Below are 56802 nucleotides of genomic sequence, written 5' to 3' on the forward strand. Positions count from 1 at the left end.
CCGGACGGTCGCAGCCGCCAGCCCGCAGCCGGGTAGCAGCGCCGCGATCATCGCGACGCACGCGAGGCGCCGTCGAACGGCTCAACCAACAAGGAGCGTCGGCGTCATGAGCCGTGGCCATCCTATCTGGCGCCCTCGAGCGCTGCCGCGCCGTCCTCGCCTGCATGTGGCCGCGCGCCAGCCTCCCGGAGCGCCGACGGCTCGCTCCCGGTCTTGAAGCGCCGGTCGACCACGAGCGGGACCTTCCCCGTGCGCTCGCTCCGCAGCAGCGCGCCCTCCGCGAGGACGTCGACCGACACCAGGATCGAGCCCCGCTCGACGGACTTCCCGAGGACCGGCAGGCGTTCCAGGATCTTCCGCCGTATCTCTCTCTCGTCCAGGTGAGCGCCCTCGAGGCGGACCACCAGGTGGGCGTTGTGCTTGTAGCGATCGAGCACGATCTGCATGGCCGAGGGGCCCTCGTCGGAGAAGGCCTTGACGAGCTGGTGCACCCAGACCGTGGCGTCGCTCGAGAGCTTCAGGAACTCGCCCCCGCGGCCGAGGAACTCGATCTTTCGATAGGGCAGCCCGCACGCGCATGCCTCGTCGAGGAAGCGGCCTCGATCGCCGATGTCGTAGCGGACCAGCGGATAGAGCGTCCGGTAGAGCGACGTGAGGACGATGCGCCCCTCCTCGCCCTCCTCCACCGGCCTGCCGTCGTCGTCGACGATCTCGACGTGGTTGAAATCGTCGAGGGTGTGGTGCTCGTTCCCCGTGCAATGCGAGCACTGGAAGCCGAACTGCAGGGCGTCGACCGACGCGATCACGGAGGCGATGCGCCTCACCCCCATGTGCGTCCTGAGCCAGTCGGCGTCCACCGGCGACAGCCCAGCGCCGCCGTAGAGGAGCAGCTCGAAGCCGAAGGACGGCTCGACCTCGTGGATCTTGCGCAGCTTGTGCATGAAGGAGAGCGGATTGGCGAACAGCACGTCGATGCGCATCCGGCGGGCGGCGTTGAGGAAGAAGGCCGGCTCGACGTGGGGGCCAAAGGGCAAGCTGCGCGCCCCGAGCTCGAGCAGCTCGTGCTCCAGCGTGATCAGCCCGCCATAGAGCTCGCCGATGGCGAGGCAATTGGCGACATTGTGCTCCTTGCGCACCCCCATCAGGCTCAGCATCCTGACGCCGGAGCGGATCATCTCCCTGATCTCGGCGCCCGAGTAGATCGAGAACTTCGGCTCTCCGGAGGTCCCGCCCGTCTGGAGGACGACGCCGCCGTGCTCCTCGCCGCTCTTCAGGCGCTCGGGGGCCGTCATCATCGCGTCGCTGTAGGCCTTCTGCGTGGTGACCGGGGCCAGCGCCAGCGCGTCGAAGCCGGTCGCGTCCCGCGGGAGGATCCCCGCGTAGTATTCGGCGCGGCGCGCGGCGGTGAGCACCCGGTCCAGGCGTCCCACGACCTCCCTACGGAGCTCCCGTGCCGTGCGCGCCGCCGGCGCGCTCTCGTATCTCATGCTCATGACATTTCCTCCGAAAAGGCCTGACGGCCGACTGCTAGGGTGACGAGGCAGAACAGGGTGGCCATGCCCGCGACGAAGCCGACGCCCCACGGCGCGCTCCAGCTCAGCATCTTGGTCGTGCCGCCGATGCCGATGACGGTGACGATGGACACCAGCAGAAAGCGGAAGCTCGATATGCGGCCCTTCTGCGCCGGCGGCATCCGCTGGTAGAGCTTCGACGTGAGCAGCGCGTTGGTGAAGCCGATCGCGGCGCCGAGGCCCAGGAACGACGCGGTCGTCGCCGCCCTGCTCCGCGCGACCGTGATGACCGTGAGGAACAGGACCTGGAGCAGCTGAAACCCGACGAGGTGCCGCGGGCTCCCCCCCTTCCTCGCGAGCAGGAACGTGATGACCGCCCCGGCCGCGAACGCACCGTCCAGCCCCGAGAGCCACACCGCATCGCCGCCGAACCGGCTGTTGACGAGCGGCACGAGGATCAGGTTCAAGCATGCCATGACGGCGAGATCGCCTGTCGAGATCGCCACGTGGACGAAGAGCGACGGCGTGCGCCGCATCCCTTGCGCCAGCTCCTTCCAGTCCTTGATCACCTGCGAGACCGAGACGAGCGCGGCGCGCCGCGCCGGATCGCCGGAGACCTCCAGCCTCCAGAGGATCAGGCTCGTGGCCAGGAACAACCCAGCGTCGATGAGGAACACGACGGAGTAGCTGAGGCGCGCGAGCAGCACGCCGACGGCCCCGACGCCGAGCAGCTGACCGAGCTGGAGCAGCAGCATCGCGAGCGACGAGTAGCGGACCTGCTCCTCTTTCGCGACCACCCCCGGCACCAGCGCGAAGGCGGCGGTCTTGTAGAAATGGGAGCCTACCTTGAGCAGCGCCGAGAGGGCCACGACGGCGATCGTGGCCTCGTACCCTGGATGGAGCGCCAGCGCGGCCAGCATCACCATGATGAGCGCGCGGTTGATCCCGGCGGCCGAGGCGACGAGCTTGGGATTGAGCCTGTCGATGATCGGCCCCGCGTAGATCTGGCTCAGCACGCCGATCAGGTAGTCGAAGCCGAGCACGAACGCGAAGGACGACACCGCTCCTGTCCGGTCGAACAGGAACTTGCCCAGCGCCAGCGTGTGCATTCCATCGGCGACGTTGGTGAGGAGCGTCGCGGTCAGGAGGCGCCGCTTCAACTGAGCACCTCCGTCGCGTGCGGGACGACCCGGATCTCCTCGCTGAGCCGCCGCACGACCTCGGCGACCTCGGCGCTGTCCCCGCCGCGCAGGATTGCCGCGGCGGGGACTTCCCAGTACTGGTGCGTCACCGATTTCTTCAGCCGGTCGTGGGGCTGCGCGACACGGAGCTTCACGACAGCGCCCGAGCCCGGGAGCCAGTCAGGCGTCGTCACACGGCACGAGGCCTCGGGAAAATGATGGCCCGGCACGACCAGCCAGCCGAACCACGGCCCCTCTGTCTTCGTGACCTCCCGGACGGGCCCCCCGGGCAACGGGCGACCGAGCCGCCGCGCCTGAGCCCGGATGAGGACGTCGATCTCCTCGGTCGGTATGTGGACGCCGGTCGAGGCCTCCGTCGCCGGGATGACATCGGCGCCGCCCGCGCGGTTGGCGACCTCCAGGAACACGAGCTCCTCCGGCCCCTCGATCACCTCGAGGTGGAAGGCGCCGTCGACGATGCCGACCGCGCGCAGGCAATCGAGGAAGAACGCCCGGTACTGGTCCGACATCCTGAACTGCGCCGAGCCGAGCGGCTTGCTGCCCCACGCGTACTCGAGCGGCGTGTTGACGTAGCGGCTCGCCACGATGAGGCGCGGGGCGCCCCCATCCATCACGCCGTCGACATGGAGGATGGGCCCCTCGACGAACTCCTCGATCTCTCCGTCCGCGTAATACTCGTCGTTCTCCGGCCGGACGACGAAGGCGAGCGCCTCGCGCGGTGAGCCGAAGACGTGCACGCCGATGCTGCTGGCGCCCAGCGTCGGCTTCAGGATGGTGCGCCCCTCCCACGGCACGGACGCGACCGGGGCGCCCTTCTCCACCGTCCGGAGGTCGATGTTGCGCGGGCTCCTCAGGCCGGCCGCCGCCACGAGCCGCTTCATGAGGATCTTGTCCTTGAACTTCAGCAGCTCGTCGTAGCGAGGACCCGGGATCCCGAGGTGCTCGCGCACCTCGCCCGCCTCGTGCAGGTCGAACTCCGACAGGGCCATGACCATCTCGTAGCCGTCCGCCGCCGAGACGATCGCGTTGATCTCCACGTGACGCTTCGCCACGCCTGGGATCACGAGCCTCTCGCAGCGCAGACCGGCCGGCAGATCCGCGATGCGCGCCGCCGTACCCACGTACGTGACGTCGTGCGCGCCGTGATCGAGCGCGCGATGATACTCCATTTTTCGATAAGGCACGGTGTGCATGATGAGGATTTTCATACCTGGGACCTTTCAGACCTGAATGAGGCTCGCTCCCCAAGAGAAGCCCACGCCGCTCGACACGACGACGACCCGCTGACCGGGACGGAGCCTCTTCGTCCTGAGGCCGTCGGCGAGCGCGAGGGCCGTGTCCGTGGAGCCGAGGTGACCGTAGTCGCGGAAGCTAAGATACGACTGCGACTCGCTGAGGCCGAAGCGCGCGAGGACCTCGCGCAGCACCCGCTGATCGCCCTGGTTCATGAACAGATAATCGATGTCCCGCGCCCGCAGGTTGGCCTCGTCCAGGACCTGCCCAACCAGCCTGGTGATGTAGTGCAGATACTGATCATGAAGGCTCACCTCCGCCGTGCACGGCTCCGTGACGATCGTGGACGCGCCCCGGGGGAGCTTGTACAGATCCACGTACGTGCCGTCCGTCGCGAACGCGCTCGACAGGACGTGGAGCGACGGCGCGTACCGGTCGCACAGCAGCGCCGAGGCGGCGTCGGCGAAGTTGAACAGGCTCTTCGACCCGGGATCCGTGTGATCGACGTAGCTCGACAGCGTGTCGGCGCAGATCAGGAGCGCCCGCCGGTAGGAAGAGGTCGCCAGCATCAGCCCCTTGATCACGTGGAGCGCCGCGTTCAGCGAGTTGCAGCCGTTGCTCAGCTCGAAGCAGAACGCGCCCTTCGCGCCGATGGCCGCCTGGATCTTGCCTGCCGGTGACCAGAGCGCGTGGTCGGTGAGGCCGGTCGAGGCGTAGACCAGGAGATCGATGCTGTCCGATGCGAAGGGGTGGCGCGCCCTCAGATCGTCGATCGCCTCCAGCGCGAGCTCGACGCACCGCCGCCCTTGCGCCACCGGCTTGGAGGCGAGCTGCATCTTGTCCGTGAAGAACTCGATCGGCACCCCGGACGCCGCGCTGATCGAAGAGGCGCTCATGCGCGCCGGCGGGACGCAGAGCCCTAGTTCAACGATGCCAAACATGCTTCCTGCTCCGCGGTCAGCGCGTCACGCCGGACTCGATGGACAGGCGGTACATCGTGCGCGGGATCTCGGGGTCGGAGGCCATCGCGGCGTGGATCAGCGACGGGTTGTCCCAGATCAAGAGGTCGCCGACACGCCATTGGTGGCGGTAGATGGCGTGCTCGCGCGTCGCGTGCGCGTGCAGCTCCTCGAGCATCTGCTGGCTCTGCTCCCACCCCATCCCCTCGAAGCTCAGGGTGTATCCGTCGCTGATATAGAGCGCGGGCCGCCCGGTGAGCGGGTGCTTGCGGACGACGGGGTGGGTGACATCGGGGATGGTGAGCCGCAAGCGATCGTCGATCTCCCGGAGCGACTGACCCACGTCCTGGGCCGTGACCTTGTATCGCTTGCGGATCGTGTGGACGGCCGTGCGTCCCTCCAGCGTCGCGCGGAGCTCCGGCGAGAGCTCGTCGAGGGCGAGGTACATGGAGGCGAACAGCGTGTCCCCCCCCGCCGGCGGCACCTTGAGGGAGTAGAGGAGCGTCGTGTTCGCGGGGTTCGCGATGTACGAAGAGTCCGAGTGCCAGAAGTTGCCCACGCGCGCGACGCCGAGCGGCTTCCCGTCGACCTTCTCGTTCGACGTGACGAGGATCTCGTCGAACTCCGGGTGGCGGTAGTTCGAGAGGAGGAACGGCAAGATCGGCCCCATGCGCCGGCCCGTGGCGACGAGCTCGGCGGGCATCAGCTCCTGATCGCGGAGCAGGAGGAGCTGGTGCCGGAGCAGGAGGTCGAGCAGCGCCCCCCCGTTGCGTCTCACGTCGAAGCCGACCAGCTCGGCGCCGAAGTACTTTGAAAGAGGCCTCGATTCATAGCTCATACGCAGTTCTCCAATGGCCAAGCAGGCCCTCAAAAAAAAAAAAAAATAATGACTCGACATACCCGCGCGAGATGCTCGGGGAATGCCGCGCTCCCCGCGTCCTTCGCGTCGAAATGCGCCGCGGATCTGCTCAGTGGCTTCAGCTGGTCGCGGCGATGATGTGCGCCAGCGCGATGACGAAAGCGCGAATCTCGCGCTCTGTGTGCGACGAGGACACGATCACGCGGAGCCGCTCCTGCCCGCGCGGCACGCTCGGGAAATTGATGGGTTGCACGTAGAAGCCGTGCTCTCTGAGCAAGGTATCCGAGATGCTCTTGCACCTGAAGGAGTCGCCGATCATCACCGGCACGATGTGGCTCGGGCTGTCCATGACCGGGAGACCGTGGCGTCGGAGCTCGTCCTTGAGCAGGCTCACGTTGGCGAAGAGCCGCTCCCGCTCGACGTTGCTCTGCTTCAGGTGCCGCACCGACGCCAGCGCGGCGGCCAGGACGAGCGGCGGGAGCGAGGTCGTGAAGATGAAGCCCGGCGCCATGAGCCGGACGGCGTCGACGACGAAGCGGTCCCCCACCACGTAGCCGCCGGTCGCCCCGTGGGCCTTGCCGAAGCCGCCCTGGAACATGTCGATCTCGTGTGCCAGGCCCAGGGAGTCCGCGACGCCGGCCCCGGTACGACCGTAGACCCCGACGCCGTGGGTCTCGTCGAGGAAGATCATGGCGTTGTGACGGTGCTTGAGGCGACACACCTCTTCGAGCAGCCCGAAATGGCCGTCCATCGAGTAGATCGACTCGAGGACGATCAGCTTCGGCGCGTCCGCCGGCAAGGCCTTGAGCTTGGCCTCGAGATCCGAGACCGAGTTGTGCTCGAAGATGACCCTCTTGAGCCCGCTCTTGCGGATGCCTTCGATGAGCGACCGGTGGTTCTTGCTGTCCGAGAGCACGGTGATCTCGGGCATCAGCTTGCCGATGACGCCCAGCGTCTCCTCGTTCGCCACGTAGCCGCTGTTGAAGAGCAGAGCGGACTCCTTGCCGTGCAAGGCTGCGAGCTCGGCTTCCAGCTCCACGTGGTAGTGGGAGGTGCCGGAGATGTTGCGCGAGCCGCCGGAGCCGAGGCCTTGCTCGTCGAGCACGTTCCGGGCTGCAGCGACCACGCGCTCGTGGTTGCTCATCCCGAGGTAGTCGTTGCTGCAGAACACGCTCGCCTTGTGCTGCGCGCCGCGCCTGTCGAAATAGGCGTTCGGGTAGTCGTCGGCGATGCGGCGGAGCGGCAGGAACGTCCGGTAGCTGCCGTCCACCATGGCCTTGGTGACAAAATCCGCTGCTGCCTTCACGAGGACGTTGCGTTGATTGCGAGAACTGACGGGAGTCGTCTGCGTCACGTTCGATATCTCCTTCTATGTACCGATGGGTGTCCGCCGGTCTGCGGCGCACACACGAAACCTCAGCCATGTGGACATCCGCCATGAACCGCGCCCAGGCCGTGATCCGCGGCGCAGTCGATGAAGCAATCCGGATTGGGCCTCACCTCGGCGCCGAAGAGGCGCCGGTGCTTCTGGCGGCCCCGGTCGACGGCCTGGCTCCGCTCGTCGCTCGATCCAAGAGACGTTGATACGCCTGAAGAACATTCTTTCGATGGGATCGAGCCCTGCATGGCGACAGGAACGCCGCGGCCGAGTGCAACCCACGGTCCATCCGGCCATCGCCCCTCTCCGGCCCCGGATCGCGCTGGCGCGGCCCGGGCGGCGGTCGAGGCCATCAGCGGGCTTCGGACGAGCGCTTGCGCGACTGCGCAACACGGGTGAGCAAGGGTCGGGAGGCGGACCTGCGAAGAGATCGCTTGTCCTGGCTCGACGTCGGCCGGACGATCCCGGGAGGCTCGCCGGCACGGGGCTCGCGGCCGCGACCGACAGGTCCCCCCGCCGGGCGAGCAGCGCCGGTTCGCCGGCCGGAGCCGGAAGGCGGGCGAGCCGGAGCCGGACGTCGCGCGCGAGCCGCCTGGCCAGCTCGCGCCCAGATTGCGCTGCCGGTCGCGCGCAAAGCTGGTACAGTCCGGCCGCGGTGAACGATTACGCGGGCCGGTGCGGAAGCTGCGCGGCATTTACCAGGGTGCACGAGGATCCAGCGCGCGGCCGCGTCGGCGAGTGCGCCCTCGAGGTGTACCCGCCGCCGATCAAGGCGACAGCGACGTGCGCCCGCTACCGCGCCAAGGGCGCGCCGCCGCCGCCGCCGCCACCCCGGGCGGCGGGCCAGCCGCGCGGCACCGGCGTCAGGCCGCGGGCGCCCGAGCGCGCCCCGTCGCCGGAGCGTCGGCCGAGCGCAGCGCCGCAGAGCGCGGCGCCGCAGCCCTTCCGTTCGCCGCTGCCAAGGGAGATCGACATCGACATGGATATCGACGAGTTCCGCCGTGTGCTGCGCGAGGTGCTGTCCGAGGAGCTCGGCGTCGGCCGCGCGGAGCTGGGCGGCCGCTGGGAAGGCGGGGAGATCGTGCTCCGGCCGGGGAAGGAGGGCACGGCCGAGAAGCGCATCCCGCTCGACGTGTTCTTCCACAAGATCGTGATGCTCCGCGACAAGCTGCGCGTGCTGGAGCAGAAGATCAACGCGCACGAGGGGCTGAGCGACGCGGAGAAGGTCCAGCTCCAGGCGTACATCACGGGCTGTTACGGGACGCTCACGACGTTCAACGTGCTCTTCGCGCGCCGGGAAGACGGGTTCGCCGGCAGCGGCCGAGACAGCGACTGATACCCCATCTGAGCTGCGCCGAGAGCGCCACGGCTCTCGATCTCGCGCGCGCGATGGGGGTCTGATCGCTCGGCCCTCACCTTCGGCCTGCCGGGCGGGGGCGCGGCGCTATACTTGCCGCGTGTTCCGTTCCGATCGAGACGCCCTCGCGGACAAGCTCGACGACGTGCAGGCCGAGAACGAGCGCCTGCGCCGGCAGAACGAGGCCATGCGTCACGCCCTGCTGGCGCAGCGCGTCGGCGGACAGCCTGTTGCCTCGAACACGTATCGCGGCGGCGTGGCCGGGCTGGGCGCCGGCGAGCGGGTCGCGCTCGCGCGGCATCGGCTCGAGGCGTTTCCGGTGTGGGCCACGGCGCTGCTGCACGTCGTGACGTTCGGGATCGTGTCGTTCGTCCGCTTCAACGCGATGCACGCCCAGCTGCCCCAGGCCGAGCGCGACGATCCCTCCGTGGGGAAGGCCATCGGCCTGCACTTCGCCCCGTACTTCAACTACTACTGGATCTTCTGGAACGGCCTCCGGCTCTGTGATCGCGTGAACCTGCAGTGCCGCCTGCGGGGCATGCCCGACGGCGTGCCGCGGGGCCTGGTCATCGCGGCGTGTGTGGCGAGCGTCATCCCGTACATCCAGCTCCTGGCCGGCCCGATCACCTGGCTGTTCGTCGCCATCGCCATGCAGCGCACCGTGAACCGGATCGTCGAGCTCGACGCGCGGACCACGAGCGAGCGCGTGGAGCCGGTCGACGTGGGCGCTGGCGTGTTCGGCGTGCGGTTCCCTGCGGTTCAGGCGCTGCCGCAGCCGGACGACGTCGCCATCCAGGCGGAGGCGGAGGCGGAGGCCGCGGCGGCGATCGCCGAGCAGCGGCAGCGCCGCTAGAGCGCCGCTCGGCGTGATCGGCAGTCGGTCGCATCCTCTGGCTTCTTCGTACCCATCCAGCGAAGCGCCGTCATCGTCGCCATGAGGCCCGCAGGCCGCGGGGTGAGCGCGACCTCTTCGACGCATGGATTAGGTGGTTGATACGGTATCACCCACCCGGCTTGCAGGGAGAGCCTCGTGACACGGGGCCAGCAATTCCGTCGCAGCGTGGATTCGCCGGGTTCGGCCGCGGGTCCGCGGGTGACGGTTCGAGCGGGGATCGGCGAGATCTGCGCCGCCAGCCCTCGCGGAAGAGATGCACGGCGCGTCGCCCACCATGGTACAAGGTGCGAGGAGGTCGCCGCGCAATGACCATCAAACAGCTCACGCCAGAGCAGGTTCACACCATGTCGCTCGAAGAGAAGGACGCATGGTGGCTGAAGAACGTCTACCGCGGCGACATGCCCCAGCTCACGTGGCGCTCGGCCATCACGGGCATGCTCCTCGGCGCGTTCCTGTCGCTCACGAACCTGTACATCGGCGCGCGCACAGGCTGGTCGCTCGGCGTCGGGATCACGAGCGTGATCCTGGCCTTCGGGCTCTTCAAGGTGCTCTCCAGGCTCGGCCTCGGCAGCGACATGACCGTGCTCGAGAACAACGCGATGCAGTCCATCGCGACGTCGGCCGGCTACATGAACGCGCCGCTCTTCACGAGCCTCGCGGCCTATTCGATGGTCACGACGACGATCATCCCCATGGGCCGGGCGATGATCTGGATGTTCGTCCTCGCCATCCTCGGCGTGCTCTTCGCCTTCCCGATGAAGAAGCGCTTCATCAACGACGAGCAGCAGCCCTTCCCCGAGGGGATGGCCGCCGGCGTCGTCATGGACGCGCTGCACGAGAGCGACGAGAAGGAGGGCCTCTTCAAGGCGAAGCTCCTCCTCGGCGGCGGCCTCCTGAGCGCCGCGCTCGAGCTCCTCCGCGACGACAAGGTGATGCGCGCGCTCTTCGCGCTAAGGAACATCCCGCATTACTACGACGAATTCCTCTATGGCGGGCGCTTCGCCGATCTGCTCAAGCGCTGGGGCATCTCGCCGGCCATCCGCGGCACCCCCCTGAACGAGCTCACCATCCGGTTCGACACGAGCATCATCTTCGTCGCCACGGGCGGCCTGATGGGCATCCGGACCGGCGTGTCGCTCCTCCTCGGCGGGATCCTCAACTACTGGATCCTCGCGCCGATCCTGATCCAGCGCGGGATCATCCTGCCGAAGAACGGGCATTTCGGGTTCGGGGCGATCACCCTCTGGGCGCTGTGGGGCGGCGTCGCGTGCATGACAACGTCGTCTCTCTACGCCTTCTTCTCCAAGCCGAAGGTGATCCTCGACGCGTTCAAGGGCCTCACCAAGAAGGGCGGAGCGACCGACGTGCTCGCGGACATCGAGCTTCCGGTGAAGCTGTCGATCATCGGCATACCCGTCGTCGGCGCGGTGATCGTGGTGCTCGGGCAGCTCTGGTTCGGGATCTCCTGGTGGCTCGGGGCGCTCGCGATCCCGCTCGTCTTCATCTTCTCGCTCATCGCGGTCAACTCGACGGCCATCACGGCGATCACCCCGACCGGGGCGCTCGGCAAGCTGACGCAGCTCACCTACGGCGCCCTCGCGCCGAAGAACATCACGACGAACCTGATGACGGCCGGGGTCACCGCCGAGGTCGCGAGCAACACCGCGAACCTGCTGATGGATATCAAGCCGGGCTACATGCTCGGCGGCAAGCCCCGCCACCAGGCGATGGGGCACGTGCTCGGGACGGTCTCGGGGCTCGTGCTCTCGGTGCCCATCTGGTACCTCGTGCTGATCCAGGGCGACATCGGCCGCTACGGGACGGAGCGGCTTCCGGTCCCGAGCGCGCTCACGTGGAAGGCCGTCGCCGAGGTGCTGATGAAGGGGCTCGATTTCCTCCACCCGACCGCCAAGTCCGCGGTGGTGGTCGGGGCGATCGTCGGGCTCCTCGTCGAGATCACGAGGCAGGTCACGAAGAACCGATTCCCCCTCTCCGCGGTCGCGCTGGGGCTCGCGTTCATCCTCAACTTCACCGATATCTGGTCGATGTTCCTCGGCTCGTTCCTCTTCTGGCTGCTCGATCGGCGCGCCGCGCTCTGGCGCAAGAAGCGCGAGCAGGAGACGCGGCTCAGCGAGACGGCGCCCGGCGGGCGAGCGGACGCGCCGCCCGCGCGGCCCTGGTACGCGCTCGCCGCGGAGAACACCGAGGCCATCTGCGCGGGTGTGATCGCCGGAGGCTCGTTGATGGGCATCGGCCTCAGCGTGCTCGGCGTGCTTGTGCTGCCCGACGTGCTGGAAGCGGCGAGCTTCACCAAGGCGCTCGGGCAGATCCTCGATTTCCTCCCGAAGTGAAGCGCTAACGGTCGACGGGCGGGCCCGTCGGTTCTGCTCACGCTCGCTCGACGCGCTCGCCCCGCGCTCGCGTGTTCGGGACGGGCCCCGCGGCGAACGCGCGTCCCTGCGACGAGCGCCCGCCCCGGCGATCGCGGGGCCTCTCGCCGTCGCGGGACGAACCAGCGACGCCTCACTGTGACAGGAATGCGCGCCCTCGCGCCCCTCGGCGAGCCGCAACGGGCGCGGCGCGTCGCCCTGCCGAGCCGCTCTGCTCGCGAGCGCCTCTGGCGCGCTTCGTGCAGCCCTGTTTGCACCGCGTCAACACGAGCTCAGGAGAGGACGCGCGAGGGAGAGAACATCGATGCCAGTGAACCCGCCCCCGTCCCGGGGCACACCCCGCCCCGCGCCGGTCGGCGAGCCCGAGCAGGGCCCGCCGGCGCGGGATCCAGCGCCGCCCGAACCTCCCCGAGGGGATCCCGATCCGGGCGAACCGGCGCGCCGGGACCCCCCGCCCCCTGCTCCCGAGCCCGGAGAGCGGCTCCCGGAGATCAAGGATCCTCCGGCGTCGGACCGACCGACCGAGCCGCCCGGCGCGTTCGCGAGAGCCGGCCGCGCTCGGCCGGCGGTGTGACGTCATCACCCAACCGTCGAGAGGTTTCCATGAACACGTGTGACTGCTGCGGCAACAGCTACGACAAGGCCTTCCAGATCATGGTGGGCGGCACGAGCTACACGTTCGATTGCTTCGAGTGCGCGATTCACAAGCTCGCGCCCGTGTGCGCCCATTGCGCCTGCAGGATCGTGGGGCACGGCATCGAGGCCGGCGGGGCGTTCTACTGCTGTGCGCACTGTTCCAAGCAGGAGGGCGTGGAGGGGGCGATCGATCGGGTGGCCTGAGCCGCCGCCAGGGCGCCGGCGGCGCGCGGCCCGCCGTTCGCGCGGCCCTGCGGGTCGATCTGCGCGAGGTCGTACCGCGCGCTCGGCGGGGTCGACCCGCCCTGCGCCTGGGGTGTCGCCGCGAGCCGATCTCCGACCAGCGCGGCGGCCAGGATGAAGAACAGCAGCGCGACGCCCGTGTGCCCGCGAGCCTGGGTGAGCATGGATCCTCCTTCACGGCGAGGCGATCGCCTCGTCCTCCAGGAAACTAGATCTGGAGCAGGCGCGTGATAATCCTGGTCGGCCGACGAGGATTGCGTCGCGGAAGGAACGAATGGGATGGATCCGCTGGGCGGTCACCTGGACGAGATGAGGGCGTTCCTCGAGGTCGCGCGGCGGCAGAGCTTCTCGGCGGCGGCGAGGGCGCTCGGGCTCACGTCGTCGTCGGTCAGCAAGCAGGTCGCGCGGCTGGAGGAGCGCCTCGGCGCGCAGCTCCTCCGGCGCACCACGCGCCGCGTGAGCCTCACGGAGGCGGGGAACCTGTACGCCGAGCGCGCAGACCGGATCCTCTCGGACATCGAGGAGGCGCGGCGGGCGGTCGCCGATCTCGACGGGACGCCGCGCGGGACGCTCCGCATCTCGGCGCCCACGGTCCTCGGCTCGATCCGCGTCGCGCCCGCGGTGCTGGCCTGTCGCGCGAGGTACCCGGAGCTCCGCATCGATCTCGACCTCACCGACCGCATCGTCGATCTGGTGGCCGAGCGCGTCGACGTGGCGGTGCGCCTGGCCGCCGAGATCTCCCCTGCTTCGCTCGTCGCGCGGCGGCTCGCAGACGACCTGCGCGTGCTCTGCGCGAGCCCGCGGTACCTGCGGCGCCACGGGGCGCCGCGCTGCCTCGAGGACCTGGCCGCCCACGACTGCATCACGCTCAACCTCGAGCCTGTCGCCCGGTGGACGCTCGTGGGCCCCGAGGGCGAGCGCGTCGTCCCGGTGAGCGGCACGTTCCGCACCAGCGACACGATCACGCTGCGCGACGCCGCGGTCGCCGGCCTCGGCCTGGCGAACCTCCCCGACTACGTCGTCCAGGATCAGCTCGAGAGCGGCGCGCTGCGGCGCGTGCTGCCGGAGTACGGCGCCTCGCAGCGCGCGAGCTTCGCGGTCTATGCGGCGCCCGCGCGCGCCGCGGTCCGCGTCGTCGTCGATGCGCTGGCCAAGGCGATGGGGGCAGCGGGGACGGCGAAGCCCTGAGCCAGCGCGGCGATCGTGAGGGATCGCAGGGAGGCCGAGGGAGCGCCGCGCCGGAGCGGTCGTCCGCGCGGCGCTGTCACGCGGGCCGCGGAGCAGCGCCCTGGTGCGAGGCGTGCGCCGCGCCGGCCGCGCGCTCCTTGCTCATCTGACGGATGCAGTACTGGAGCGCCGCCCGGAGGTTCCCGAGGGTGGTGATGTTGGCCAGATCGAGCCCGAGGCTGACGATGGTCTGGGCGACGTTCGACCGGATGCCCGTGACGATGCCCTCGGCGCCGAGCAGCCGGATCGCGCCGACGAGATCGAGGAGGTAGCTCGCGGTCTTCGTGTCGACCAGCTCGACGCCGGTGAGATCGAGGATGGCGAAGCGCGAGCCCGTGCGGACGATCGCCTCGAGCAGGGTATCCATCACCTCCGCTGTCCTGGCGCTGTCGAGCACGCCGATCATCGGCAGGGTCAGCACGCCCTCCCACACCTGGATGATGGGAGTCGACAGCTCGCGGATGACCCGCTGTTGCCGCTCGATGAGCTCCAGCCTGGCCCGGAGCTCCTGCTCGGTGTTCTTTGGCTTGCTGATATCGAGGGTGAAGCCGACGACCGAGGACACCTCGCCCTGATCGTCGCGCATGGGGATCTCCCAGTTGTCCCAGTACACCCCGTGCGTCAGGGACTCCGAGTGGCTCGCTTCGCCCGCGAGCGCCCGCCGCACCATCTCGCACCCTTGCGGGTTGCTCGCGTAGAGGTCGAACAAGTTCTTGCCGATGTGCGCGCCCTGCTGGAGCCCGATGCCCTCGAGCGCCTTGCCCTCGTGGCACGTGAAGTTCCCCTCGCGGTCGATCGCCCAGACGATGATCGGGAGCGACTGCGTGATGGCCTGCAGGATCACCTCTCTCTGATGGTGGCGACGGGTCTGCTCGATCCGCTCCGTCACGTCCTGCCCGAACACGCCGACGCCGACGACCTCTCCGTGCTCGTCGAGGATGCGCTCGTGGTGCCACTCGACGCTCACCACGGCGCCGCCCTTCCTGACGTGGCTCCACACCCGGGGGGCCGCCCCGTCCTCCGCGAGGAGCCGCCGCCACACGTCGGGGCTGCCGGACGCCGGCAGGAGCTCGTCCACGCGCTGGCCGAGCGCCTCGTTCCGCGCGTGGCCGAGCAGGCGCTCGGCCGCGCCGTTCCAGTCCTCGATCGTGAGCTCCTTGCCGTACTGGACGATCGCGACCGGCGCCCGTTCGAAGAGGCGTGCGCGTTTGCCCGCGAGTTTCTCAGCGTCGACTTCTCCCCATGAAGTGGTGGCGGCGGTCATGGGTGGAAATTTACCCCGGGCGTTCCCCGCTCGTCGAAATAACTGTCATGCGTCCCCATCGGACCGTCCGCAGACCGCCCTGATTCGTAAGGACGGATCCACTGTTGCTGTAGCAACACTCCTCGAGCAAGCGCCTGCTGCCCCAGCAGCAGGCCGCCATCTGTTATAGCGGATTTGCGTCTGCGGAGCCGGCTCACACTTGGTACGCGGCGTGCTCAACGCCACCGGAACGGTCGAGGATGGCGCTCCACGACCGCGCCTGAATGGGCCTCATGGCGGTGCGACGGTGCGCACCGGATGGCGGGATTTGACGAGCCGTACAGCGAGTTCGACCCGTTTTGGAAGGGCGGTCCGTGAAGGGGCCCACCCTCGTCGAGGTTCGGGAGCAGGAGGAGCCATGAGCAACAAGATCCAGTTCCACAACGTGAGCAAGACATTCGCCGTCAAGGGGCCGGCGGGGACCAAGGAGGACGCGCGGTTCACGGCCATCGAGGACCTCAACCTCGACGTGAGGGCCGGCGAGCTGATGGTCCTCGTCGGGCCGAGCGGGTGCGGCAAGTCGACGCTCATCGATCTGCTCGGCGGCCTGTCGAAGCCATCCAGCGGCAAGCTCCTGCTCGACGGCGAGCCGATCACGGGCCCTGCCCTCGATCGGGGGATCGTGTTCCAGCAGTACGCGCTGTTCCCGTGGCGGACGGCGCGCGAGAACGTCGAGTTCGGGCTCGAGGCCAAGGGCATCCCGGAGAGCCGGCGCAAGGAGATCGCGCAGGATTACCTGGATCTGGTCAGCCTCTCCGGCTTCGAGGATCGGTATCCGCACGAGCTGTCGGGCGGCATGAAGCAGCGGGTGGCCATCGCGAGGAGCCTCGCCTACGACCCGGAGGTGCTGATGATGGACGAGCCGTTCGCGGCGCTGGACGCGCAGACGCGCGAGTCGCTGCAGGCCGAGCTGCTCCGGATCTGGGAGAAGTCGCGCAAGACGATCCTGTTCATCACGCACAGCATCGACGAGGCGGTGTTCCTCGGGCAACGGGTGGCGATCATGACGTCCCGGCCCGGCCGCGTGAAGCGGGTGATCGACATCCCGGAGGAGATCCGGGGCTATGAGGACGCGCGGTCGACTCCCGAGTTCGGCAGGCTGCGGCACGAGATCTGGACGCTGCTGCGCGAGGAGGTGCTGAAGGCCGAGGAGCAGGAGCGGAGCAAGCGACAGAAGCGCGCGGCGGAGAGCCGCCCCGTGGCGGGCGTGGTGGCGGTCAATGGCTAGCCTGGAGCAATCGATTCCGCTGCCCGAGGAGTCGCAGCAAGGGCAGCTCGTGGGCGACGCGGCGCGGTGGTTCGGCCGCGCCGTCGCGCGCACGGGGATCCTCCTCGCGGTCGCCGCCCTGTGGGAGACGGCGCCGCGGGTGGGCCTCGTGGAGGCGGCGTTCCTGCCGCCGCTGTCCGAGGTGCTGGGGACCGGGTGGCAGCTCCTCCAGAACGGGCAGCTCCTGAGCCACATCAAGGCGAGCCTGTCGCGCTCTCTCGTCGGCTTCACGCTGGCGATCTCGGTGGGCGTGCCGCTCGGGCTCGCGATCGGGTGGTACAAGGGCGTGGCGGACGCGCTCAATCCGCTGCTCGAGGTGCTGCGCAACACGGCCGCGCTCGCGCTCCTGCCCGTGTTCCTGCTGCTGCTCGGGATCGGGGAGGCCTCCAAGATCGCGCTCGTCATCTACTCGTGCACCTGGCCGATCCTGCTCAACACGATCAGCGGGGTGCGCGGGGTCGATCCGCTGCTCATCAAGTCGGCGCGCACGATGGGGCTGTCGCCGCTCCAGCTGTTCCGCAAGGTCATCCTGCCGGCCGCCGTCCCGACGATCTTCGTGGGTATCCGCCTGGCGGGCGCGTACTCGCTGCTCGTCCTCGTGGCGGCGGAGATGATCGGGGCCAAGGCGGGGCTCGGATACCTGATCATCTACGCGCAATACAATTTCCAGATCCCGAGCATGTATGTCGGCATCTTGACGATCACGGCGCTCGGGCTGACGTTCAATCACCTGCTCATGCGCGTCGAGCGGCGGTTCACGTCGTGGAAGGTCGCCCCGAAGGAGTGAGCCCGCGCCCGGCGTGGGCTCCGTGAAGATCACCGTTCATCGAGGGAGAGGACGACCGTGAATCGAATCACCCTGGGCCGGACCGGCCTCGAGGTCAGCGTGCTCGGCCTGGGCGCGGGCGGCGACAGCCGGCTCGGGTCAGGGCGCATCGCGGAGGCCGAGTCGCTCCGGCTCGTCCGTGCGGCCATCGAGCGCGGCGTGAGCTTCATCGACACGGCGGAGGCGTACGGGACCGAGGGGCTCGTCGGGAAGGCGCTCCGCGAGGTGCCGCGCGACAGCGTCGTGCTCTCGACGAAGAAGACGACGCGCCTCGAGGCGCCGCTCCGGCAGGAAGACGTGGTGTCGTCGCTGCATGCGAGCCTCGATCGGCTCGGCACGGATCACGTCGACGTCTACCATCTGCACGGGGTGCTGCCGCACCAGTACGCCGATCTGCGCGAGCGGATCGTCCCCGTGCTGCTGCGCCTGCGCGAGCAGGGCAAGATCCGCTTCCTCGGCATCACGGAGGCGTTCGCCGCCGATCCGACGCACGCGATGCTCGAGCAGGCGCTCCTCGACGATGTGTGGGACGTCGTGATGGTCGGGTTCAACCTTTTGAACCAGTCGGCGCGAGCGCGGGTGTTCCCGCTGACGCGGGCGAAGGACATCGGGACGCTGATCATGTTCGCGGTCCGGCGCGCGCTGAGCCGGCCCGAACGGCTGCGGGAGTTGCTCGCCGACCTGGCGGCGCGGGGCAAGGTGTCGCCCGAGCTCGGCGACGAGGGGCTGGAGCGTCTCCTGGAAGGAGAGCGCGCCTCGTCGCTCCCGGACGCGGCGTACCGCTTCTGCCGGGACGAGCCCGGGGCGCACGTGATCCTGTCGGGGACGAGCAGCGTGGAGCACCTCCTGGAGAACGTGCGATCGATCGAGGCGCCGCCGCTGTCGGCGCGGGCGCGCGAGCGCCTCATCCGGGCCTTTGCGCAGGTCGACGACGTGTCGGGGCACTGAAGGGCGCTCGCGGGCGGGAGCGCGGCGCGGGGTCACGCGACCGGCGCGGCGAGCCCGGGCGGCGCGGGGGGCGGCGCGACGTCGGCGGCGTCACGCGCGGCGTCGCTCCCGAGGAAGCGCGCGATCCGCTCGCAGAGCCGCGCGCGGAAGGCGTCGTCGGTGGGGGGCGAGTGGCGGCACCCCTCGAGCAGCTCGGTCTCGGCGCGCGGCAGGAGCTCCTTCGCGCGCGCCAGCAGCTTCGCGCCGGGGAAGCTCACGTCGTCGTCGGCGCCGAACACGAGCGCGGGCCGCGTGAACCCGGCGAGGGACGCAGGGGTGGCGAGCGGGGGCGGGCGGAAATCGAGCCGGTAGCTGCGCACGGCGTCGCCGAAGTAGGAGCACCACATGTCGTCGTGCGTGGAGAACAGCCCGGAGACGAGGCGCGCGAGGCGCTCTTCCGAGGGGAAGGCGCGGTAGAGGGCCATCGGGATCGCGATGCGGGTGAGGCCTTGCCACGCCGAGCCCGACACCAGGGCCGCCGGCACGATCAGGACGAGCCGGTCGATGCGGGCGGGCGCGGCCTGGGCCATGCGCAGGGCCGCGAAGCCGCCCCAGCTGACGCCGAGGAGGTGGGTGCGCGCGAGGCCGAGCGCGTCGAGGACGTCGGTGAGCCACTCGGCGTAGGCGGGCCCGTCGATCGGCAGGCGGACGTCGGCGCTCTTGACGGACTGGCCGATGACGTCGACGACGTGGACGCGGTAGCGCGTGAGGAGCGGGCCGAGCTCGGGCATGAGGTGCGCGGAGCTGGCGAGCGCGCCGTGCAGGCAGACGAGCGGCGGGGCGTCCTCGGGGCCGGCGACGAGGACGTGCGTGGCGCCGAAGCGGGTCGAGACCTCGCGCGATCGGGCCGGAACCGGGAGCTTCTCGTGGAACCTGTCGAACCACGCCGCGATGCGCGCGCGCGCCTCTGGACTGCGGAACATGATGGATGACGTCATCGAGCCCTCCTGACGTTGGCTGCGGGGCGGAGGCCGCAAAGGTGCTGAGCGACGAGCCGATCGAGCAGGGCGATGGGCGACGGGTGCGCGCCCTGGGCCCAGGCGATCAGCGCGAAGTAGTAGAAGGAGAAGAAGGCGACGCCGAAGAGCGCGGGGTCGGCGTCGTCGGCGACCTCGCCCTGCGCGCGGGCGGCGTTGAAGAGCTCAACGACGCGGCCGTGCACGGCGGCGACCTGCTCGGTGAAGCGAGCCTGCCAGGGCGGGTCGGCGAACAGCGCGTCGCGGAGCAGCGTCTTCGAGAGGGCCGGCCGGCGGGCGTAGTACGCGAAGAAGGCGGCCCCGAGGCGGTGGAGCCGCTGCTCGAGGGGGCCGGGCTCCTCGTCGAGGACGGCCTCGGCCGCGGTGGCGGCGAGGTCGTCGAACAGCGCGGCGTGGAGCAGGTCGCGCTTGTCGGCGAAGTGGAGGAGGACCGTGCCAGCGGCCACGCCGGCGTCCGCGGCGATGGCGCGGACGTTGGCGGCCTCGAAACCGTGGCGCTCGAAGTGGTCGCGCGCGGCCTCGAGGATCCGGGCGCGCGTCGCGTCCTTCTGGGCGTCGCGCCTGCCGGGCTTTTGAGTGAACGCGTTCACTGAACTTGTTCATTATACGAAAAGGAGCGGCGCACAAGGGGGAATTGATGAGTCCAGCGCGCAATGGTGGGCGTCCGACCCAGGTTGAGGGCGGGCGGGGGTGAGGGTGCCCGACCGAGGTTGAGGGCGTCGTCGTACGTCCGGTGCGTCCGATGACGGTTCAGGGCGTCTGAGGTTCAGGGCGTCCGTCCGGCGTCCGACCCAGGTTGAGGGGGCGTCCGGCGTCCGACGACGGTTCAGGGCGTCTGAGGTTCAGGGCGTCCGCCCGGCGTCCGACCCAGGTTGAGAGGCGTCCGGCGTCCGACCCAGGTTGCGACCGAGGTTCAGGGCGTCCGAGGTTGAGGGCGTCCGCCCCTACGACACTCGAGCGGTCTCGTGCCGGACATCTTTTTGCGTACGCCCCTCGCAGGCGACGAGCGCCGATAAGGCTCAGCCCGCCGCGGAGGCCTGCTGCGCCTGGGCGCGCGCCCGGAGGCGCTGCTTGGCGGAGGGACCGCCGGCGTGGCGCACCGAGGCGACGGCGCGATCCATCGCGTCCCGCCAGTAGCGCGCGACGTCCTCGCGCTCGGTGAGGAGGGCGTCGATGGGCCCGTGGTCGGTGTCGATCTCGACCGCGAACCGGTCGCCGCGCGGGAGCACGCGGATGTCGCGGACCTCCCCGGCGGAGACGGCCGCCCCGAGCCGGCCCTCGGGGCGCAGGTCGATCGCGCCGGTGCGGCTCACCCAGGGGGCGACGACGAAGCGGCCCGGGCCGAACGACACGACCGGGGCGGAGCGCGCCGCGTAACGGGACGAGAACCTGGCGACGCCCAGGAAGGCGTAGCCCGCGAGCGAGAGCAACGCGGCGGCGCTGCCGACGCCGATGGCAATGCCGCTGTCCCCCGCGGAGACGCTCCGCATGACCTGGATCCAGAGCGCGAGCGCGGCGAGCAGCAGCGCGGCCCCGATGAGCGCGTTGCGGGCCGCGGAGCCGCGCGGGCCGTGACTCGCGTGGTCCCGCAAGACGAGGAGCTCGCCCTCGCTCCGGATCGCGAACCGCGACAGCGCGGCGGCCGGCAGCGCTGGCAGCGGCGTCGGCGCGGGCTCCGGGAGGGGCCGCGGCGCGATGGCGCCGGGCGGCTCGGTCCCCCGCGCCGTCTCCAGCGGGACGCCCAGCGCAGTCGCGAGCGGCGCCGCCACCGCCTCGACGAGCGCCTCCGCGCGCTCGGCCTCGAGATCCTGCGCCTCGGCGACGAGCAGGCGCCGCGCCTCCGTGGCGCGCGCGGGCCCGGCGAGCGCGAGCCAGGCGGCGACGTAGGTCCGCTCGCGCGCGCACGTGGGTGCGCCGCAGCACGGGCGCCGCTCCGAGATCACCTGGACGCCCACCGCGTCGCGAGGCTCGGCCGTCCCCTCCCCGGCCGCGCCCGCGCTGGCCTCTACGCCGCCTGCCTGGGGCCGCGCGTGGCGGGCGCCCGCGAGCCTCAGCGGCGCGAGCCGGACGACGCTCGCGCCGCGCTCGATCCGGAGCCACACGGGGTCCCGCGGCGCCGGGCCGAAGCCCGTATCCTGCTCCCGCCGCAGCGCGCCAAGCTCGGGCGCCACCCGGAGGATCAGCGGCGCGCCGGCGCCCTCCGCCGAGAGCGCGCACGCCGCCCCGGCCGGATCGCCGAGCGGATCGAGGGAGGGAACGGTGCTTTCGGCCTCAAGGGAGCGGAGGGCACACGCGACCTCCGCCTCGAACGCTGCGGTGCTCGGCTCGGGCATGGCGGCACGTTTGCCCCGGCTGCGCTGGGTTGTAAAGCGCACCCGTCCGCGCGACAACGCGGGCGGCCCGCCCTCCTGCCCGGCCCGATTGCTGCCGCTCGCGCAGGGTCTGGCGCGGCCGCCTGCACCAGAGGGCCAGCAGCGCGCCGAGCGCCGTCATCGGCAGGGCGCCGCGAGCGCTCGGCGGCTGGCCAGCGCCCGAACAGGAGCAGCCGGCGTCGCCCTCGGCCTCGTCCCCATTGCCGCTCTTCGGCCCGTCCTCGCTCCCCGACGCCGCGCCGCCCGAGGTCGCCGCCGCGCCCGCGCCGAAGCCGCCGCCGCCCGAGCTCGCGGCGCCCGTCCCGGCGATCGGGTAGAGCGCGCAGACGCCTTCGATGTCGTCGTCCTCGAGCGTGCGCGCCGACGTGCCGCCCGGGTAGAACCCCAGCATCGTCGCGCCGCGCACGTTCGTGTGGCCGAGGCCAAGGAAGTGCCCTTCTTCGTGCGTCGCGATCGACCGCACATCGATGCAGTCTCCTTCGCCCGTGTCGTCCCAGCAGAAGCCGACGTTGTTGAAGATCATGTCGGCCTCGCCGATGACGCCGTCGGGATCCCAGACCGGCATCGTGACGGCGATGACCGAGCCGGCTTGCCCGAGCTCGCCAGGCCAGCTGTCGCTGATCCAGAGGAACACGCTCTTGCCGTCGTCGAAGTCGTAGCCGTCGTCCGTGTCGCCGAGGAGATCGGCCTCCCACGCCGTGCATCCGGGGCTCGACCACGCCGCGAAGCCGGCCTCGATGCTGGCGGCAGCGAAGCTGGAGAGCGGCCCCGGGATCGTCCCCCCGTTGATGTGGTAGCCGACCGGCAGCTCGCGCCAGCGGGGGACGACCTCGAGATCGAGCGGCGCCCACGCGGCGGCCTCGCGGGCCCCCGCGAGCAGCGCCAACGCGGCGGCGAGCGGGGTGCCCAGGGCGACCGCGGCCCTGAAGCCTCTCTTCATCCCCCCATCATCGGCTCATCGGTCCTGCGGGACCACCTCGAGCTCCTCGGGCGCCGCGCTCCCCGCGAGGGGCAGCGTCACCTCCACCCCCTCGTGCACCGGCAAGGTCGCCGCGACGGGCCAGGAGCGCGGCGCGCTGCCCTCGCCTGCCGCGACCTCGCGCAGCGTGACGCCGCGCACCGGATTCACGCCGCCGTTGAAGAGGCACGCGCGAAGCCGCCCCTCGACGACCGCGGCCGAGCAGGGGATGACATCGGCCGTCGCGCGCCGGATCCGGCCGAGCATCGCCTCCTCCGCGGGCGCGGCGGGCAGGAGCGACACGAGCGCGTCGCGGGCGCGCGGGTCGCGGAGCCAGGCGAGCATCATCGCCGCGTGGATGCGCACCACGCGGTAGCGCGCGCGCGTGAGCTGGAAGAAGGCGTCGGGCGACGCCACGCCGGTCTCGCCGTCGAGCATGCCCGTCACGCCCGGCTCGATCTTCACCTCCGTGCCGGGCGCCTCGACGTGCCACTTCACCGCGCGCCCCGGCCCGAGCGCGCCTTCCCAGAACAGCCCGCGCTCGGTGATGCCGGCGCGCTCGCCGCGGCGATCGCGCCGCGCGAACGTGAGCAGCACGCGGAAGTCGCTGACGGGCGCGCCGCTGTTGTTCACGACCGCGAGCTCGAAGTCGTAGCGGCCGCGCGCCGGCCGCGTCGCGCCGCCGTCCCGGCCCGCGTCGCCCGGGTCCACCCCGGCGTCGCCCGGCTCCCCGGCGGCGTCGCCCTGCCCCGCGCCGGCCTCGCTCTCCGCGTCGTCGTCCGCGCGTTCCTGCCGCAGGATCGGCGCGATCACCCCGGCGCCGTCGTCCGGCCCTGTCGATCCGAGCAGGCTGAGGATCGGCACCCCCGCCCGCCAGAGCGGCGAGTCGGCGCGATCGCAGAGGCAGTGCGGGAACGACGGCTCGGCGCGCTCCCGGACCTCGCTCGCGAGGAGCGCGGCGGTGGCTCCGCGGGTCGCCTGCACGACGCCGCGCGCCGCCTGTCGCTCGGCCGGCGGCTGATCGCGGGGCGCCGCGAACCGCTGCACGAACGCCATCGTCGCCACGATGCCGATCACCGCGAGCGCCGCCGGCACGAGCACGCGGGCCCGGAGCGGGAGCGCGTCGATCCCCTCCTCGACGCCGCGCCTTTGTTCGCGCCCCGGCCGCTCGCCGAGCGGCGTCGGGCGGGGCGCGAACACGGGCGCAGCCGGCGAGCCGGGGGACGAGGCCGCGAGCCGCTCCGACGCGAAGCCCATGCGGCTCGACATCTCCGCCACGAGCGCGTCGCGCAGGCGGTCCGAGGGCGGCCCTCCCCAGGTCGCGAGCCGCGCGACGAAGCGCAGCGCGAGCCAGGTCGCGAGCGCGACGAGGCACGCGAGCGACGCGGTCCCGAGCGGGCCGCTCGCGAGATAGTCGGGGGACAGAGCGGCCGCGAGCACGCCGAGCGGCGCCGGCGCGATCCAGCTCGCCATGCGGGCGTTGAGGCGCGCGCGGTAGGCGCTCTCCATCGCCTCCATCGCCGCCGGCGAGGTCACGCCGGGCACGCCGGGCAGATCGCCCTCGAAGCGCGCGAGGACGAAGCAGTTGTGCGGCGAGCACGCGGACGGATCGAGCGCCACGCAGAGCGCCTTGCCGCGCCGGAAGAGGCCGCGGATCGCTGTGTAAGGCACCCCGAAGCGGACCGGCGCCGCCACGGCGCCCAGGGCGAACCCCTCGGCGTAGCCGGCGACGCGGACCAGCTCGACCTCGAGCTCCGCCTCGGCGCAGGTGAAGCGCACCGCGCCAACGGCATTGGCGCCCCCCTCGGCGATCGCCAGGGCAGCGACGGAGAACGCGCGAGCCAAGGTGGCCGCACCCTAACCGCGCGGGCCGGAGCGCTGCAACGGAAACCCGGACGGCCAGGAGGCCCCGGGCGCGGCGGGTGACCGTTGATCGCCCCGCGCCGGGTGCGTAATACGTGGCGCCATGAAGCCTCTCCAGATCGTCATCGCCATCTCCTGCGCTGTCCTCCTCGGCCCGGTCGCGGGCTGCGAGGAGAAGGTCCCCGAGCCGGATCTGCCGCCGGGCAGCGCCGTGCCGGCGGTGAAGCCCGCCGAGCCGGAGCCCGCCGATCTCATCAAGGAAGACACCGTCGTGGGCACCGGCCCGGAGGCGAAGGACGGCGACAAAGTCCGCGTCCACTACACGGGGCGCCTGCTGAAGAACAACGCCGAGTTCGACTCCTCCGTCGGCCGCGAGCCGTTCGAGTTCACGCTCGGCGCGTCGGAGGTCATCAAGGGCTGGGACCAGGGCGTGGCCGGGATGAAGGTGGGCGGCAAGCGCAAGCTCACGATCCCCTCCCGCCTCGCGTACGGCGACGCGGGCAGCCCGCCGAAGATCCCGGCCAAGGCGACGCTGGTCTTCGACATCGAGCTGCTCGGCGTCGGCGACGCGGCGAAGGACGCGGCCGGGGAGGACAAGGCCGGGAAGACCACGGCCGACAAGGCGGCCAAGCCCGCGGGCGACAAGGCGGCCAAGGGCAACAAGCCCGCGGCGCCGGCCGAGAAGAAGGAGGCGCCCAAGGAGGCGAAGTGAGCCGCGGGCGGCCGCGCGAAGTAAGCCGCGGGCGCCGCGCTCAGACGACGCGCGCGAGCGCCTTGAGGAAGATCTCGTAGGCCTCGAGCGGGTACTCGCCCATGTGGAAGATCCGGAACAGCCGGTCCGAGAGCTTCCCCTGGGCCGCGTAGATCTCGAACACGTGCCCATCGACCGGCTCGCTGGCGAGCCGGCTCGCCATCTCGTCATAGGTCCGCCCGGCCGGGATGTGCAGCGCCGTCCCGATCGACTGGAGCGGCATGTTCTCCCAGCGCGCGATCGTCAGCCCGAGGCGCTCGTAGCCGGGGCGCAGGATCGCGCAGCGCGCCTGGTACACGGCGTGACGCCCGGCGACGCCGCCGGTCGCGGCGAGGTGATCCAGCGCTGCGATCACCTGGCAGAGGCTCATCGGATCGATCGTGTACGGGTGCGCGCCGCCCTGCTGGGCGCGCCACGTCTTGTGGAGCTCCAGGCTCGGTACGCGGGCGGGGATCCGCTCCATCTCGGCGAGCAGGTCCTTGCGGACCAGCGCCACCGTCAGGTTGGGGTGGCTGTGGAGGCCCTTGTTGCACGAGCCCATGACGGCGGCGATGCCTGAGCCCTCGAGGGCCAGCGGCTCGACGAAGAGCGCGCTGATGCCGTCGACGAGGAGCTTCTTGCCGTACTTCCGGGCGAGCGCGCCGACCTCGGGCACGGGGTTCAACGTGCACGTCGACGTGCCCCCGTAGACCATGGCCACCGCGTCGACCTCGTCCGCCGCCAGGATGGCCTCGATCCTCGCGAGGTCCGGCCTCTCGCCGTAGGGCAGGCACATGTCGACCGCCGGCTGGCCGAGCGTGGCGGCGTACTCGAAGATCCGGTCGCCGTAGGCGCCGTTCCGGACGACGAGGAGCCGCTCGTCGCGCCGCAAGCAGGAGCCGAGCACGGCGGCCATGGAGGTCGATCCCGAGCCCGTGAGGAGGATGGCCTCGTAGCCGGGCGCGCCGAGGGCCTCGACGATGCCGTGCCGGGCCCTGTCGAGCAGCGGCCGGAGCCGGGGGCCACGCGGGACGATCGGGCTCTCCCCGTAGGTGCGGGAGACCTGGTTCACCGCGTCCGGCAGGTGGAAGACCGCGGGCGTGAGCGAGACGACGCGTGGCGTTGCGGCGGCGATCATGCCGCGAGATCTAGCCCGGAACGCGCGCGGGACGCAGCGGAGATCGCGCTACGCCCAGCGGAGCTGGCGCAGATCGTCCCAGACATCGCGCGCGGAGTGGTAGCGGTAGGCGTCGCGGCGGCGCAGCAGCTTGGCGATCACCTGGCTGAGCGGCGTGCCGAGCGCCTCGGCCTTCTGCCGGGGGGTGCCCTCGGCGATCTGCCGCGTGATCTCCTCGTAGGCGACGTTCACGTCGATGGCCGGTTGCCCTGTGTGCATCTGGTACATGAGCAGGCCGAGCTGGTAGAGGTCGCTCTGCGTCGTCGTGTAGCCCGCCGTCACGAGCTCCGGCACGAGGATCTTCGGGTTCGCGACCTGCGGGCGGAACCAGCGGGTGACGCCGTCGAGCTGGTGCGCCACGCCGAAGTCGGTGAGCTTGACGAGCGGCCTGTGGTCGAGCTGCGAGATGAGCACGTTGCCCGCGTGCAGATCGGCGTGCACGACGCCGTTGTCGTGCAGGTACTGCAGCGTCATCAGCAGCTGGCGCGAGAGCTCCAGGAGCAGCGGCGGCTGGAACGGGGCGCCGAGCAGCGCCCGGAGGCTCGTGTCGCACCGCTCGAGCGCCAGGTAGAACAGGTAGTTCACCTCGAACGCGTCGTGGATGTAGACGATGTTCGGATGGCGGAAGCTCTCCAGGCGGAGCATCTCGCGCGACCACTCTTCCTTGACGACCTGGTAGGGCTTGTTCGCAGGCCGCAGCATCTTCAGGGCGTACACCTGATCGAACGGCCCGCTGCACTCGTACACCGAGCCATACTGCCCGTCGCCGATGAGCGCCCCGATCACGTACGTCCCCCGAGTGGACGTCAGCGCTGAGCCCGGCACCGGAAACGGGATCAGGAAACTGCCAGTCGAGGACCAGGTCACGGCGAGGCCATCGTAACCGAAAACGCCGGCGCCCGTTCACCCCGCCACGCTCGCCCCGCGCAGCAGCCCGCCTTCGCGGCGCAGGGGGCGTCCATGGCGCCCCGGACGCGGAGCGCCGAGGGCGGCCGGCCGCTCATGAAGCGGCGAGCTTCCGCACGATCTCCGCGGCCTCGGCCTGATCGAGCTCGAGCGCCGCGGCCACGTCGAGCAAGAGCTCGCGCTCGCTGCTCCTGACGATCCCGTCGGCGACCACGACCTGAGCGGCCAGGAAGAAGGCGACCTTCCGGGCCTGCGGGCTGGCCAGCCGCTCCTTGAGCGACGCGAGCCGGGCCGCGCGGCCCTCCCTGTGGAGCTGCTCCACCACGCTCTGGAGGAGCGTGTCCATGGTGCTCTGCGGGATCCGTCGATCCGTGAGCGACTCTACGCTCCGGGCGAAATGGATCTTCTCCTCCGGGCTGAACTCGCCGTCGGCGAACGCCGCGAGGAACATCAGCTCGACGAGCGCCTCGAGGTTCGGCTCATCAAGCGTTTGCAGCGGAGGAGGGCTCATCTGGGGCATCGGCCCCGTGTACACCGAGGCCCGGCGCGGGACCAGCCCTGGAGCGTCCCCGTACCCCGCGCGCCCGGGGCAAACGCGCGCGCCCGGGGCAAACGCGGCGGCGCTGAACGCGCCCGATGGGCGGCATTGGGAGAGCGCTCCCTGTGTGTCATGAGTTCGAGCATGCACGTGCGCGAACTCGCCCCGCCGCTCCTCGGCGCGCTCTTCCTCTGCGGCTGCAGCAGCGCGACCGCGGCGCGGCGCCCCGCCGAGCCGGGTCGACCTGCACCCGAGGGGCGCGCGGCGACCCCGCGGGCCGCGGTGAGCGCCGAGGCGGCCCCGCCGCCGCTGCGGCTGCCCTGCGAGGCGGACGATCTCGTCGGCTGCACGAACGGCTGCGCCGACCACCAGATCGAGGACTGCGTGACGCTGGGTTCGATGTACCTGGGTGGAGCGATCGTCTCGATCGATGTGGAGCGAGCGATGACGCTGTTCGAGAAGGCGTGCGCGGAGGGGAGCGCGCGCGGCTGCTTGCGGCTCGGCGACGCCTACCACGATCGGCTCGCGCGCGCGGACGGCGCCGGCGGGGCGAGCGGGGCGGACGAGGCGGCGCTCTACTGGCACGCGCGCGCGTGCCACGCGGGCGCGAACCTCGGGTGCCTCGCGGCAGGCAGGGCCTACCTCCACGGCCAGGGCGCGAGCGCCGATCCCGGTCGCGCGGCCGCGCTGTTCCAGCGCGTCTGCGAGCGCGGGAACGCCCACGCGTGCGTCGAGCTCGGGCACCTCCACGCGGAGGGTGAGGGCGTGCAGCGCGACGACCGGAAGGCGGTCGAGCTGTTCACGAAGGCGTGCAAGCTCGGCCTCGACGAGGGGTGCCTGCGGGCGAGCCGATCCGGCGACGTCCTCCCGCCGCGCGACTGACGCGGCCTCGACCGCGGCTCGTCGCCATCAGTCGGTCCGGCGGCGCTGGGCGATGTCCAGCGCCGCCGTGATCATCGCGGCGAGCTGTGTATCCGGCACGCTCTCGGAGGGGAGCACCACGAGCTCGGCGCCGATGCGCCGCGACAGCTCGATGAACCCTTCCGGGTCGAACGCCCGCACGTCCTGGGTCATCACGATGGCCAGCGGGTTCAGCCATGCCGCGCTGCCGCGCAGCGACACGAGATCGCACGCGAGCAGGTCGGCGCCCTCGACGAAGACCAGCCGCCGGCAACGCTCCGCGAGCTGCTCGCTGGCGCTCACGATGAGCACCACCGAGGCCGATGCCGTCCGCTTGCTGCGCCCCGCTGGGCGTGTCGGTAGCTCTCGCGTGCTCATGAAGCCCAGGTCAGCGAGCGAGCAGCAGGCGCCCGTACGGGATGGGCCCGGCGCCCGGCGCCCGAGCGCGCGCCTCGTCGGCCAGGGCGAGATCCATGACGAAAGAGCCGAACGGCAACCGGAAATCCCGGTCGTTCGGCTTGGTCGCGTAGAGGGCGAGCAGCGAGAGCACGCTCCCGATCTGCGCCGCGGCCGGATCGTCCTCGCAGGCGTTGAAGCGGTCAGCGAGCGTGCACAGCTGCCGGAAGAGCGGACCGCCCGGGTGCGGGCCGGCGCTGCACATCGCGAAGGTGCCGCTGCCTCGATATCCGAGCTTCCGGCGCTTCCTGGCGGGGGTACGGGAGGGAGGTACCATCGTCATGATTGCTGCCCAAGTCGCCTGTGAAGGGTGAATCGCCCCACGCCGGGGCTGACCTGCCGCGGGACGCTCTCCAACCAGTAATAGAGCAGCCCGAAGAGAGTCAATCGGAGAGGACGCTGCAGGCCGGGCGAGCGTGAAATTCTGCGGAATGGTCCCCCGTCGGGGCAGCGCGTGGGTATACGTCACCGCATGAAGGCAGTCGTGCTTGCCGGCGGCAAAGGCTCCCGGCTCCGCCCCTACACCGCGCTTATCCCGAAGCCGTTGATGCCGATCGGGGATCACACGATCGTCGAGATCCTCCTCCGGCAGCTGGCCCGGGCGGGGGTCACCGACGTCGTGATGTGCGTCGGCCACCAGGCCGCGCTCATCGAGGCGGTCGTCGGCGAGGGGAGCCGATACGGGCTGCGCATCTCCTACCAGCGCGAGGACACACCGCTCGGGACCGTGGGTCCGCTCCGGGTCATCGAGCGGGACCTGCCGGAGCGCTTCCTCGTGATGAACGGCGACATCCTCAGCGATCTCGACTTCACGGCGCTCCACCGGACGGGCGAGTCGACCGGATCGCCCCTCACCGTCGCCGTCTGCGAGCGCGCCTCGAAGATCGACCTGGGCGTGCTCGACCTCGGCCCCGACGGGCGCGTCGTCAGCTTCCGCGAGAAGCCGACGTACACGTTCTGGGTCAGCATGGGCATCTACGCGATGAGCCGCGGCGTGCTGCGCTTCATCCCCGAGGGCCGGCCGTTCGGGTTCGACGACCTGATGCACGCGCTGCTCGGCGCCGGCGAGCCGGTCGCCACCTTCCCCTTCCGGGGCCACTGGCTCGACATCGGAAGGAGCGACGACTTCGCCGAGGCGCAGGACGAGTTCGAGAAGAACCGGCAGCGGTACCTACCCGAGTGACGCGGCGAGCGCCTCGCACACGGCGTCGACGTCGGCGTCGGGCATGCGCGGGTGGAGCGGCAGCGTGAGCTGGCGGCCCGCGATCGCGTCCGTCCGCGAGAGCCCCTCCTTGCGCACCCGTTCGGAGGCACCGTGGTGCGAGAAGCGGTGGATCGGCGTGTAGTGCACGCTCGTCTGGATCCCGCGCGCCTTCATGGCCTCCATCACGGCCTCACGCGAGGTGCCCTCGGGCAGGAGCACCGGCATGAGGTGGTGCGCGCTCTCCCCCAGCCCGCGCGCGTAGAAGTCGCGGTACGGCAGCCCGAGGCCCCGCACCCCGGCGAGGCGCTCGTGGTAGCGCGCCGCGAGCGCGCGCCGACGCGCGTTTCCCGCCGCGAGCCGGCCGAGCTGCACGAGGCCGATGGCGCTGCGGATCTCGTCGATGCGGTAGTTCATGCCCGCCTCCACGACGTCGTAGGTGAACGCGTGCCCCTTGTGCCGATCGAGGGTGAGCGTCGTCATCCCGTGCGCGCGGAGGAGCCGCATGCGCGCGTGGAGCGCGTCGTCCCTCGCGATCACGGCGCCCCCCTCGCCCACCGCGAGGTTCTTGTTCGAGAAGAAGCTCAGGCAGCCGACGTCCCCCAGCGTCCCGAGCGCCCTGCCCCGGTAGCTCGCGAGCGGCGCGTGCGCCGCGTCCTCGACCACCGCGAGCCCCCGCTCGGCCGCGATCGCGGAGATCGCGTCCATGTCGCAGGGGTAGCCGGCGTAATGGACGACCGCGATCGCCCGCGTCCTCGGGGTGATCTTGCGGACGATGTCGGCGGGATCGACGCCGAGGTCGTCGTCGCCGACGATGTCGGCGAGCACCACGTTGGCCCCGCACAGGAGCGCGGCGTTGGCGGTCGCCACGAACGTGAGGCTCGGGCAGATCACCTCGTCGCCGGGGCCCACGGAGAGCGCGGTGTACGCGAGGTGCAGAGCGGCGGTGCAGTTCGTCACGGCGAGCACCCTCGGGGTGCCGAGCGCCTCGCCGAGCTCCCGCTCGAACTGCGCCGTCCGCTCCCCCATCGTCAACCAGCCCGACGCGACGACCTGCCGCGCGGCCTCGGCTTCTTCAGGGCCGAACGAGAGATCGCTGAGAGGTATCTTCCACATGGCCTTCCATCCATCCAGCCGGCGCCTCGCGGAGAGGGCGCGCGAGGCGCTGGCCCCCGGCCGCGCGGCGGCGCGCGTCAGATCGCGTACTCGCGCGGCCGGTAATCGGTGAGGTGACGCTCGACATAGGCGTACGTCCGCGCGAGCCCCTCCTCGAGCGGCACGCGGGGCGCGTAGCCGACGAGCTCCGCGGCGCGACGGAAATCGGCGAGCAGCACCATGACCTCGCTCGCGTCAGGGCGCACCCGGGCCTCGTCCGTCACGAGCTCCGCGCGCTTGCCCGTCACCTCGAAGATGAGCCGGATCAGATCGCCGATCGAGATGGCGCGCCCGCTCCCGACGTTGAGCGTCTGCCCCACGGCCCGCGCGCTCGATCCGACGAGGAGGAAGCCGGCGACGGTGTCGGTCACGAAGTTGAGGTCCCGCACCGGCGTGGTGCTCCCGATGCGGAGCGCGGCGCTGCCGGCCGCGAGCTGCTGCATCACGCTCGGGATGATCGCGCGCGACGACTGCCGCGGGCCGTAGGTGTTGAACGGCCGGATGGTCGCCACCTCGAGGCCGAACGAGAGGTGATAGCTCTCGGCGAGCTTGTCGGCGCCGATCTTCGTGGCCGAGTACGGGGACTGGCCGGTCAGGGGGTGCGCCTCGTCGATGGGCGTGTAGCGCGCGGTGCCGTAGGTCTCGCTCGTCGACGTGTGGACAACGCGCGCGCCGTGCTCGCGCGCCGCCTCGAGGACGTTCAGCGTGCCCTGCACGTTCGTCGCCACGTACTGCTGCGGGGCCACGTACGAGTACGGGATCCCGATCAGGGCCGCGAGGTGGAACACGACGTCTGCGCCGCGCACGAGCGACCGGACCGCGCCCGCGTCCTCCACGTTGCCGGGGACGACCTCGACCTCCACGAGGACGTCCTCGGGGAGCCGGTCGAGGTGCCCGCGCCGCGAGCCCGAGGTGTACCGGACGAGCGCCCTCACGCGCGCGCCCTCCCGGATCAGCGCCTCGACGAGGTGGCTGCCGATGAACCCGCCGGCGCCGGTCACCACGACGCGCTTGCCGCGATAGAAGCCTTCGCTCACGGCCGCGTCCGTGGCCTCTGCGGGTTCGCGCGTCAAGCGCGTACCGAGGCGGCGCGCCCGTTTGCGCCCGGCGGCGCTGCCCCGCGCGCGGGGCGGGCCGGCGCGCGCCACGCGCGGGCAGCGCCGCCGCGCAGCGGCCCGCGAGGCGCGCTGGCGGACGGCGTCGCGGGGATCACTGGATCTGGATCTGGTCGGTGGGCGTGTTGCCCGCCCCCTCCGCCGTGCCGAGCTCGCGGTGAACGCAGAGCCCCTGCTTGCAGTACGACTCCGGCGGGGGCTTGCAGTCCACGTTGGGCTCCTCGCACTTGCCCGTCTTGTAGCTCTCCGACATGGGCTTGATCTTGTCGAAGGTCGCGTTGCTGATGGGCTTCGCACAGCCCGGCCACTCGCTCTGACGGCAGTCGGCGTCCGTGTTGCAGTGCTGCGCCTTGTTCACCAGCTCGAAGGCGTCGCCGCGGACTTTGTCGCACTCCTTGGGATCCATCTTGCTCTCGCAACCGGCGGCCAGCGCGAGCAGGAGGAAGCTCGCGGTCATGCAGAGCGAGGTCCGAGGTCGGAAGGAGGCCGATCCTGGCCGCCCGCGTCGACGAGCACACGTGATCATTCAGGGTTCTCCCGGTCAAGGCCGCCCTTCCGCGCCGGAGGGGCAGCGGCCTGCGCCGGGCCCTTCGTATCACGGCTGGATCCGGGCGCGCAGCTGGCGTAGCCCGTCGACATGGAACGTCCTCGAGAAGGCTCCGGGGTCAGCGGCGCCCCGCACGGCGGATCCGGCATCCGTGTTCGCAGCTCCCTCCGGGTGCTCACCCTGAACATCTGGAACCGCCACGACCCGTGGGAGGCGCGCCTCGAGCTCATCCGGGAGGGGCTCCGCGAGCTCGATCCCGACGTTGTCGGCCTCCAGGAGGTCCTGTCGTACGAGGGCCGATCGCTGGCCGACAGCATCGCGGACGGGCTCGGCTACGAGGCCGCGTTCGGCGCCGCGCACGACCTCGGCGGCGGCGTGCTCTTCGGCAACGCCGCGCTGTCGCGCTGGCCGATCGCGCGGAGCCAGGCGTTCCCCCTGCCCACGGGCGAGACCGACGAGAAGCGCTCGATCCTGCTCGCCGAGCTCGGGTCGCCCCACGGCGCGATCCCGTTCTTCGTCACCCACCTCAACTGGAAGTTCCACCACGGCGCCGTGCGCGAGGCGCAGGTCGCGGCCGTGGCCGACATCGTCATGCGCGAGGCGCCCATGGAAGGCCTGCCGCCCATCGTCGTCGGCGACTTCAACGCGCAGCCCGAGGCCACGGAGATCCGGTTCATGAAGGGGCTGCACGCCCTGAACCAGAAGAGCGTGTACTTCGCCGACACCTTCGACCAGGCGGGCAAGGGCCCCGGGTTCACCTTCGATCCCGCGCGGAACCCGTTCGCGGCCATCACGAACGAGTACCCGCGCCGCATCGATTACGTCTTCGTCCGCGGCCCGGACGCGCAGGGGCGAGGCAAGCCCCTCTCGTCGAGGGTCGTCTTCGAGGAGATCCGCAACGGCGTCGCCGCTTCGGATCATTACGGGGTGCTCTCGGAGATCTCGATGTAAAGCGGGCCGGCGCCCCCGGAGGGGCGCGCGCTCCGGCGCGTGCCCGGGGGTGCCCTGTTCACGTGTACACTGGCGGCATGTCGTCCCCTCGAGCGCCGGGCGGCGAACCGCCGAGCCCGCCCGACGCGCCCGGCGATAGCTCGGCTCCTCCGCCTGCTGTCGCGGTCCGCGTCGGTCCGGTCGTGCCGGACGCCCTGTCGCTCATCGGCGGCACGCCGCTCGTCCGCCTCGCCCGGATCTCGCCCGAGGGCGGAGGCGTCGTCTACGGCAAGCTCGAGTCGATGAACCCGGGCGGCAGCGTCAAGGACAGGGCGGCGCTCGGCATGGTGCTCTGCGCCGAGCGCGAAGGGATCCTCAGGAGAGGGTCGACCATCGTCGAGGCGACGAGCGGCAACACGGGGATCAGCCTCGCGATGATCGCCGCCGTGCGCGGCTACCGCTGCGTGGTGGTCATGCCCGAGGACATGAGCGTCGAGCGCCGGCACGTCCTCCGCGCGTACGGCGCCGAGATCGTCCTCACGCCCGAGGGCCAGGGCATGGCCGGCGCGGTCGCCCGCGCGATCGAGATCTGCGAGGCGACCCCCGGCGGGTGGATGAGCCAGCAGTTCCAGAACCCGGCGAACCCCGGCGCCCACGCGCGCGCCACCGGCCTCGAGATCCTCGCGCAGACCGGCGGCGACATCGCGGCCTTCGTCGCCGGCGTGGGCACGGGCGGCACGCTGACCGGCTGCGGTCGCGTGCTCCGGGATCAGCTCGGCAGCGCGGTCCGCATCTGCGCCGTCGAACCGACGAAGAGCGCCGTGCTCTCCGGGCGAGGCCCCGGCCCCCACGGCATCCAGGGCATCGGCCCCGGCTTCGTCCCGGCGATCCTCGAGCGATCGCTCATCGACGAGATCCTCACGGTGACCGAAGCGGGCGCCTCGCGCATGGCGCGGCGGCTCGCCCGCGAGGAGGGGCTCCTCGTCGGGCCGAGCTCCGGCGCCAACGTCCACGCGGCCGTGGAGATCGCGCGCAGGGTGCGCGGGACGATCGTGACCGTGCTGCCCGACTCGGGAGAACGCTACCTGCTCTGAGGCACGTCCGGCGGCTGCGGCGCGCGCAGCGCGCGCCAGCCGCCGGACGCGGCTCGTGGCTACGGCCGTCCGCCACGACGGGTCGCTCGGCCGTCCGCGTCGGTGAAGCGGCGGTTCGCCGCTGCCGCGAGGCGCGCCTGCGCGCCGTGCGCCACGTCGTGGAGGACCCGCTCGACCACCGGCTCATGGATCGCGATCAGCCGCGCCGGGGCCACCCCCAGGACGACGGTGAGTGCGACGAGCGCGAGCAGGAACGCGCGCTCGCGAAGCACGAGCGCCTCCAGCGCGGCGCCCTTCAGGTGGCGCCGGAGCGGCCCCAGGAAGGTCCGCTGGAACGCCCGGAACAGCGTGATCCCGTTGAGCGCCGCCGCCGTCAACGCGAGCACCGCGAGCACGGGATGGGCATGCAAGATTCCATGCAGGAGCAGGTCCTCGCTCACGAACGAGAGCGCTCCCGGCATCCCGATCATGGCGCAAGCGAGCAGGAAGAAGAAGGCGGCCATGCGGGGCGTCCGGGCGACGAGGCCGCCGAGCTCGCGCGTGTCCGCCGTACCGGCGCGCGCCTCGATCGCGCCGACGACCATCGTGAGCCCCGTGATCGCGATCGACAAGGCGACGCTCTGCAGGAGCGCGCCGCTCACGCTCTGCGGGCTCAGCGAGGCGACCCCCAGGAGCACGAGCCCCTTCTGGCTCGCCACGAGGTAGCCGAGCAGCCGGCGCAGATCGGTCTGGACCAGCGCGAGCACCGCGCCGTGCAGCGCGCTGATCAGGCCGAGGACGGCGAGGATCGGCATGCCGTCGGCGCAGCCAACGGGCAGGAGCGTCGCCCCCACGCGAACGAGCACGCAGACGCCGACCTGCATCTGGGCGAGCAGGATGGTCACGCCGAGCGGCCCCCGCTCCAGCAGCACCGGCAGCCAGCCGTGGAACGGCACGGCGGCCATGCGCATCAGCACCGCGATGCCGACGAGCGCGAACAGGGGCGACTGCCATGCTTCGGGGACGCCGACGCGGGCGATCTCCTCGACGTCGAACGGCAGGGCGGCGCCCTGGCGCGCGGCGAGCACGGCGATGGCGCCGATCGCCACGACGAGCGGCGCCGTGCCCCCCAGCAGGAAGATGCGGCAGGTGCGCCGGAGGAGCGGGTCCTGGGCGCCCTTCCTGGCGACCAGGCGATCCACCGGCACGAGCGCAGCGACCCACGCCGCCGCGAGCACCGCGAGATCGACGGAGCAGAACACGCCGAGGATGGCGCTGCCGGTGGCGAGCAGCGCGGCGGCGCCGGGCCGATCGATCGCGGCGCGCGGGCTCGCGGCGAGCAGGGCGAGCAGGACGAAGCCGAGCAGAGGGAGCAGGGTGATGGTGAAGCCGTCGAGGCCGAGGCGGAGGCGCGCCCCGAGGAGCGGCAGGGCGGGCCCCCCGGCGGTCAGCGCGACGCCGGCGTACGAGAGCGCGAGCGGCAGCAGCGAGAGGAGCAGGGTGAGCGCCGCGCCGATGAGGGCGACGCGGCGCGCGCGCTCGTCGCTGCGCGCCCGGGCGGCGAACAGCGCCGCGATCGCGGGCGTGAGGATGAGCGTCCCGAGGAGCGGAAAGGCGTTCATGTGCGAGCCCTCTTCGTGCCGCGCGCGCGGGGCTGAAAGGCCGCCGCGCCCTCTGTCGCGTCGCGGGCGTCCTCGTCGCCGGGCTCTGCGGGGGTGCGCTCAGGCCAGCCGCTCAACGCCGCCACCCAGCGGCGCTCGCTCTGGTCGAGCAGGCGCCCGAGGCGCATCAGCGGCGCGGCGACGAGCCGCTCCTGCAGCCCCTCGAGGTGGAAGCGGTCGAGGGACAGCCAGTACGCGCGCCGCACGAGCGCCGCCGGCAGGAGCCGGCCAGCGAGCCCGAGGTGCGGCAGCGGCTCGCCGGCGTGCGCGGCCCGGATGTCCTGCGCGTCGCGGAGCGCCGAGGGGGCGCGCAGCAGCTGGAGGCAGCGCAGGCAGGCGTGGGCGAACAGGTGGACGAGCGCGAGCCAGTAGAGCCCGAGCCCGATCTCCACGAACATGAGCCCCACCTGCGTCATCGTCGCGTGCGCGAGCGCGCCCTTCACGTCCGCCTGCACGCGCCCCACCATCGTGCCGTAGACGGCCGTCGCCGCCCCGACGCAGGCGACCACCACGCTCGCGGCGAGCGAGCGCTGGAGCAGCGGGGCCGCGCGGAGCATGAGGTACACGCCGGCGTGCACCGAGATGGCGCCGTAGAAGAGCGCGCTCGACGGCGTCGGCCCCTCCATGGCCCGCGGCAGCCAGCTGCCCACGGGAAACTGCGCGCTCTTGCCCATCGCGGCGAGGAACAGGCACAGCGCGAGCGCCGTGGCCGCGCCGGGCCCGAGCGACGCGGCGGTCCCGGGCCAGGGCGAGCCGCCGAACACCTCGCCCCACTGCGAGGAGCGGGCGACGTCGTGCATGAGCACCGCGCCCCCGAGCAACCCGATGTCGCAGAGCCGGTAGGTGATGTACACGCGCACCGCGGCCCGCGGCGGCGCCTCGCGCTCGTGGAAGAAGGCCACGAGCAGCACGCTCGTCGCGCCGACCAGCTCCCAGCCGGCGAAGAGGAGGTCGACGGTGCCCGCCGACACGAGCCCCAGCATCCCGGTCGAGAACAGCGCGAGGAGCAGGAAGAAGCGCGCGAAGCCCGGCTCGCGGTGCAGGTACGCCACCGAGAACCTGCCGACCAGGAGCGCGATCAGCGAGACGAGGAGCATCATCGTCGCCGACAGCCGATCAACGAGCAGGACGACCTCGAACGCATAATCGCCGAGCTCGAACCAGTGGCCGAGCGCCACCGGGACGAACGCGTAGGGCGCCGCGACGGCCGAGAGCCATATCGCCAGCGAGGCCGCGAGCGAGAGCGCGAGCGTGGAGAGCACGACGCGCGACACGACGCGCTCGCTCGGCGTGCGAACGAGCAGCAGGTAGGCGCCGAGCGCGGCGAACGCCGCCGCCGGAGAGAGCACGGCGAGCGCGGCGAGCTTGCCGAGGAGCACATCAGACAGCATGGTCGACGACCTCACGTGGCCGCGTTGACGCGGCTCGGATGAGCGCAGGCGGAACGAAGCCGGACCTCCCGGCGTACCAGTCGGCGGAGCGCTGGACCGCAGGCAGGGGTTGATGCGGTGGAGAGAACGGCGCGAAGCCGTCGCCCGTGAAGCACGCGATCCGGCCCGTCGCCGGATCGACGCAGGCGAGCTGGATCCAGCCGTTGCCGATGAGCTCGCGGAGGGCCGGCTGCCGCGCGTAGAGCGCGCCTGCCGTCTCCGTGCTCGCCTCGACGATGACGAGCAGGCGCACCGGCTCGTGGATCTCGATCATCTGCTTCGGCAGCCCGGTGCGCAGGTCGCTCAGCGATCCCTCCATGACCCCGAGCAGCGAGGCGAGGTTGTGCGGGAGCTTGGTGCCGGCGCCATAGCGGCGGTTGTCGACGCAGGAGAAGTAGTACTCGAGGTTGATCCCTGCCCCGACCGGGCCGACCGCGAGCAGGATGCGCTCGAGGATCGTCCCGCCCTGGTCCTGGGTCGGGTCGTACGAGACGAGGAACGCCCTGCGGTCGAGGAACAGCCCGCGGGTGAGCGAGCGGCGGCCGACGACGCAGACCGCGTTGGTGACGTGCCCCAGCTCGGGCCGCGCCTCGCTGAGATCCGCGGCGCGCGCCTCGACGTGCGCGAGCGCCCGCGCGGCGTCGCCCTCGCGCGGCGCCGACGCGAACCTCCGGCAGCGCTCGTGCGCGTGCTGCTGGCGCGCAGCGTCGAGCGCCCCGACCAGCGCCGAGAGCTCGCCGCGGTGGGACGCCGGCACGAGGTTCTGGTCGTAGAGGACGATCTCGTCCGTCGTCGTGTTGTTCATGCCGCCGAGGAAGAAGGTCCCGTCCGGGATGTCGATGCCGCGCGCGGCGAGCAGCACGCGGACCTCGGGATCGTTCGCCATGGCCGCGAACAGCCGCGCGTTCGGGCCGCCGTGGCGGCCGCCGCACGCGCCGCAGTCGTACGCCGACTGGTGCGGGTTGTTCACGCTGGTCGCCCCGTGGCCGAGCACGACCACGATCGGCGCAAAGACGCGCGTGAGCCCCATGTTCTCCAGCGTGGCAGCCACGCGGGCCGCCTTGGCCGCGGCGGTGAACGGCTGCCCCTCGCCGCCCGCGGCCGAGCCCTCGTCATGCGGGCTGTGGAGCCGCGTCGGCACCGGCGGGAGCAGACGCCGCTCGAGGGCGCGGCGCAGCCTCGCCACGGCCCGCGGAAACAGGGTGCGTCCCACGAGCGGCACGGTGGACAGGAGGCCCAGGGTCGGGGTGAGCAGCACGCCGCGCGCCATGGTGTGGGTACCGCGCCCCAGCGCGTGCAGGAGCCGCGCCCAGCGCTTGCGGCGAGCCTTTCGGCGCCAGCCCGCCTCCTCCTCGTGCGGCCGCTCGACGATCTCGTGCGCCGGCTCCACGCCGACCGGGCAGAGGCTCACGTGGCCGGCGTCGTCGAGCCCGCGGTAGCGGATCGGCACGCCGAAGAACCCGGCCACGCCGAAGGTCTCGTGCCGCGGCGACAGCTCCTCGAAATGCCGCCGGAGGCCCTCGCAGCGGTCGTCGATGCAGAACGCGACCTGGAAGCGCGGCGCCTCCACGGAGCGCTCCTCCTCCGGGCGCCGGAGGTTCGCGGCGATCCCGTGCAGCACCTCGGTCCGGTGGTGGTGCTCGTAGGCCTCGTGCAGGACGCGGCGCCGCGCGATCTCGTCGAACGCCTCGAGCGCCTCGAGCGCCCAGACGCGCTCCGCCGTGGACAGCGGCTCGATCTCGGCGGCCGAGAGGCCGGCGAGCTGAGCGAGCTGGAACAGGCGGAACGGCCTGGCGTGGTCGGGAGAGCTCGACGGCGGCGCAGGGGGCCGCGCGGCCCGCCGGGCATGCTCGACGAGGCCAGCGAGGGGCCCCCGGTACCCGAGCCGCCGGCGCGCGACGTCGCGCAGCGCGTACCGGGCGAGCGTCAGGCGCACGGCGAGGTACTCGACCAGCGACACGGGCGGCGATCCCGGAGGCCGGTCGCTCGGGGTGTGCTCGAGGCGGTGGATCATGCCGGCCCAGCCCGGAAGCTCGAGCAGCACGCGCGTCACGTACACGTCCCAGTGATCCTCGGTGACGGAGAGCTCCTCGAGGGCGCGCAGCGCGATGGCGGGCGGCGACAGCGCCTCCGCGTCGAGCCGGCGGAGCTCCACGTCGAGCCCGACGAACGCCGGAGCGGCCAGCCAGGAGCCCTCGAGCGCCATGTCGCGAAAGCAGCGCCAGAGCCCCTGCGCTCGATCGGGCATCGCCCAGTGCGCGATGCCCTCGTCAAGGTAAGCGCCAAGGAAGCGGATCACGAGCGGATCGACGAGCTCGGCCGGGTCCTCGCCTGCGAGCTCGATCAGCAGATCGCGGTGCGACCGGTCGGCGCCCACGCGCTCGACGAGCGGCGGCTCCACGGGAGGGGCGGGCGGCAGCGGAACGGCGCGGCACGCGTCCCAGAGCGCGAGGGCGGCGCGCGACTCCGGATCGCGGCCCCCCCGGTCGAGGAGGCGCGCCGCGATCTCCGGGTGCGCCTCGAGCCAGCGCTCCGTGTTCTGGACGATGCGCCGGCGTCGCTCGTCGGGGACGTCGGCCCGGAGCCTGCGCGTCTCCCCCGCCTCGGAGATACGCCACAGGAGGCCCGCCGCGGTCTCGGCGTCGATCGGGTGGCGCAGCGCGAGCCGCTCGATCTCGTGCCGGGACAGCGGGCCTCGGCGCTCGTCCGGCCGCGCGGCGAACCGCCCCGCGAGCGCGGCCTCGAGGTCCTCGTCGCCGATCCGACCCGACGCGATGTGCGCGCGGTAATCTGCCTCGGAGAGATACGGCTCGGCCTCGAAGACGGCGCTCGCCGCGGCGAGCGCGTCGTGGAACGGCAGGTGCTGGAACGCGTGCAACGTGTTGTGGTGGACGAACACGCCGATCGGCCCCTGCGCCGGCAGGAGGTGTCCGGCGTGCTCGACCACGTCGGACAGGTGCTTCTGCCGGGCGGCGCTCGAGCGAAGATCCTGAGAGAGCTCGCTGTTCATGGGGTTCCCGAGTGGCGGTTGTTCATGGAGAGCCCCACGCGCGCTTCCCCCTCCCGCGCCATGGCGTCTCGACTCGATTCAACGCTCGGCGACGGGGCTGATGACGGGCCGCTTCCTCGCCGAGAGCGGGTGGGAGGACATCTGGAAATGATCGCCGAGGCCGGCGAGGGTCAAGGTCCGCCCATTTCGTTCCATCACGCCCTGGAGCTCATGCAGATTGGACATGACCGTGTGATCGACCAGGCGGGCATCCGCGAAGTTGATCTCGATGTTCGCAACCTGCGCGTGGTTGTCGATCTTCCGCTGGATGCTGAGGTAATTGCTGAAGATGGCGGCGTGCTTGACGCGCAGCACGACCCGCCCGTCCTCGACGCGCTCGTCCACATCGGGGCGGAAGACGACGCGCAGCGGCGCGCCGTTCGTGAGGTGAATGAGCAGCTTCACGGCGATGCCGGCCGCGACGCCGACGAGCAGATCGGAGACGATGCACATCACAGCCGTGGTGGCGAAGATGACGAGCTGCTCCCTGCCGATGCGGAGCGTCTTCGCGAACTCCTTGGGCGACGCGAGGCGGGTGCCCGTGAAGGTGAGCATGGCGGCGAGCGCGGCGAGGGGGATCCGGTGGATGAGGCCCGGCGCGAAGGCCACGAAGAGGAGGAGGAAGGTCCCGTGAAAGAAGTTGGACAACCGGCTCTTCGCGCCGTAGCCGATGTTCGCGGAGCTGCGAACGATTTCGGAGATCATCGGCAGCCCGCCGAGCAGGCCCGCGATGAGGTTGCCCACGCCCGTGGCAAGCAGATCCTTGTCGAGGTTGGACCGGCTCTTCGCGGGATCGAGCGAGTCGACGGCCTTCGCGGACAGGAGCGACTCGATGCTGCCCACCAGCGAGAACATGACGATATATTTGATGGACGCGGGCGTGCCGACGTGGCTGAAGTCCGGGAAGACGATCGCCTGGAGGAGGTTTCCAGGCAGGTTGACGAGGAAGCTCGGCCCGATCGCGTACGTCGCCTGGGTCGCCGCGAGCGTGTACGTGTGCTCGTGCTCGAGATCGAAGACATAAGCGAGCGGCACGGACAGCGCGAGCACCAGCATCGGCGCGGGGATCTTCTGCATCCAGCTCGCTCTCTTGGCGAGCAGCGGATAGCCGAAGAGGAGGATCATCGAGAGGACGCCGATCGAGGCGATCTCGGGGTTCAGGCGCGACAGGCTGCGCGGGATCTCGAGGATCAGGTGGAGCGGATCTTTCGCCGAAGGCGTGACGCCGACGAGCGTGTGGACCTGCTTCGAGCAGATGATGATCCCGATGGCCGCCAGCATGCCGTGGACCACCGAGGAGGGGAAAAAGTCGCCGAGCGTGCCCGCGCGCGCCAGGGCGAAGGCGATCTGTGTCACCGCGGCGATGGCGATGCAGGCGAGCGCGCGGCGGTAGCCCACGGCGTTGTCCCCACCGCCGAGCTCCTGGACGGCGCCGAGCGCAATGACGATGAGGCCCGCGGCGGGCCCCTTGATGGTCAGCGGCGCGCTGCCGAGCCAGGTGGCGACCATGCCACCGACGACGGCGGTGAGCACGCCCGCGATGGGGGGGAACCCGCTCGCCATGGCGATGCCCAGGCAGAGCGGTAGGGCGATCAAGAAAACGAGGAACCCTGAAACCAGGTCGTTCCTCCATGTGGACGCCGCGGACGTCGACGTCCTAGAAATCTTCGGATTGGACATGCGGTGCTCGCCTTGGAGTTGGGGCACCATGTGGGCCCGCTGTTCGTCAGAACACGGCCCAGGACGGGACCACTCAGCCCGAGGTTCCCGCTCGGGGTGACAATTTCGTGCGGCGCCCAGGAACCTCGGCGCGGCTCCGTTCCGTCCCAGGGCGGCCGATGCACATTTCCCCCTCCTCCGGGGCGCCGTCGCTCGCCCCCCCGTGGCGCGAGCGGCGGGCGCTACCGTTCCGTCCATTCCACGCTAGAGTTCCGGCCTTCGACGCTCTAGATGCTCGAACGGCCCTCATGACCGAATCGCGACCCTCCCTCGGCGAATCGCGTGCGGCGTTCGAGTCGGCGGTGCGCCCGGTGCTCCCCCGGCTCTATCGATTCTGCGCCTCGCTCTGCGGCGCGCGAGACCAGGCGGACGATCTTTTCCAGAACGCGTTGCTCAAGGCATACCTGCACGCGGCGTCCTTCGAAGGGCGCTCGGACCTCGGCGTCTGGCTGTGCGGGATCGCTCGGCACGAGTACCTGGAGGCCTACCGGACCGAGGCGCGGCGCCGCGGCCTGCTCGATCGGCTCGTCGAGGTGTGCAGCGAGGCGCTCGGCATCCTGCCTCGCGCCGAGGTCTCGAGCCCGGAGGCGGCCGCGATCTTGAACCAGGACACCGGAGTGCTCCTTGCGTGCCTCCAGGAGCTGCCGGAGGAGTTTCGCACCGTGGTGGTGCTATGCGACATCGAGGAAGTGGGCTATGACAACGTGGCCGAGCTCCTCGGGATCCCCAAGGGGACGGTGAAGAGCCGCCACGCTCGCGGGCGCGCGCGGCTGCGCGACGCCTACGAGCGTCTGGCGGCGCCGCGTGTCGTCGCGGCGCGGGAGGGTTCGACATGAGCGGGCACGACCGCGAACTGCCTCCGATTCCGCAGGATCTCGAGGCGAGCGTGCGGGCCCTGCGCTCGATGACCCCCCCCGATGCGCTCGTCGAGCGCGCGCTGAGCAAGCTCCCCGAGCGGCCGAAGCGCCCGGCGGCTGCAGAAGGGTCGCAGCGGGCGAGCAGCCTCTGGGGGTGGAAAGCCTTCCTCGCGGTCCCGGCGCTCGCGGCGCTGGCGAGCGCCGCCTTCGTGGTGGGCGACATGGGCGCAATATCACCGGCGATCGAGCGCTCCGAGGAGCTTGCGATCGCCTTGCCTGAAGAAGGGGACGCGTGGATGCACCTCGATCTGTGGACCCACGGCCACGCGGACGAGCCGGCGGTGGTCCATCTCGAGGTGCCCGAGCACGTGCGCGTGAGGTTGCCTGACGGCGAAGGAGGATCGCGGGAGCAGCACTGCCAGCAGGAGCGCTGCTCGCACAGGCTGACGCGCTACCGCGGCGACGCGCCGCTCAGCGTGGCCGTCGCTCAGCCGGGCCGGTACGAGATCCACGTCCGCCACGAGTCGAACGAGGCGCGCGTGCGCGAGCGCTTCATTCTGATAGCGGCGCGCGATTGAGCCCAGGGGGCGTGAAGACGACCTCCTCTTCGAGGGGTGCTCCTCGCGGGCGCTCGACCGCTTCCGGGTGAGCCTTCCAGGTTGGTAGGAAGCGCCTTGCGGAAGGCGCTCCGGTTCACCTCTTCGCCGCCTTCTGCTCTCCACGAACACGCACACTTGGCACCCGCACGCGCCCCGCTGCGACGTAGCGTTGCACCGTCCTCAGGCTGATCCGAAGCCGCGCCGCCGCCTTGATCTTGTCGCCCCCGTCGCGCTCCAGCGCCGCCTCGACGATCTGCTGGATGAGCGACTCCAATCCGTCGTCGAGGTCGAGCACGAGCGAGGTGCTGGCGCGCGACACGCCCGCGGCGGCTTCTTCGGGCATGACCTGCGAACGGACGCCCTCGGGCAGATCGGCCACGCGCACCTGCCGCCCATCCCGGAGCAAGCAGAGCGTCTCCACGACGTTCCGGAGCTCGCGCACGTTGCCAGGCCAGTCGTAACGGAGTAGCAGCGCCTTGGCCTGCCGGCTGAACCTCGGCGGGCGAACCCCGTGTCGCGCCGAGTGCTGCGCGGTGAACTGATTCAGCAGGGGCGCGATGTCGGCGCGCCGCTCCCGCAAAGCGGGGACATTGAGCGTGATGCCCTGGATTCGATAGAACAGGTCGGCGCGAAAGCGGCCCGCGCGCACCTCCTGATCGAGCGGTCGCAGCGTGGCAAACATCAACCGGACATCCGCCTCGATCTTGGTCGCGCCGCCCACGCGCATGTACCGGCGGTTCTCGAGGAATCGCAGGAGCTTCGCCTGCATCGGCATCGGCATCTCGCCGATCTCATCGAGCAAGAGCGTGCCCCGCTCGGCCGCTTCGACTTTGCCCTTCGCCCGCTCGCTCGCCCCGGTGAACGCGCCGCGCTCGTGACCGAAGAGCTCGCTTTCAAAGAGCGCGTCGGGGATCGCCGCGCAATTGATGGGCACGAACGGCCCGCGCCGACGCTCCGAAAGCTCGTGCGCGCGCCTCGCCAGCACCTCCTTGCCGCAGCCGCTCTCGCCGATCAGCGTCAGGGTGACGTCCTTCGCGGCGACGGCGCGGAGGATTTGGTCCGCCTTTTTCATGGCGTGGGAGCGCATGATCGGCTCGAATACGACGTCAGGTCGTCGTTTTCGCTCTCGCACGCGAGAAATAGTGAGCGATCTGGTCGCAACCTGCAAGCCCGACGACGAAAGCGGCTCCAGCGATCCACGTCACCCCTCGACTGGCGAAAGCCGTCGGCTGTCTGGCTTGGAAATGCCGAGAAAGCACGCCGCTTCGAGCGCTCCAGGCACGGCCCACGGCCAAGCCGTGTTCCGGCACGGATTCTGCTGTAGCAAATACCGTGAACGAAGGTCCCACGACGAACCGCGCGCTCCGCGCCTGGGTCCAGGCGATCGCCGAACACACGCGGCCAGCACGCATCCGTTGGTGCGACGGCAGCGCGGAGGAGCGGACCCCCGTCGAGCGCGACATGGCGCTCTCCGGTTCGTTCATCGAGCTGGATCCGCAGACCCCCGAGCGTCTGGCGGCGCCACGCGTCGTCGCGGCGCGCGAGGGTTCGACGTGAGCGGGCGCGACCACGATCTGCCTTCGATTCCCCCGGATCTCGAGGCGAGCGTGCGGGCGCTGCGCTCGATGAACCCATCCGATGCGCTCGTCGAGCGCGCGCTGAGCAAGCTCCCCGAGGGGTCGGAGCGCCCGGCGGTGACAGGCAGCGCGCGGTCGCAGCGGGCGAGCTGCCCTTGGCGGTGGAGGGCCTTGCTTGCAGCCCCAGCGCTCGCGGCGCTGGCGACCGCCGTCGTCGTGGCGGGCGACAGGGGCGCGGGATCTCCGGCGATCGAGCGCTTGGAGGAGCGTGCCATCGCCTTGCCTGAGGAAGGGGACGCGTGGATGCACCTCGATCTGTGGACCGACCGCCACGCGGACGAGCCGGCGGTGGTTCACCTCGAGGTGCCCGAGCACGTGCGCGTGCGGCTACCTGACGGCGACGGTGGAGCGCTGGAGCAGCACTGCCAGCAGCAGCGCTGCTCGCACTGGCTGACGCGCTACCGTCGTGGCGACGCGCCGCTCAGCGTGGCCGTCGCGCAGCCGGGCCGCTATGAGATCCACGTTCGTCACGAGTCGAACGAGGCGCGCGTACGCGAGCGCTTCGTGCTGATCGCCGCACGCGAGTGAGCCTGGCTCTACTGCGGGAAGTCGGCCAAGGAAGCGAACCGCCAAGCCGCCAAGGGCGCCAAGAAAACCGGGGGATACGGCGAAGCGCGGAGCTCTCGTCACGGCGTCTACATCGGTGCGACCATGGCGAGCGAGACGACCGCCGCGGCGACCGGCGCTGTCGGCGTCCTCAGACACGATCCCATGGCGATGCTCGCCTTCTGCGGGTACAATATGGGCAGTTACTTTGCGCACTGGCTCGCGGTCGACAGCGGCGCGTGGTTGAGCGAAGCCGATGGTGTCCTCGACCTCCTCCGCAAGTTCGCGGATCGACTCCCCGCGGCGCCGCTGGCCGAGCACCGGTTGCTCGTCAAGCGACTGCACGATTCGCTGCATTGAGCTGAGCTGGGAGAACTCGTGGAAAACCGTATCAAATCTTCGGCGGCGAACGTCTGCCGCGATAGAGACCAGGCCTCCGCAGATGGCCGCGCTGCCGGACCACCGGCAGGTGCCGTCGCGGAAGCGCTGCGAGCAGGGCGCAGCCCCAGGAATCGCGACTTCGACCGCTTCCTTCCTGATAAGCTGCGCGCCGTCTCCGCTCAGTTCTGGACGCCGATCGAGGTCGCTGTTCGCACGGCCCAGTGGCTTGACGAGTTCGACGTCCGCACCGTCGTCGATGTCGGGTCGGGCGCCGGCAAGTTCTGCGTGGCGGCGGCGCTGGCGGGACGCAGCCACTTCACGGGGATCGAACAGCGACCTCGGCTCGTCATGGCGGCGCGCAGCCTCGCGCGGATCTTCGAGATCGAGGACCGCGCTTGTTTCGTCGAAGCCGCCCTGGGGAGAGCGGAGGTTCCTCGCGCGGACGCCTACTACTTCTTCAACCCGTTCGGCGAGAATCTCTTCGGACGAGAAGAGCACCTCGATGAAGACGTCGAGCTGGGCGTCGATCGATACCAGCACGACACTGCGGCCGCCGAAAGGCTCCTGGACGAGGCGCCACTCAACACCTATCTCCTGACGTACAACGGCTTCGGCGGACGGGTACCGGACAGCTATGACGAAGTCCGCGTCGATCGGGAGCTCCCAAACGTCCTGCGGATGTGGCGAAAGGCGCGCCTTGTGGCGACCGGTCCGGGTCTAGCGCCGGATGAGCGCTGATCACCACGACGACGCGTGATGCGCCGTCGCACATCACGCGATCCCGAGCAGATCGAGTATCGCGTTTACGAAGGTGAGCGGGTGCGGGGGACATCCAGGGACGTAGAGTGAAGGGCCAACGCTCTCCAGGAAGCCGCGGTCGACGCCCGCCGCGCCGTCGTAGAGGCCCCCGGAGATCGCGCAGGCCCCCACGGCGACGACGAACCGCGGCTCGGGCATCGCATCCCAGGCCAGCCGAACCGCCTCCTTCATGTTGCGCGTGAGCGGACCTGTCAGGACGAGCGCATCCGCGTGCCGCGGAGAAGCTACCCACTCGATCCCGAACCGCTGCACATCGAAGTTGACGTTGGTGACGGCGTTCAGCTCGAGCTCGCAGGCGTTGCAGCCGCCGGCCGAGACCTGGCGCATCTTCAGAGACCGCCCGAACAACCTCGAGAACGCCGCGGAAGCGCGGACCCGCACCATCTCCTCTTCGCCCTCTCGAACCGTGAGGTCAACGGGCTCGTTCCCGCCCATCCTGGGCTCCGGCCTGAACTCGATCTTCGTCTCGGGACAGACCTCCGCGCAAGCGTTGCAGAAGACGCAGCGGCCCAGATCGAGCGCCACCGGAGCCAGCCGGATGGCCTGGGTCGGGCACGCGTCGCGGCACGCGCTGCAATCGGCCGCGCAGGGGTCGCGGCGGATCGTCGGGCGACCACGAAACCCGGTTGGTACTGCCTTGCGGAGATCCGCGATGGCCTGCGTGCCCTGGGAGGCACGTACACGGAGCGACAAAAACATGCTCATAGATCGTTCCCGCAGTAGGAGAGGTCGAAGCTCTTGTTGCAGATCGGGAAGTCCGAGATCTCGTTGCCGCGCACCGCGAGGGCGAGCCCCATCCAGTTGCGGAGCGATGGGTCCTGGACTTTGTAATGGACCACCTCGCCGTGCGCGCCGGTCTCGATGCAGTGGACGACCTCTCCCCGAAAGCCCTCCACGAGCGAAATGGCAAGCTGGTTCGGCGCGAGCTCGCCGATCGATAGCGGCGGATGCTCCCAGTTCGGGTAGAGCGCGATGACGGTCGATATCCACGACAGGGACGCTTCGATCTCCGCGATGCGGATACGCGCGCGTGCCCAGCAGTCGCCGTCCGGCAAGACGGCGGGCTGGATGGGCACCACGCTGTACGCCCCGTGCTCCATGAGGTGGCGCGCGTCGAGCTCGATCCCCGAGGCGCGCGCGGCCAGCCCGACGAGCCCGAGCTCCCGCGCTTGCGCGGTCGTCAACGTTCCCGTGGAACGCAGCCGGTGCTGAACCGTTCGTGCCATGAGAAAGCAATCGTTGATGATCGGCAGATCTGCTTGAAGCAGCTCGAGGTTCGCGCGAATGTCGCGCAGCGTCTCCGGCGGCAGCCGCATCCGGACTCCGCCGGGACGTAGCGCTCCTCTGCCGAAGCGGCTGCCACACAGCCGCATCATCGTGTTGATCGCCGTGGTTCGGAGCCGGCCGTAGGTCGTCGCTCCCTGCAGAAATCCGACATCCGCCGCCATCCCGGCGAGCCCCGAGAGGTGCATCGCGACCCGCTCGAGCTCGAGAGCGACCGCCCGGGCGAGCTCGGTTTCGCCGTCCAGCTGGCATCCCGCGAGGCCCTCGAGGGCGGAGCAGTACGCCCATGCGTGAGCGACGCTGGTATCTCCCGCGATGGTCTCGATGAGCGGGGTCAGGCTCCGCGGATCACGCTCGAGGAGCCGACGTTCGACGCCACGGTGCTGATAACCGAGGTGGATCTCCAGGTGATGCACCTGCTCCCCGAGGCACATGAAACGAAAGGAGCCGGGCTCGATCACCCCGGCATGGATGGGGCCGACAGCGACCTCGTGCACCTCCTTCCCTTCAATCTTGTAGAATGGGTGCGAGCGCATCGCCGATTGCTCCTGCCCCTCGTAGCGGATCGGCTTGAGCCACGGATGTCCGGCGATTCGCACGCCGGTCTGCTCGTGGAGCTCGCGCTCGAAGCAGTGAAGCGCGGCGTGCTCTGTCGTCATCTCGTGGTACCCGCGCTCCGGGGCCACCTCGGTCCTCGAGACGCGCAGGGAACGGTCCGACGCCTGAAGAACCGCCGTGATCGCGACGCGGTCGAGGTCGCGCCTGCCGACCAGCGTGACCACACGCATGTCCGCGCGGAGCTGCTTCAAGAGATCTTCGCGCCACGGCCCCGGCTCGAGCCTCGGGATCGCGTCCACGGCGACCTGGTGGGCGGTCATCGATGCCTTCACGGCCCCTCCAAGCAACCAGCCACCTGCGCGAGCAGCGAGTTGATGGGCGGCGGGATGTAGACGCCCAGCACCACCAGCGCGACGAGGAACCCGAGCTTGGGCAGAGCGACCGGCAGCGTCTGCCGAGGCCAGCTGCGCTGCCTCGTGGGTTCACCCCAGATCATCGGAAACACCGCTCGCCCCGTCGCCACGAACGTCATCGTGATCAGCACGCAGAAGGCGGCGAAGACGAGCATCTGCCCCGAGCCGACGAGGGCAGACAGGATCAGGAGCTCTCCGAGAAAGCTGCCGAACGGCGGAAAGCCGAGCAGCGCGAAGGTGCCGACCATCAAGAACCCGCCGCTGTACGGGAGGTCCTCGATGAGGCCCGATATCGCGCGCGTGTCCTTGGTACGATAATGAGCCTTGATCGTGCCCGCCGTGAGGAAGAGGATCGCCTTGATGAAGGCGTTGCTCAGGACATAGAGCAGAAGTCCGTAGGACGCCGACTTGCCGACGCCGAGGCCGATCGCGATCACTCCGGCATGGTTGATCGACGCATAAGCGATGAGGCGCTTCAGGTTGCGGGTCGCTATGATGCCGACCGTCGACACGACCACCGAGACGATGCCCATCGTGAGGAGCTCGCCTTCCAAGAGCGCCGCGTGGGTCGGTCGGACCACCTGAACGACGCGGAGCAGCGCGACGAGAACGCAGTTGAACTGGACGGCGCCGAGGAGCGCCGCGACGGCCGGCGGGGCCTCGTCGTAGGCCTCCGGGAGCCAGCTGTACATCGGCGCGAGGCCCAGCTTGGTGCCCAGCCCGAGGAGCGCCAGCGCGGCCCCGAGCTTCGTCCAGTGGTTCACCGGGATCGCGGAAGGCTCGAGGAGGCGATCGAGGAAGAACGTCGGAGCCTGGCCGCCGGCTTCGAGCCCGCGCCCCAGGCAGATGAAGCCGACGAGGAGCACGCCGAGCCCGACGGACGAGAAGAGCAAATAGCGCCATGACGCTCGATGGGACGCCGGTACGCCGGGTCGCACGATGAGGGGCGCGGCCGCGAGGGTGGTCGCCTCGAGCGCGATCCAGAGCAACACCAGGTGATTCGCGATAAGCACCGTGTTGGCTGCAGCCAGGAACAACAGCGCCAGCCACACGAACCGCGCGATGTCCTGGCGGAGCGCCGGGGTCGTGTACACCCGATGCATCACGTACAGGGAGATGCCGAGGAAGATCGAGTCCACGACGGTCATGAAGAGCCGTGAAGTCGCGTCCAGGCGAAAGAATCCGCCGAGAGAGCCCGGGACGTCGGGGGGCATCGCGGCTCCCATGATCGCGAGGGCCGTCGTTATCGCGGAGGCGCCGACAAGGACCAGCGTGGCTCGTTCGCGGGCGGCGCGCGCGATGAGCGCCACGGATGCGAGCGCTGGAAGCAGGACGAGGGCGATCGTGCTCATAGCGTGGGCCCCTCCACGGCGCCCTCGGGCTGCGCGGCGGTGCTCGCGCCGAGCATCTTGAGATACCAGCGATAGAGCGCGATCGTCACGGCGACGACGGCGACCTGACCGAGCTGAACGGCGAGCATGTCGTGCTCGTGCGCGCCGCCGAGCTCGAATAGAGCGATCGCGTTCTCGACGCGAAGAACACCCACCATCTGGCTGAACGGACCGGATTGCGTCGATAGCACGAGGAAGCCGAGCAGCACCCCCGCTGCAGCCACCGCGACGAGCGTTCGCTGCTCTCCGTGCTCGGGGACGAGCGACTCGGAGAAGTTGAAGGCGAGGAGGACGATGCCGAGGGCGATCGTCCAGGAGAGGAGGTTCGGCGAGATGACGTCGTTGCGCCGGGGCGCGTTCTGCGACCGAAGCACGCGGTAGAGCGCGATCGGCGCGGCGAGCCCGCGCAGGAGGACCAGATCGCCCAGGGTGACCCAGTCACTCACGGCGTCGAGCTCCGGATTCAGGCGGTACGCCACCCACGCCATCAAGAACCCTTGGCAGGACAGGCCGAGCAGGCTCGTCCGCCACGTCGCGACGAACAGGGGGATGAGCAGCACGCCGAGCAGCGTATTCAAGAGGGGGCTCATTCGGGGCCCCCCGCCCGCCACACGGTCGCGAGGAGCGCGACCGAGCCAGCGGCGAGCGCGATGACGATGTACTGGGGAACCGAGCGTAGCTTCAGCCGGGCTACCAGGGATTCGATCGTTCCAATCACGACGCCGGCCGCGAGGGTCAAGGCGAGGTTCGCGGCGGCGCAGGCCGCGCCGCCGGAGCCCGCCCACGGATTGAGGAGCGTCGCGACGATGGACGCGCCGACGAAGAGCTTGATCGCGGAGCCGAGGTGGATGCACGCGAGATCCGGGCCGCTGTGGTCGAGGATCATGACCTCATGCACCATCGTGAGCTCGAGGTGGGTCGTCGGGTCGTCGACGGGCATGCGCGCCGCCTCGACCTGAAGCACGATGAGCATCGCCACGACCGCGGCGCCCCAGACGAGCGCGGGTGCGCCGGCGTGGAGGTGCGGCGCCAGCGCCTCGTGCAGGGTGCGTCGGCCCCCGACGAGGCTCAGCGCGCCGGTGACGAGGAACAGCGCCGGCTCGAGGAGCGACGAGAAGACAGCCTCCCGCGCTGCGCCCATCCCCTCGAAGGAGCTCCCCGTATCGAGCGCGGCGAGCATGATGGCGACGCGGCCCAGCCCCCACACGTACGCGAACCACACGAAATCGAGCTGGAACGACGCGAGGGGCGTCGAACCGAGGAGAGGCGCGATGAGGGCGGAGCCCACCGCGGTCGCGAGGAACACGTACGGCGCGACCCGGAACAGCGGTGTCGTCGTCGTGCTGTAGACAGACGATTTCCGAAAGAGCCGCCTCACGTCATGGACGAGCTGAAGGACCGGCGGTCCCTTGCGCCCGGACCAGAGCGACTTCACGCGGTTGATCACGCCGGTGAGGACGAACGGCATGACGACGAGCACGGCGACGTTCGCGAGGCGGGTGAGCATCATCGGCCGACCCCTCCGACGACCATCGCGCCGATGATGACGAGCGCCACGAGCCCTGCGGCGAACGCGAAGCGCGGCTGCTCTGGGATGCGGTCAAAGGCTTGAGCGATGAAGTTCTCTCCGTGCCCGAGCACCTCGAACATGCGTCGCTCGACGGCGTCGACATGGTGCGTCGACAGATGGCCGGGCTGCTGCGGGAACGGCCCCTCGGGCAGCCGCTCCCTTCGAAGCGACGGCAAGAAGGATGCGAAGAACCGCGTGAATTGCTCGGAGAACGAGCTCCCCGTGTACTGCATGCGAGAGGAGGTGGCGGTGGTTCCACACCCCCACGTGACGCTTCGCCGCGCCGCTCGACCTCGACGCCAGCCGATCACGCCGGCGACGAGCAAGGCGCCGGCGAGCGCGCGGCTCGCCCACGCGAGCGGAGCGAGCAGGGCCGGCAGCGTGCTCGCGCTGGACTCGATGGGAAAGAGCCTCAGCGCGGCGCCTATCGCTGCGATGCCCAGGTCTGGAGCCACGCCGATGGCGACCACGAGCGCGGCGTGGATCACCATGGGCCAGAGCATCGAACCCGGCGCGTCCTCGCCGACGTGGAGCCCTGGCTCCCGAGGCACGCCGAGGAACGTGAGCCCGAAGGCCCTTGTCATCGACAGCGCGCTCACCGCGCCGACGAACGCCAGGGCCGCCGCCGCTGCGATGGTCACCACGCTGCCTTGACTGGAAGGCGCGCGCCCTGCGAGGAGCCCGGCGTAGATCAGGAACTCGCTGACGAAGCCGTTGAGCGGCGGGAGCGCGGAGATGGCCAGGGATCCGATGAGGAAGAGGATGGATGTCCGCGGGAGACGCCTCGCGAGCCCGCCGAGCCGCTCGAGATCGACGGTGTGCGCAGCCCGGTAGATCGCTCCAGCGGCGTAGAACAGAAGGCACTTGAACAGCGCGTGATTCAGGACGTGCAGGAGGCCGCCGCCGAAGCCGCACACGGTCAGCGCAGGGACTCCCCAGGCCCATCCCAGGTATCCCACCCCGAAGCCCATCGCTGCGATGCCGACGTTCTCTGTCGACGAGTACCCGAGCAGGCGCTTCAGATCGCGCTCGGCGGACGTGGAGAGGACGCCGAAGAACGCGGAGAGCGCGCCGAAGCCGAGCACGCTCCATCCCATCCACTCGTCGGGTCGTCCCATGAGCAGCGTGAAGCGGAGAAAGGCAAAGAGACCGGCCTTGTGGATCACGCCGGACATGAGCGCCGAGATGTGCGCCGGCGCCGCGGAGTGGGCTCGGGGAAGCCACGTGTGAAACGGAAAAAACGCGGATTTCAGCGCGAACGACGCCCCGAGGAGCAGGAAGAGCGTCCCCCGCGTCGGATCCTGGCTCGACAGGAATTTGCCGAACACGGCGAAGTCCATGGAGTCGGTCTTGCTGTGGAGCAGCATGAACGCCGCGACAAGGACGAAGAGCCCGACATGGGTTGAGATGAGATAGTTGAAGCCGGCAAAGCGGATCTTCTGGTTTCGGTAGTCCCAGATGACGAGCAGCCACGCTGCGAGGGCGGCGATCTCCCATCCCAGCAAGAACACGAGGGCGTTCTGCACCGAGTAGATCAGCACGAAGGACAGGGCGACCATGTTCAAGAGAGCGAAGTGGGAGCCGCCGTTCCTCCCTCGATCGAAGTAGGGGCGGAGGTATCCGACGGCGTAGATCGTTCCGAGCAGCGTCATCGGGAGGGACCACGCGAGGAAGAACGCTCCGAGCGCGTCGACGCGAAACGCCATGCTGTCGATGGGCGTCGGCCAGGGCCACACGATCTCCAGAGCCTCGCCGCCTCGAAGGAGGGGGGCGACCCTCGCGAGCACGAGCGCTGCGGCGATCGCTTGCGAGGCGATCGCCGCAGCGCTTCGCGCGCCGTTCGAGCGCAGGCCCAGCGAGAGCGCCGCCCCGACGAGCAGCACGGGCACGCTGAGAAGCAGGGATCCCGTCACCTTGCTGTCCTCCCGCGACGTCCGATGGCGCGTCGCGCTGCGCCAGGAGGAGATGAATGCAGGCGAGCCGTTGAAGCAATCATATGGACCTCGGATGAGCGTGGGCGCGAAGAGCGTCGAGGAGGTTCCAGCCGAACGCCGGCTTCGGCAGCACCATGGGTGGCAAGGAGTGGCCGTCCGGCCCCAGCGCGGAGCGAAAGGACTGTGGTGTGCCCGTCACGAGGAGGATGAGGAGCTTCGGTCGCGCGCTCCGCAGCGACGTGATGAACGTCACGATGTCGCCGGGATCGAAGTCGTCGGGAAACAGGACCAGAGCGGTGGTCGCGGGCACCATCCTGTCCGCGTCGTTCAATGTCCTCGTGCCGTTCGACGCAATCCCGGCCTGGCTGAAGTAGGCATGAAGCGCGTCGATCGTCTCGGGATTGTCCGCGACGACGGCGACGTGGAGCGACCTGGCGGAGGGGCGGTTTGCCATGGCTGCCCGGGCGTGTAGCAAGCCGGGGGCCGCCTCGTGAAAGGCGCAAAAACCTCGAGTACGCGCCTGGTGGGACGGGAGAGCTGACGACCCTCTCGGAGGGCAGTGCCACAAAACGACAGATTGACGCAGGAAACGGCGACATCTGCCGTGACTTTCGTCATGGGTAGGTCGCCTTTTGACGCGATGGCGCCTACTTGACGCGATGGCGCCTACTTGACGCTCCGAACGCCAGCCAGCGGAGGAATCGTCATGCCGAGCTCGACGCCGTCGGAGCGCGCCGCTCGCCCGGGGTTGACCGCTTGCTCAGAGCGTCCGATCCGGGGGTCCCTGCTTCGCGCCGCGGTCAGGTCCGCCGCTCGCCGCGCTTGGCCTCGTCCCAGTAGCCGTCGAGCTCCTCCAGCGTGAGCGTGTCGCGCGACGCCTTGACGGGCCAGCCCCCGTGCCGCTCGACGACCCGCCGCTCGACATGCTCGAAGCGCCGGGTGAACTTGTCGATCGTCCGGCGCAGCGCCCCCTCCGCGTCGACGCCGGCGTGGCGCGCCAGGTTTCCGAGCGCGAAGAGCACGTCGCCGAGCTCCTCCTCGATCGCGGCGGGATCGCCGCTATCGAGGGCCCTATCGAGCTCTCCGATCTCCTCGTCCACCTTCGCGCGCGAACCCCGCGCGTCCGGCCAATCGAAGCCCACGCGCGCGACCTTCTCGCCTACCCGCTGCGCCCGGGTCAGCGCCGGCAGGCTGCGGGGAACGCCGCCGAGCACGCCGCGGTCCTTGCCCTGGCTCGCCCGCTCGGCCGCCTTGATGCGCTCCCAGTTCTGGAGCACCTCGTCGGCGTTCTCGGCGCTCTCGTCCGCGAACACGTGCGGGTGGCGCCGCACGAGCTTCTCGCAGATCGCCGCGATCACGTCGTCCGGCCCGAACGCCCCCTCGGCCCGGGCGAGCTCGGCCTGGAAGACGACCTGGAGCAGGAGATCGCCGAGCTCGGCGCACAGCTCCTTGCGGTCGCCGCCGTCGATGGCGTCGATGACCTCGCACGCCTCCTCGAGCACGTAGCGCCGGAGCGTCGCGAAGCTCTGCTCGCGATCCCAGGGACATCCGTCGGGCGCGAGGAGCCGCTGCATCAGCTCGACCATGCGCGGAAACGTACGACCGGCCTGCTCGGGGAGCGGCGGAGCCTCCACGGGCTCGAAGGAACGAGGCATGCCGTGCTACTAGCGCAAACCACCCCCGCTCCGGAAGCATGAGCATGAGGAAGAGGAGATGATGCAGGGCGCGCTATCGCAGAGCGTCATCCTGGCTTCCAAGGCCGTAGCATGAGAAAAATACGGAG

General features: G+C 70.6%; 52 protein-coding genes and 1 pseudogene. 19 read left to right on the top strand and 34 right to left on the bottom strand.

Annotation, left to right across the window (positions count from 1 at the left end; all coding sequences use genetic code 11):
* Positions 1-122: 122 nt before the first annotated feature.
* The 6 genes from POL72_RS03930 to hemA all read right to left on the bottom strand — a co-directional run bounded on the left by POL72_RS03930 (position 123) and on the right by hemA (position 7118).
* Positions 123-1493 carry a phenylacetate--CoA ligase family protein gene (locus POL72_RS03930; protein ID WP_272093652.1) on the bottom strand — a complete coding sequence of 457 codons (1371 nt, stop codon included), beginning with the start codon at positions 1491-1493 and terminating at the stop codon, positions 123-125.
* Entirely contained in the window at positions 1490-2671 is a 1182-nt protein-coding gene (locus POL72_RS03935) for an MFS transporter (protein WP_272093653.1), read from the bottom strand. The genes POL72_RS03930 and POL72_RS03935 overlap by 4 nt, the downstream gene beginning before the upstream one ends.
* Entirely contained in the window at positions 2668-3921 is a 1254-nt protein-coding gene (locus POL72_RS03940; RefSeq protein ID WP_272093654.1) for an ATP-grasp domain-containing protein, read from the bottom strand. The genes POL72_RS03935 and POL72_RS03940 overlap by 4 nt, the downstream gene beginning before the upstream one ends.
* A gap of 12 nt (positions 3922-3933) precedes the next feature.
* The gene (locus POL72_RS03945; protein ID WP_272093655.1) at positions 3934-4887 is read right to left on the bottom strand and encodes a 3-oxoacyl-ACP synthase III family protein; all 954 of its coding nucleotides are present in this window, start codon (positions 4885-4887) and stop codon (positions 3934-3936) included.
* A gap of 16 nt (positions 4888-4903) precedes the next feature.
* Positions 4904-5743 carry a TauD/TfdA dioxygenase family protein gene (locus tag POL72_RS03950; RefSeq protein WP_272093656.1) on the bottom strand — a complete coding sequence of 280 codons (840 nt, stop codon included), beginning with the start codon at positions 5741-5743 and terminating at the stop codon, positions 4904-4906.
* A gap of 139 nt (positions 5744-5882) precedes the next feature.
* Positions 5883-7118 carry a 5-aminolevulinate synthase gene (gene hemA, locus POL72_RS03955; RefSeq protein ID WP_272093657.1) on the bottom strand — a complete coding sequence of 412 codons (1236 nt, stop codon included), beginning with the start codon at positions 7116-7118 and terminating at the stop codon, positions 5883-5885.
* Between the two features lie 727 nt (positions 7119-7845).
* On the opposite strand from hemA, the gene POL72_RS03960 reads away from it, so the two are divergent.
* From POL72_RS03960 to POL72_RS03975, 4 genes are all read left to right on the top strand, one after another.
* A complete protein-coding gene (locus tag POL72_RS03960) occupies positions 7846-8478 on the top strand; it encodes a DUF8685 domain-containing protein (protein WP_272093658.1) in 633 nt (210 codons plus the stop codon).
* A gap of 121 nt (positions 8479-8599) precedes the next feature.
* Positions 8600-9352 carry a hypothetical protein gene (locus tag POL72_RS03965; protein WP_272093659.1) on the top strand — a complete coding sequence of 251 codons (753 nt, stop codon included), beginning with the start codon at positions 8600-8602 and terminating at the stop codon, positions 9350-9352.
* Between the two features lie 347 nt (positions 9353-9699).
* Positions 9700-11745, top strand: coding sequence for an OPT family oligopeptide transporter (locus POL72_RS03970; RefSeq protein WP_272093660.1), 2046 nt, complete (start codon positions 9700-9702; stop codon positions 11743-11745).
* Positions 11746-12387: 642 nt separating this feature from the next.
* Positions 12388-12624, top strand: a complete 237-nt coding sequence (locus tag POL72_RS03975; RefSeq protein WP_272093661.1) for a metallothionein — start codon at positions 12388-12390, stop codon at positions 12622-12624.
* Here POL72_RS03975 and POL72_RS03980 read toward each other — a convergent pair.
* Positions 12561-12827, bottom strand: a complete 267-nt coding sequence (locus POL72_RS03980) for a hypothetical protein (protein ID WP_272093662.1) — start codon at positions 12825-12827, stop codon at positions 12561-12563. The genes POL72_RS03975 and POL72_RS03980 overlap by 64 nt on opposite strands.
* Before the next feature lie 115 nt (positions 12828-12942).
* Here POL72_RS03980 and POL72_RS03985 point away from each other — a divergent pair, with 115 nt between their 5' ends.
* Positions 12943-13851 carry a LysR family transcriptional regulator gene (locus tag POL72_RS03985; protein ID WP_272093663.1) on the top strand — a complete coding sequence of 303 codons (909 nt, stop codon included), beginning with the start codon at positions 12943-12945 and terminating at the stop codon, positions 13849-13851.
* Positions 13852-13927: 76 nt separating this feature from the next.
* Here the strand turns inward: POL72_RS03985 and POL72_RS03990 are convergent, their stop codons facing one another.
* Positions 13928-15154, bottom strand: a complete 1227-nt coding sequence (locus tag POL72_RS03990) for a PAS domain S-box protein (RefSeq protein ID WP_272093664.1) — start codon at positions 15152-15154, stop codon at positions 13928-13930.
* Between the two features lie 397 nt (positions 15155-15551).
* Between POL72_RS03990 and POL72_RS03995 the strand changes: the two genes are divergently transcribed.
* From POL72_RS03995 to POL72_RS04005, 3 genes are read left to right on the top strand one after another with little or no spacing between them, the layout of a single operon-like run.
* The gene (locus POL72_RS03995) at positions 15552-16421 is read left to right on the top strand and encodes an ABC transporter ATP-binding protein (RefSeq protein WP_272093665.1); all 870 of its coding nucleotides are present in this window, start codon (positions 15552-15554) and stop codon (positions 16419-16421) included.
* Positions 16414-17247, top strand: coding sequence for an ABC transporter permease (locus POL72_RS04000; protein ID WP_272093666.1), 834 nt, complete (start codon positions 16414-16416; stop codon positions 17245-17247). Before POL72_RS03995 ends, POL72_RS04000 begins: the two co-directional genes overlap by 8 nt.
* A 57-nt stretch (positions 17248-17304) precedes the next feature.
* Positions 17305-18234: an aldo/keto reductase gene (locus POL72_RS04005; protein ID WP_272093667.1), complete on the top strand. Its 930-nt coding sequence runs from the start codon at positions 17305-17307 to the stop codon at positions 18232-18234.
* 32 nt (positions 18235-18266) lie between these two features.
* On the opposite strand, the gene POL72_RS04010 is transcribed toward POL72_RS04005, so the two are convergent.
* The 5 genes from POL72_RS04010 to POL72_RS04030 form a co-directional block, all read right to left on the bottom strand.
* The gene (locus POL72_RS04010; RefSeq protein WP_272093668.1) at positions 18267-19211 is read right to left on the bottom strand and encodes an alpha/beta fold hydrolase; all 945 of its coding nucleotides are present in this window, start codon (positions 19209-19211) and stop codon (positions 18267-18269) included.
* Complete coding sequence (locus POL72_RS04015; protein ID WP_272093669.1) at positions 19208-19840, bottom strand: TetR/AcrR family transcriptional regulator; 633 nt, start codon at positions 19838-19840, stop codon at positions 19208-19210. Before POL72_RS04015 ends, POL72_RS04010 begins: the two co-directional genes overlap by 4 nt.
* A 429-nt stretch (positions 19841-20269) precedes the next feature.
* Positions 20270-21583: a hypothetical protein gene (locus POL72_RS04020; protein ID WP_272093670.1), complete on the bottom strand. Its 1314-nt coding sequence runs from the start codon at positions 21581-21583 to the stop codon at positions 20270-20272.
* The gene (locus POL72_RS04025; RefSeq protein WP_272093671.1) at positions 21522-22562 is read right to left on the bottom strand and encodes a matrixin family metalloprotease; all 1041 of its coding nucleotides are present in this window, start codon (positions 22560-22562) and stop codon (positions 21522-21524) included. Before POL72_RS04025 ends, POL72_RS04020 begins: the two co-directional genes overlap by 62 nt.
* Before the next feature lie 15 nt (positions 22563-22577).
* A complete protein-coding gene (locus POL72_RS04030) occupies positions 22578-24425 on the bottom strand; it encodes a hypothetical protein (protein ID WP_272093672.1) in 1848 nt (615 codons plus the stop codon).
* Positions 24426-24546: 121 nt separating this feature from the next.
* On the opposite strand from POL72_RS04030, the gene POL72_RS50165 reads away from it, so the two are divergent.
* Positions 24547-25155, top strand: coding sequence for an FKBP-type peptidyl-prolyl cis-trans isomerase (locus POL72_RS50165; RefSeq protein WP_276596374.1), 609 nt, complete (start codon positions 24547-24549; stop codon positions 25153-25155).
* A 40-nt stretch (positions 25156-25195) separates the two neighbouring features.
* On the opposite strand, the gene POL72_RS04040 is transcribed toward POL72_RS50165, so the two are convergent.
* The 3 genes from POL72_RS04040 to POL72_RS04050 all read right to left on the bottom strand — a co-directional run bounded on the left by POL72_RS04040 (position 25196) and on the right by POL72_RS04050 (position 27767).
* A complete protein-coding gene (locus POL72_RS04040; RefSeq protein ID WP_272093673.1) occupies positions 25196-26311 on the bottom strand; it encodes a pyridoxal-phosphate-dependent aminotransferase family protein in 1116 nt (371 codons plus the stop codon).
* Positions 26312-26359: 48 nt separating this feature from the next.
* Positions 26360-27217, bottom strand: coding sequence for a serine/threonine protein kinase (locus POL72_RS04045; RefSeq protein ID WP_272093674.1), 858 nt, complete (start codon positions 27215-27217; stop codon positions 26360-26362).
* A gap of 133 nt (positions 27218-27350) precedes the next feature.
* Positions 27351-27767, bottom strand: coding sequence for a tellurite resistance TerB family protein (locus POL72_RS04050; RefSeq protein WP_272093675.1), 417 nt, complete (start codon positions 27765-27767; stop codon positions 27351-27353).
* Between the two features lie 171 nt (positions 27768-27938).
* Here POL72_RS04050 and POL72_RS04055 point away from each other — a divergent pair, with 171 nt between their 5' ends.
* On the top strand, positions 27939-28676 hold the full coding sequence (locus tag POL72_RS04055) for a tetratricopeptide repeat protein (RefSeq protein ID WP_272093676.1): 738 nt from the start codon (positions 27939-27941) through the stop codon (positions 28674-28676).
* Positions 28677-28703: 27 nt separating this feature from the next.
* Here the strand turns inward: POL72_RS04055 and POL72_RS04060 are convergent, their stop codons facing one another.
* Together POL72_RS04060 and POL72_RS04065 are read right to left on the bottom strand one after the other, a co-directional pair.
* Positions 28704-29072 (bottom strand): hypothetical protein, encoded by a 369-nt coding sequence (locus tag POL72_RS04060; RefSeq protein ID WP_272093677.1) that lies wholly within the window; start codon positions 29070-29072, stop codon positions 28704-28706.
* Positions 29073-29082: 10 nt separating this feature from the next.
* Positions 29083-29433: a hypothetical protein gene (locus POL72_RS04065; protein ID WP_272093678.1), complete on the bottom strand. Its 351-nt coding sequence runs from the start codon at positions 29431-29433 to the stop codon at positions 29083-29085.
* A gap of 189 nt (positions 29434-29622) precedes the next feature.
* Between POL72_RS04065 and POL72_RS04070 the strand changes: the two genes are divergently transcribed.
* A complete protein-coding gene (locus tag POL72_RS04070; protein ID WP_272093679.1) occupies positions 29623-30333 on the top strand; it encodes a nucleotidyltransferase family protein in 711 nt (236 codons plus the stop codon).
* Here the strand turns inward: POL72_RS04070 and POL72_RS04075 are convergent.
* The 3 genes from POL72_RS04075 to POL72_RS04085 all read right to left on the bottom strand — a co-directional run bounded on the left by POL72_RS04075 (position 30322) and on the right by POL72_RS04085 (position 33078).
* Entirely contained in the window at positions 30322-31467 is a 1146-nt protein-coding gene (locus tag POL72_RS04075) for a DegT/DnrJ/EryC1/StrS family aminotransferase (RefSeq protein WP_272093680.1), read from the bottom strand. The two genes, POL72_RS04070 and POL72_RS04075, sit on opposite strands and share 12 nt — an antisense overlap.
* A gap of 77 nt (positions 31468-31544) precedes the next feature.
* Positions 31545-32543: an SDR family NAD(P)-dependent oxidoreductase gene (locus POL72_RS04080; RefSeq protein WP_272093681.1), complete on the bottom strand. Its 999-nt coding sequence runs from the start codon at positions 32541-32543 to the stop codon at positions 31545-31547.
* Between the two features lie 172 nt (positions 32544-32715).
* Positions 32716-33078 (bottom strand): hypothetical protein, encoded by a 363-nt coding sequence (locus tag POL72_RS04085; RefSeq protein ID WP_272093682.1) that lies wholly within the window; start codon positions 33076-33078, stop codon positions 32716-32718.
* Between the two features lie 180 nt (positions 33079-33258).
* Here POL72_RS04085 and POL72_RS04090 point away from each other — a divergent pair, with 180 nt between their 5' ends.
* Together POL72_RS04090 and cysK are read left to right on the top strand one after the other, a co-directional pair.
* Positions 33259-34119, top strand: coding sequence for an endonuclease/exonuclease/phosphatase family protein (locus POL72_RS04090; RefSeq protein ID WP_272093683.1), 861 nt, complete (start codon positions 33259-33261; stop codon positions 34117-34119).
* Positions 34120-34196: 77 nt separating this feature from the next.
* Positions 34197-35192, top strand: a complete 996-nt coding sequence (cysK, locus tag POL72_RS04095; protein WP_276596376.1) for a cysteine synthase A — start codon at positions 34197-34199, stop codon at positions 35190-35192.
* Between the two features lie 59 nt (positions 35193-35251).
* Here the strand turns inward: cysK and POL72_RS04100 are convergent, their stop codons facing one another.
* The 4 genes from POL72_RS04100 to POL72_RS04115 all read right to left on the bottom strand — a co-directional run bounded on the left by POL72_RS04100 (position 35252) and on the right by POL72_RS04115 (position 43021).
* A complete protein-coding gene (locus POL72_RS04100) occupies positions 35252-36793 on the bottom strand; it encodes a complex I subunit 4 family protein (RefSeq protein WP_272093684.1) in 1542 nt (513 codons plus the stop codon).
* Positions 36790-38223, bottom strand: a complete 1434-nt coding sequence (locus POL72_RS04105) for a proton-conducting transporter transmembrane domain-containing protein (RefSeq protein WP_272093685.1) — start codon at positions 38221-38223, stop codon at positions 36790-36792. The genes POL72_RS04100 and POL72_RS04105 overlap by 4 nt, the downstream gene beginning before the upstream one ends.
* The gene (locus POL72_RS04110; RefSeq protein WP_272093686.1) at positions 38213-41272 is read right to left on the bottom strand and encodes a YbcC family protein; all 3060 of its coding nucleotides are present in this window, start codon (positions 41270-41272) and stop codon (positions 38213-38215) included. The genes POL72_RS04105 and POL72_RS04110 overlap by 11 nt, the downstream gene beginning before the upstream one ends.
* A gap of 78 nt (positions 41273-41350) precedes the next feature.
* Complete coding sequence (locus tag POL72_RS04115; RefSeq protein ID WP_307730540.1) at positions 41351-43021, bottom strand: SulP family inorganic anion transporter; 1671 nt, start codon at positions 43019-43021, stop codon at positions 41351-41353.
* Positions 43022-43278: 257 nt separating this feature from the next.
* Between POL72_RS04115 and POL72_RS04120 the strand changes: the two genes are divergently transcribed.
* Both POL72_RS04120 and POL72_RS04125 read left to right on the top strand, forming a co-directional pair.
* On the top strand, positions 43279-43866 hold the full coding sequence (locus POL72_RS04120) for an RNA polymerase sigma factor (protein ID WP_272093688.1): 588 nt from the start codon (positions 43279-43281) through the stop codon (positions 43864-43866).
* A complete protein-coding gene (locus POL72_RS04125; protein WP_272093689.1) occupies positions 43863-44465 on the top strand; it encodes a hypothetical protein in 603 nt (200 codons plus the stop codon). Before POL72_RS04120 ends, POL72_RS04125 begins: the two co-directional genes overlap by 4 nt.
* 115 nt (positions 44466-44580) lie before the next feature.
* Here POL72_RS04125 and POL72_RS04130 read toward each other — a convergent pair whose 3' ends face one another.
* Positions 44581-45573: a sigma-54 interaction domain-containing protein gene (locus POL72_RS04130; protein ID WP_272093690.1), complete on the bottom strand. Its 993-nt coding sequence runs from the start codon at positions 45571-45573 to the stop codon at positions 44581-44583.
* Between the two features lie 245 nt (positions 45574-45818).
* On the opposite strand from POL72_RS04130, the gene POL72_RS04135 reads away from it, so the two are divergent.
* From POL72_RS04135 to POL72_RS04150, 4 genes and pseudogenes are all read left to right on the top strand, one after another.
* Positions 45819-46043, top strand: a complete 225-nt coding sequence (locus POL72_RS04135) for a hypothetical protein (RefSeq protein WP_272093691.1) — start codon at positions 45819-45821, stop codon at positions 46041-46043.
* Positions 46040-46651, top strand: coding sequence for a hypothetical protein (locus POL72_RS04140; protein ID WP_272093692.1), 612 nt, complete (start codon positions 46040-46042; stop codon positions 46649-46651). The genes POL72_RS04135 and POL72_RS04140 overlap by 4 nt, the downstream gene beginning before the upstream one ends.
* 93 nt (positions 46652-46744) lie before the next feature.
* A pseudogene (locus tag POL72_RS50170) lies at positions 46745-47029 on the top strand (phosphoenolpyruvate carboxykinase domain-containing protein); the annotation flags it as partial.
* Between the two features lie 18 nt (positions 47030-47047).
* Positions 47048-47788 (top strand): hypothetical protein, encoded by a 741-nt coding sequence (locus POL72_RS04150; RefSeq protein ID WP_272093693.1) that lies wholly within the window; start codon positions 47048-47050, stop codon positions 47786-47788.
* A 33-nt stretch (positions 47789-47821) separates the two neighbouring features.
* Here POL72_RS04150 and POL72_RS04155 read toward each other — a convergent pair whose 3' ends face one another.
* From POL72_RS04155 to mazG, 8 genes are all read right to left on the bottom strand, one after another.
* Entirely contained in the window at positions 47822-48568 is a 747-nt protein-coding gene (locus POL72_RS04155) for an NADH-quinone oxidoreductase subunit B family protein (RefSeq protein WP_272093694.1), read from the bottom strand.
* 2 nt (positions 48569-48570) lie between these two features.
* A complete protein-coding gene (locus POL72_RS50915; RefSeq protein ID WP_272093695.1) occupies positions 48571-50043 on the bottom strand; it encodes a hydrogenase large subunit in 1473 nt (490 codons plus the stop codon).
* Entirely contained in the window at positions 50040-51476 is a 1437-nt protein-coding gene (locus tag POL72_RS04165; RefSeq protein WP_272093696.1) for a proton-conducting transporter transmembrane domain-containing protein, read from the bottom strand. The genes POL72_RS50915 and POL72_RS04165 overlap by 4 nt, the downstream gene beginning before the upstream one ends.
* Positions 51473-52093: a hypothetical protein gene (locus POL72_RS04170; RefSeq protein WP_272093697.1), complete on the bottom strand. Its 621-nt coding sequence runs from the start codon at positions 52091-52093 to the stop codon at positions 51473-51475. The genes POL72_RS04165 and POL72_RS04170 overlap by 4 nt, the downstream gene beginning before the upstream one ends.
* 8 nt (positions 52094-52101) lie before the next feature.
* Complete coding sequence (locus POL72_RS04175; RefSeq protein WP_272093698.1) at positions 52102-53025, bottom strand: respiratory chain complex I subunit 1 family protein; 924 nt, start codon at positions 53023-53025, stop codon at positions 52102-52104.
* A complete protein-coding gene (locus POL72_RS04180; RefSeq protein WP_272093699.1) occupies positions 53022-54998 on the bottom strand; it encodes a proton-conducting transporter transmembrane domain-containing protein in 1977 nt (658 codons plus the stop codon). Before POL72_RS04180 ends, POL72_RS04175 begins: the two co-directional genes overlap by 4 nt.
* A gap of 79 nt (positions 54999-55077) precedes the next feature.
* On the bottom strand, positions 55078-55473 hold the full coding sequence (locus tag POL72_RS04185) for a hypothetical protein (protein WP_272093700.1): 396 nt from the start codon (positions 55471-55473) through the stop codon (positions 55078-55080).
* A 346-nt stretch (positions 55474-55819) separates the two neighbouring features.
* Positions 55820-56674, bottom strand: coding sequence for a nucleoside triphosphate pyrophosphohydrolase (gene mazG / locus POL72_RS04190; protein ID WP_272093701.1), 855 nt, complete (start codon positions 56672-56674; stop codon positions 55820-55822).
* Between the last annotated feature and the right edge of the window lie 128 nt (positions 56675-56802).

The sequence above is a fragment of the Sorangium aterium genome, from assembly GCF_028368935.1.
GTDB classification, from domain to species: domain Bacteria; phylum Myxococcota_A; class Polyangia; order Polyangiales; family Polyangiaceae; genus Sorangium; species Sorangium atrum.

Coding starts and splice junctions, on each gene's coding strand:
- POL72_RS03930 (WP_272093652.1), bottom strand. CDS start 1,493: ATGAGCATGAGATACGAGAGCGCGCCGGCGGCGCGCACGGCACGGGAG.
- POL72_RS03940 (WP_272093654.1), bottom strand. CDS start 3,921: ATGAAAATCCTCATCATGCACACCGTGCCTTATCGAAAAATGGAGTAT.
- POL72_RS03945 (WP_272093655.1), bottom strand. CDS start 4,887: ATGTTTGGCATCGTTGAACTAGGGCTCTGCGTCCCGCCGGCGCGCATG.
- POL72_RS03950 (WP_272093656.1), bottom strand. CDS start 5,743: ATGAGCTATGAATCGAGGCCTCTTTCAAAGTACTTCGGCGCCGAGCTG.
- POL72_RS03970 (WP_272093660.1), top strand. CDS start 9,700: ATGACCATCAAACAGCTCACGCCAGAGCAGGTTCACACCATGTCGCTC.
- POL72_RS03975 (WP_272093661.1), top strand. CDS start 12,388: ATGAACACGTGTGACTGCTGCGGCAACAGCTACGACAAGGCCTTCCAG.
- POL72_RS03980 (WP_272093662.1), bottom strand. CDS start 12,827: ATGCTCACCCAGGCTCGCGGGCACACGGGCGTCGCGCTGCTGTTCTTC.
- POL72_RS03985 (WP_272093663.1), top strand. CDS start 12,943: ATGGATCCGCTGGGCGGTCACCTGGACGAGATGAGGGCGTTCCTCGAG.
- POL72_RS03990 (WP_272093664.1), bottom strand. CDS start 15,154: ATGACCGCCGCCACCACTTCATGGGGAGAAGTCGACGCTGAGAAACTC.
- POL72_RS03995 (WP_272093665.1), top strand. CDS start 15,552: ATGAGCAACAAGATCCAGTTCCACAACGTGAGCAAGACATTCGCCGTC.
- POL72_RS04000 (WP_272093666.1), top strand. CDS start 16,414: ATGGCTAGCCTGGAGCAATCGATTCCGCTGCCCGAGGAGTCGCAGCAA.
- POL72_RS04010 (WP_272093668.1), bottom strand. CDS start 19,211: ATGACGTCATCCATCATGTTCCGCAGTCCAGAGGCGCGCGCGCGCATC.
- POL72_RS04020 (WP_272093670.1), bottom strand. CDS start 21,583: ATGCCCGAGCCGAGCACCGCAGCGTTCGAGGCGGAGGTCGCGTGTGCC.
- POL72_RS04025 (WP_272093671.1), bottom strand. CDS start 22,562: ATGAAGAGAGGCTTCAGGGCCGCGGTCGCCCTGGGCACCCCGCTCGCC.
- POL72_RS50165 (WP_276596374.1), top strand. CDS start 24,547: ATGAAGCCTCTCCAGATCGTCATCGCCATCTCCTGCGCTGTCCTCCTC.
- POL72_RS04040 (WP_272093673.1), bottom strand. CDS start 26,311: ATGATCGCCGCCGCAACGCCACGCGTCGTCTCGCTCACGCCCGCGGTC.
- POL72_RS04050 (WP_272093675.1), bottom strand. CDS start 27,767: ATGAGCCCTCCTCCGCTGCAAACGCTTGATGAGCCGAACCTCGAGGCG.
- POL72_RS04055 (WP_272093676.1), top strand. CDS start 27,939: ATGCACGTGCGCGAACTCGCCCCGCCGCTCCTCGGCGCGCTCTTCCTC.
- POL72_RS04060 (WP_272093677.1), bottom strand. CDS start 29,072: ATGAGCACGCGAGAGCTACCGACACGCCCAGCGGGGCGCAGCAAGCGG.
- POL72_RS04065 (WP_272093678.1), bottom strand. CDS start 29,433: ATGACGATGGTACCTCCCTCCCGTACCCCCGCCAGGAAGCGCCGGAAG.
- POL72_RS04070 (WP_272093679.1), top strand. CDS start 29,623: ATGAAGGCAGTCGTGCTTGCCGGCGGCAAAGGCTCCCGGCTCCGCCCC.
- POL72_RS04075 (WP_272093680.1), bottom strand. CDS start 31,467: ATGTGGAAGATACCTCTCAGCGATCTCTCGTTCGGCCCTGAAGAAGCC.
- POL72_RS04085 (WP_272093682.1), bottom strand. CDS start 33,078: ATGACCGCGAGCTTCCTCCTGCTCGCGCTGGCCGCCGGTTGCGAGAGC.
- POL72_RS04090 (WP_272093683.1), top strand. CDS start 33,259: ATGGAACGTCCTCGAGAAGGCTCCGGGGTCAGCGGCGCCCCGCACGGC.
- cysK (WP_276596376.1), top strand. CDS start 34,197: ATGTCGTCCCCTCGAGCGCCGGGCGGCGAACCGCCGAGCCCGCCCGAC.
- POL72_RS04100 (WP_272093684.1), bottom strand. CDS start 36,793: ATGAACGCCTTTCCGCTCCTCGGGACGCTCATCCTCACGCCCGCGATC.
- POL72_RS04105 (WP_272093685.1), bottom strand. CDS start 38,223: ATGCTGTCTGATGTGCTCCTCGGCAAGCTCGCCGCGCTCGCCGTGCTC.
- POL72_RS04110 (WP_272093686.1), bottom strand. CDS start 41,272: ATGAACAGCGAGCTCTCTCAGGATCTTCGCTCGAGCGCCGCCCGGCAG.
- POL72_RS04115 (WP_307730540.1), bottom strand. CDS start 43,021: ATGGTGCCCCAACTCCAAGGCGAGCACCGCATGTCCAATCCGAAGATT.
- POL72_RS04120 (WP_272093688.1), top strand. CDS start 43,279: ATGACCGAATCGCGACCCTCCCTCGGCGAATCGCGTGCGGCGTTCGAG.
- POL72_RS04125 (WP_272093689.1), top strand. CDS start 43,863: ATGAGCGGGCACGACCGCGAACTGCCTCCGATTCCGCAGGATCTCGAG.
- POL72_RS04130 (WP_272093690.1), bottom strand. CDS start 45,573: ATGCGCTCCCACGCCATGAAAAAGGCGGACCAAATCCTCCGCGCCGTC.
- POL72_RS04155 (WP_272093694.1), bottom strand. CDS start 48,568: ATGTTTTTGTCGCTCCGTGTACGTGCCTCCCAGGGCACGCAGGCCATC.
- POL72_RS04165 (WP_272093696.1), bottom strand. CDS start 51,476: ATGAGCACGATCGCCCTCGTCCTGCTTCCAGCGCTCGCATCCGTGGCG.
- POL72_RS04175 (WP_272093698.1), bottom strand. CDS start 53,025: ATGATGCTCACCCGCCTCGCGAACGTCGCCGTGCTCGTCGTCATGCCG.
- POL72_RS04185 (WP_272093700.1), bottom strand. CDS start 55,473: ATGGCAAACCGCCCCTCCGCCAGGTCGCTCCACGTCGCCGTCGTCGCG.
- mazG (WP_272093701.1), bottom strand. CDS start 56,674: ATGCCTCGTTCCTTCGAGCCCGTGGAGGCTCCGCCGCTCCCCGAGCAG.